53 protein-coding genes (1 of these 53 only partly in view) are annotated in these 55,701 nt (G+C 70.0%); 11 read left to right on the top strand and 42 right to left on the bottom strand.

Annotated features, from left to right (window positions below; all coding sequences use genetic code 11):
* The 16 genes from ACFRKB_RS35190 to ACFRKB_RS35115 form a co-directional block, all read right to left on the bottom strand.
* A protein-coding gene (locus ACFRKB_RS35190; protein ID WP_365977041.1) for a hypothetical protein crosses the window boundary here: on the bottom strand, nucleotides 1-147 show its 5' portion. Its footprint begins 126 nt before the window's first position; the window shows 147 of its 273 coding nt (coding positions 1-147); its start codon is at nucleotides 145-147; the stop codon falls past the left edge of the window.
* 1,180 nt (nucleotides 148-1,327) lie between these two features.
* Complete coding sequence (locus tag ACFRKB_RS35185) at nucleotides 1,328-2,599, bottom strand: hypothetical protein (RefSeq protein WP_383110678.1); 1,272 nt, start codon at nucleotides 2,597-2,599, stop codon at nucleotides 1,328-1,330.
* A gap of 16 nt (nucleotides 2,600-2,615) precedes the next feature.
* Entirely contained in the window at nucleotides 2,616-6,260 is a 3,645-nt protein-coding gene (locus tag ACFRKB_RS35180) for a LysM peptidoglycan-binding domain-containing protein (protein ID WP_383110677.1), read from the bottom strand.
* Nucleotides 6,261-6,266: 6 nt separating this feature from the next.
* On the bottom strand, nucleotides 6,267-6,653 hold the full coding sequence (locus ACFRKB_RS35175; protein WP_383110676.1) for a pilus assembly protein TadG-related protein: 387 nt from the start codon (nucleotides 6,651-6,653) through the stop codon (nucleotides 6,267-6,269).
* A gap of 71 nt (nucleotides 6,654-6,724) precedes the next feature.
* Nucleotides 6,725-7,183, bottom strand: a complete 459-nt coding sequence (locus tag ACFRKB_RS35170; protein WP_383110675.1) for a TadE/TadG family type IV pilus assembly protein — start codon at nucleotides 7,181-7,183, stop codon at nucleotides 6,725-6,727.
* Nucleotides 7,180-7,527: a TadE/TadG family type IV pilus assembly protein gene (locus ACFRKB_RS35165; RefSeq protein WP_383110674.1), complete on the bottom strand. Its 348-nt coding sequence runs from the start codon at nucleotides 7,525-7,527 to the stop codon at nucleotides 7,180-7,182. The genes ACFRKB_RS35170 and ACFRKB_RS35165 overlap by 4 nt, the downstream gene beginning before the upstream one ends.
* A gap of 119 nt (nucleotides 7,528-7,646) precedes the next feature.
* Nucleotides 7,647-7,835, bottom strand: a complete 189-nt coding sequence (locus ACFRKB_RS35160) for a hypothetical protein (protein ID WP_365977057.1) — start codon at nucleotides 7,833-7,835, stop codon at nucleotides 7,647-7,649.
* Between the two features lie 16 nt (nucleotides 7,836-7,851).
* Nucleotides 7,852-8,760 (bottom strand): type II secretion system F family protein, encoded by a 909-nt coding sequence (locus ACFRKB_RS35155; RefSeq protein WP_383110673.1) that lies wholly within the window; start codon nucleotides 8,758-8,760, stop codon nucleotides 7,852-7,854.
* Nucleotides 8,757-9,677 carry a type II secretion system F family protein gene (locus ACFRKB_RS35150; protein WP_383110672.1) on the bottom strand — a complete coding sequence of 307 codons (921 nt, stop codon included), beginning with the start codon at nucleotides 9,675-9,677 and terminating at the stop codon, nucleotides 8,757-8,759. Before ACFRKB_RS35150 ends, ACFRKB_RS35155 begins: the two co-directional genes overlap by 4 nt.
* Nucleotides 9,674-11,239, bottom strand: coding sequence for a CpaF family protein (locus tag ACFRKB_RS35145; RefSeq protein ID WP_383110671.1), 1,566 nt, complete (start codon nucleotides 11,237-11,239; stop codon nucleotides 9,674-9,676). Before ACFRKB_RS35145 ends, ACFRKB_RS35150 begins: the two co-directional genes overlap by 4 nt.
* Nucleotides 11,232-12,101, bottom strand: a complete 870-nt coding sequence (locus ACFRKB_RS35140) for a MinD/ParA family ATP-binding protein (RefSeq protein ID WP_383110670.1) — start codon at nucleotides 12,099-12,101, stop codon at nucleotides 11,232-11,234. The genes ACFRKB_RS35145 and ACFRKB_RS35140 overlap by 8 nt, the downstream gene beginning before the upstream one ends.
* A 1-nt stretch (nucleotide 12,102) precedes the next feature.
* Nucleotides 12,103-12,792: an SAF domain-containing protein gene (locus tag ACFRKB_RS35135; RefSeq protein ID WP_383110669.1), complete on the bottom strand. Its 690-nt coding sequence runs from the start codon at nucleotides 12,790-12,792 to the stop codon at nucleotides 12,103-12,105.
* A 35-nt stretch (nucleotides 12,793-12,827) separates the two neighbouring features.
* Entirely contained in the window at nucleotides 12,828-13,709 is an 882-nt protein-coding gene (locus tag ACFRKB_RS35130; RefSeq protein WP_383110668.1) for an ATP/GTP-binding protein, read from the bottom strand.
* Nucleotides 13,703-14,221 (bottom strand): hypothetical protein, encoded by a 519-nt coding sequence (locus tag ACFRKB_RS35125; protein WP_383110667.1) that lies wholly within the window; start codon nucleotides 14,219-14,221, stop codon nucleotides 13,703-13,705. Before ACFRKB_RS35125 ends, ACFRKB_RS35130 begins: the two co-directional genes overlap by 7 nt.
* A gap of 877 nt (nucleotides 14,222-15,098) precedes the next feature.
* Complete coding sequence (locus ACFRKB_RS35120) at nucleotides 15,099-15,686, bottom strand: GNAT family N-acetyltransferase (protein WP_383110666.1); 588 nt, start codon at nucleotides 15,684-15,686, stop codon at nucleotides 15,099-15,101.
* Nucleotides 15,683-16,681: a hypothetical protein gene (locus ACFRKB_RS35115; protein ID WP_383110665.1), complete on the bottom strand. Its 999-nt coding sequence runs from the start codon at nucleotides 16,679-16,681 to the stop codon at nucleotides 15,683-15,685. The genes ACFRKB_RS35120 and ACFRKB_RS35115 overlap by 4 nt, the downstream gene beginning before the upstream one ends.
* 565 nt (nucleotides 16,682-17,246) lie before the next feature.
* Here ACFRKB_RS35115 and ACFRKB_RS35110 point away from each other — a divergent pair.
* Nucleotides 17,247-17,636 (top strand): DUF6415 family natural product biosynthesis protein, encoded by a 390-nt coding sequence (locus ACFRKB_RS35110; RefSeq protein WP_383110664.1) that lies wholly within the window; start codon nucleotides 17,247-17,249, stop codon nucleotides 17,634-17,636.
* 139 nt (nucleotides 17,637-17,775) lie between these two features.
* On the opposite strand, the gene ACFRKB_RS35105 is transcribed toward ACFRKB_RS35110, so the two are convergent.
* The 8 genes from ACFRKB_RS35105 to ACFRKB_RS35070 all read right to left on the bottom strand — a co-directional run bounded on the left by ACFRKB_RS35105 (nucleotide 17,776) and on the right by ACFRKB_RS35070 (nucleotide 25,815).
* Nucleotides 17,776-19,290 carry a hypothetical protein gene (locus ACFRKB_RS35105; RefSeq protein WP_383110663.1) on the bottom strand — a complete coding sequence of 505 codons (1,515 nt, stop codon included), beginning with the start codon at nucleotides 19,288-19,290 and terminating at the stop codon, nucleotides 17,776-17,778.
* A gap of 666 nt (nucleotides 19,291-19,956) precedes the next feature.
* Nucleotides 19,957-20,358 (bottom strand): hypothetical protein, encoded by a 402-nt coding sequence (locus tag ACFRKB_RS35100; RefSeq protein WP_383110662.1) that lies wholly within the window; start codon nucleotides 20,356-20,358, stop codon nucleotides 19,957-19,959.
* A 14-nt stretch (nucleotides 20,359-20,372) separates the two neighbouring features.
* Nucleotides 20,373-21,314, bottom strand: coding sequence for a replication-relaxation family protein (locus tag ACFRKB_RS35095; RefSeq protein ID WP_383110661.1), 942 nt, complete (start codon nucleotides 21,312-21,314; stop codon nucleotides 20,373-20,375).
* 14 nt (nucleotides 21,315-21,328) lie between these two features.
* Entirely contained in the window at nucleotides 21,329-23,518 is a 2,190-nt protein-coding gene (locus ACFRKB_RS35090; RefSeq protein ID WP_383110660.1) for a type IV secretory system conjugative DNA transfer family protein, read from the bottom strand.
* Nucleotides 23,515-23,976, bottom strand: coding sequence for a hypothetical protein (locus ACFRKB_RS35085; protein ID WP_383110659.1), 462 nt, complete (start codon nucleotides 23,974-23,976; stop codon nucleotides 23,515-23,517). Before ACFRKB_RS35085 ends, ACFRKB_RS35090 begins: the two co-directional genes overlap by 4 nt.
* A 333-nt stretch (nucleotides 23,977-24,309) precedes the next feature.
* Nucleotides 24,310-25,080 (bottom strand): hypothetical protein, encoded by a 771-nt coding sequence (locus ACFRKB_RS35080; protein WP_383110658.1) that lies wholly within the window; start codon nucleotides 25,078-25,080, stop codon nucleotides 24,310-24,312.
* The gene (locus ACFRKB_RS35075) at nucleotides 25,064-25,657 is read right to left on the bottom strand and encodes an RNA polymerase sigma factor (protein ID WP_383110657.1); all 594 of its coding nucleotides are present in this window, start codon (nucleotides 25,655-25,657) and stop codon (nucleotides 25,064-25,066) included. Before ACFRKB_RS35075 ends, ACFRKB_RS35080 begins: the two co-directional genes overlap by 17 nt.
* On the bottom strand, nucleotides 25,654-25,815 hold the full coding sequence (locus ACFRKB_RS35070; RefSeq protein WP_383110656.1) for a hypothetical protein: 162 nt from the start codon (nucleotides 25,813-25,815) through the stop codon (nucleotides 25,654-25,656). Before ACFRKB_RS35070 ends, ACFRKB_RS35075 begins: the two co-directional genes overlap by 4 nt.
* A gap of 165 nt (nucleotides 25,816-25,980) precedes the next feature.
* Here ACFRKB_RS35070 and ACFRKB_RS35065 point away from each other — a divergent pair, with 165 nt between their 5' ends.
* From ACFRKB_RS35065 to ACFRKB_RS35055, 3 genes are all read left to right on the top strand, one after another.
* Nucleotides 25,981-26,217 (top strand): hypothetical protein, encoded by a 237-nt coding sequence (locus tag ACFRKB_RS35065; RefSeq protein WP_383110655.1) that lies wholly within the window; start codon nucleotides 25,981-25,983, stop codon nucleotides 26,215-26,217.
* Between the two features lie 125 nt (nucleotides 26,218-26,342).
* Nucleotides 26,343-26,711 carry a hypothetical protein gene (locus tag ACFRKB_RS35060; protein WP_383110654.1) on the top strand — a complete coding sequence of 123 codons (369 nt, stop codon included), beginning with the start codon at nucleotides 26,343-26,345 and terminating at the stop codon, nucleotides 26,709-26,711.
* 61 nt (nucleotides 26,712-26,772) lie between these two features.
* Nucleotides 26,773-26,979 carry a hypothetical protein gene (locus tag ACFRKB_RS35055; protein ID WP_383110653.1) on the top strand — a complete coding sequence of 69 codons (207 nt, stop codon included), beginning with the start codon at nucleotides 26,773-26,775 and terminating at the stop codon, nucleotides 26,977-26,979.
* A 109-nt stretch (nucleotides 26,980-27,088) separates the two neighbouring features.
* On the opposite strand, the gene ACFRKB_RS35050 is transcribed toward ACFRKB_RS35055, so the two are convergent.
* From ACFRKB_RS35050 to ACFRKB_RS34990, 13 genes are all read right to left on the bottom strand, one after another.
* Nucleotides 27,089-28,192, bottom strand: coding sequence for a C40 family peptidase (locus ACFRKB_RS35050; RefSeq protein ID WP_383110695.1), 1,104 nt, complete (start codon nucleotides 28,190-28,192; stop codon nucleotides 27,089-27,091).
* A 32-nt stretch (nucleotides 28,193-28,224) separates the two neighbouring features.
* On the bottom strand, nucleotides 28,225-30,477 hold the full coding sequence (locus ACFRKB_RS35045) for a hypothetical protein (RefSeq protein ID WP_383110652.1): 2,253 nt from the start codon (nucleotides 30,475-30,477) through the stop codon (nucleotides 28,225-28,227).
* On the bottom strand, nucleotides 30,474-33,017 hold the full coding sequence (locus tag ACFRKB_RS35040; protein ID WP_383110651.1) for an ATP-binding protein: 2,544 nt from the start codon (nucleotides 33,015-33,017) through the stop codon (nucleotides 30,474-30,476). The genes ACFRKB_RS35045 and ACFRKB_RS35040 overlap by 4 nt, the downstream gene beginning before the upstream one ends.
* A complete protein-coding gene (locus ACFRKB_RS35035) occupies nucleotides 33,017-33,652 on the bottom strand; it encodes a hypothetical protein (protein ID WP_383110650.1) in 636 nt (211 codons plus the stop codon). Before ACFRKB_RS35035 ends, ACFRKB_RS35040 begins: the two co-directional genes overlap by 1 nt.
* Nucleotides 33,649-33,939 carry a hypothetical protein gene (locus ACFRKB_RS35030; protein ID WP_383110649.1) on the bottom strand — a complete coding sequence of 97 codons (291 nt, stop codon included), beginning with the start codon at nucleotides 33,937-33,939 and terminating at the stop codon, nucleotides 33,649-33,651. Before ACFRKB_RS35030 ends, ACFRKB_RS35035 begins: the two co-directional genes overlap by 4 nt.
* 16 nt (nucleotides 33,940-33,955) lie before the next feature.
* Entirely contained in the window at nucleotides 33,956-35,083 is a 1,128-nt protein-coding gene (locus tag ACFRKB_RS35025; protein WP_383110648.1) for a conjugal transfer protein, read from the bottom strand.
* Nucleotides 35,080-35,346 carry a hypothetical protein gene (locus ACFRKB_RS35020; protein ID WP_383110647.1) on the bottom strand — a complete coding sequence of 89 codons (267 nt, stop codon included), beginning with the start codon at nucleotides 35,344-35,346 and terminating at the stop codon, nucleotides 35,080-35,082. Before ACFRKB_RS35020 ends, ACFRKB_RS35025 begins: the two co-directional genes overlap by 4 nt.
* A 51-nt stretch (nucleotides 35,347-35,397) precedes the next feature.
* Nucleotides 35,398-36,330 (bottom strand): hypothetical protein, encoded by a 933-nt coding sequence (locus ACFRKB_RS35015; protein ID WP_383110646.1) that lies wholly within the window; start codon nucleotides 36,328-36,330, stop codon nucleotides 35,398-35,400.
* A 514-nt stretch (nucleotides 36,331-36,844) separates the two neighbouring features.
* Complete coding sequence (locus tag ACFRKB_RS35010; protein WP_383110645.1) at nucleotides 36,845-38,551, bottom strand: DUF2637 domain-containing protein; 1,707 nt, start codon at nucleotides 38,549-38,551, stop codon at nucleotides 36,845-36,847.
* 65 nt (nucleotides 38,552-38,616) lie between these two features.
* The gene (locus tag ACFRKB_RS35005) at nucleotides 38,617-39,003 is read right to left on the bottom strand and encodes a DciA family protein (protein ID WP_383110694.1); all 387 of its coding nucleotides are present in this window, start codon (nucleotides 39,001-39,003) and stop codon (nucleotides 38,617-38,619) included.
* Between the two features lie 165 nt (nucleotides 39,004-39,168).
* Nucleotides 39,169-39,360, bottom strand: coding sequence for a hypothetical protein (locus ACFRKB_RS35000; RefSeq protein ID WP_383110693.1), 192 nt, complete (start codon nucleotides 39,358-39,360; stop codon nucleotides 39,169-39,171).
* 50 nt (nucleotides 39,361-39,410) lie between these two features.
* Entirely contained in the window at nucleotides 39,411-39,686 is a 276-nt protein-coding gene (locus ACFRKB_RS34995) for a hypothetical protein (RefSeq protein ID WP_383110644.1), read from the bottom strand.
* A 148-nt stretch (nucleotides 39,687-39,834) separates the two neighbouring features.
* A complete protein-coding gene (locus tag ACFRKB_RS34990; RefSeq protein WP_383110643.1) occupies nucleotides 39,835-40,365 on the bottom strand; it encodes a hypothetical protein in 531 nt (176 codons plus the stop codon).
* A 444-nt stretch (nucleotides 40,366-40,809) separates the two neighbouring features.
* Between ACFRKB_RS34990 and tcmP the strand changes: the two genes are divergently transcribed.
* A complete protein-coding gene (gene tcmP, locus ACFRKB_RS34985; RefSeq protein ID WP_383110642.1) occupies nucleotides 40,810-41,967 on the top strand; it encodes a three-Cys-motif partner protein TcmP in 1,158 nt (385 codons plus the stop codon).
* A gap of 3 nt (nucleotides 41,968-41,970) precedes the next feature.
* Here tcmP and ACFRKB_RS34980 read toward each other — a convergent pair whose 3' ends face one another.
* The 5 genes from ACFRKB_RS34980 to ACFRKB_RS34960 all read right to left on the bottom strand — a co-directional run bounded on the left by ACFRKB_RS34980 (nucleotide 41,971) and on the right by ACFRKB_RS34960 (nucleotide 49,380).
* Nucleotides 41,971-42,717, bottom strand: coding sequence for a DUF5131 family protein (locus ACFRKB_RS34980; RefSeq protein ID WP_383110641.1), 747 nt, complete (start codon nucleotides 42,715-42,717; stop codon nucleotides 41,971-41,973).
* Nucleotides 42,718-42,947: 230 nt separating this feature from the next.
* On the bottom strand, nucleotides 42,948-43,790 hold the full coding sequence (locus ACFRKB_RS34975; RefSeq protein ID WP_383110640.1) for a DciA family protein: 843 nt from the start codon (nucleotides 43,788-43,790) through the stop codon (nucleotides 42,948-42,950).
* Entirely contained in the window at nucleotides 43,787-46,357 is a 2,571-nt protein-coding gene (locus ACFRKB_RS34970) for a hypothetical protein (RefSeq protein ID WP_383110639.1), read from the bottom strand. Before ACFRKB_RS34970 ends, ACFRKB_RS34975 begins: the two co-directional genes overlap by 4 nt.
* A 1,195-nt stretch (nucleotides 46,358-47,552) precedes the next feature.
* A complete protein-coding gene (locus tag ACFRKB_RS34965; RefSeq protein ID WP_383110638.1) occupies nucleotides 47,553-48,341 on the bottom strand; it encodes a hypothetical protein in 789 nt (262 codons plus the stop codon).
* Nucleotides 48,342-48,459: 118 nt separating this feature from the next.
* On the bottom strand, nucleotides 48,460-49,380 hold the full coding sequence (locus tag ACFRKB_RS34960; RefSeq protein WP_383110637.1) for a sigma-70 family RNA polymerase sigma factor: 921 nt from the start codon (nucleotides 49,378-49,380) through the stop codon (nucleotides 48,460-48,462).
* A gap of 373 nt (nucleotides 49,381-49,753) precedes the next feature.
* Between ACFRKB_RS34960 and ACFRKB_RS34955 the strand changes: the two genes are divergently transcribed.
* From ACFRKB_RS34955 to ACFRKB_RS34930, 6 genes are all read left to right on the top strand, one after another.
* Nucleotides 49,754-50,569, top strand: a complete 816-nt coding sequence (locus ACFRKB_RS34955; RefSeq protein ID WP_383110636.1) for a hypothetical protein — start codon at nucleotides 49,754-49,756, stop codon at nucleotides 50,567-50,569.
* 186 nt (nucleotides 50,570-50,755) lie between these two features.
* Complete coding sequence (locus ACFRKB_RS34950; RefSeq protein WP_383110635.1) at nucleotides 50,756-51,331, top strand: WhiB family transcriptional regulator; 576 nt, start codon at nucleotides 50,756-50,758, stop codon at nucleotides 51,329-51,331.
* A gap of 141 nt (nucleotides 51,332-51,472) precedes the next feature.
* Entirely contained in the window at nucleotides 51,473-51,946 is a 474-nt protein-coding gene (locus ACFRKB_RS34945; RefSeq protein ID WP_383110634.1) for a hypothetical protein, read from the top strand.
* Nucleotides 51,947-52,373: 427 nt separating this feature from the next.
* Nucleotides 52,374-52,589: a hypothetical protein gene (locus tag ACFRKB_RS34940; protein ID WP_383110633.1), complete on the top strand. Its 216-nt coding sequence runs from the start codon at nucleotides 52,374-52,376 to the stop codon at nucleotides 52,587-52,589.
* 247 nt (nucleotides 52,590-52,836) lie between these two features.
* Entirely contained in the window at nucleotides 52,837-53,214 is a 378-nt protein-coding gene (locus tag ACFRKB_RS34935; RefSeq protein ID WP_383110632.1) for a hypothetical protein, read from the top strand.
* Between the two features lie 146 nt (nucleotides 53,215-53,360).
* On the top strand, nucleotides 53,361-55,496 hold the full coding sequence (locus tag ACFRKB_RS34930) for a DUF2637 domain-containing protein (protein WP_383110631.1): 2,136 nt from the start codon (nucleotides 53,361-53,363) through the stop codon (nucleotides 55,494-55,496).
* Nucleotides 55,497-55,701: the final 205 nt, after the last annotated feature.

Genomic DNA, 55,701 nt, shown 5'->3' with positions numbered 1-55,701 from the left:
CGCCAGGCCAGGGAGCCCGGACACCGGGCGGGCGGGGTCCAGGAGGGATAGGAACGCCGCCATGATGATGATCACGACGATGACGGTGGCCTCTGCGGCCCCCAGGCGCCTGCGCGGTGTCACGCACGCGGCGGTTACGGTGGACATGTTCTGTAATGCCTTCCTGCTGGGCGGGCTGACATGAGCAGCCCGGACTACCGGCTCCAACCAGTGGTTTTCGCAAGGGCGTTTGGCTCCGCCGCATTGCGATGCCGAGAATCGTGCCATCTGCCGGACGCCCGGAACGCCGGATCAGGGCATTTCATTCATGCCTGTCCCAGCGATAGAAGTCCGGCACACTCTGAAATCTATGGCCAAAGGCCGACACTCGGTGTGAAACTCACCCCGAAGCCCGCCACTCTCCGGGGTCACCGCGAGGGCGAAGCGACTGTTTTCGACTGGTCTTGAGCCGATTAGCCCAACCCTGTGACACACCCGGTCGCCCACCGGTGAACTGATCACACATTCACCCAGGCGTGGCCCACTTTCACTTGCCGCCACCGTCTTCATGCTGAGACGATCCGGCAACACCCTGCTCCACTACTGGCTCCAACCAGACTGACCAGGGGATTCGCAGGACCACGTTGGCTCGTGCCCCGCGCGAAGGGCCGGTACCCACTCCACGGGGCCGGCCCTTCGCGCATCCGGCCCCAGCCCCGGGCATACGTCGGGACCGCGTCCGAGGGGCACGGGCGAGGACGCCGAGCCGGATGAGTTGTCTGCAATTCCATGCCAGTCGCTCGCCGTTGACCGGCGCGTGCAGCTACGCGTCAGAAGCCGTTTCTCAGCTTCAGTCGTTTGACTTGGCATGACGATGAAGAGTCCTCGGCCCAGACAATGGATGCGGAGGAATGCGCGGCGGGAGACTTGGGAGTCTGGGCTGCGCGATTGGGCGACAGCGCTTGAAGGCCTCGCCGCGGCGGCCCGGCACCTTGAACGACGCATGGAGCAGCACGTGATAGACGTGGACATCGACGCAAGTTCTTCGTGGTTCAGCGCTGGTGACCATTGCCATTCAACCGTGGATGAGCTGCTTGAATGTGCGACCTCGTTCCGTAAGGCCGCTGATGATGTCGGTCGCGCGATACGAGAGGACCGACCGCAGGATGAGCCATAGAACATCAGGTTTCCACCGAGGCCTTCTTTGACAGACGGTCAACCGTGCACCACGTTCTACTCTTCAGTCGATGTTGGTCGGTTCCCGGCGGCCCGTAGCTCGGCGGCGCGGGCGCGGGCCTCAGCGGCCTGCCCGGCAGCTTCCGCTCGAAGGAAGAGCGTTGCGGCGCTTTTAACGCCGTCGTTCAAACCAGCGCAGCAGACCTCGTCGCCGTGTGGGTTTGGCGGCTTCTGGCGGGGGCTGAAGCGGCGGGATAGGCGGGGGCGGTGGCATGGGCGGCCGTTCAGGCGTCACTGGCGGCGGCAGTTCTCGTGCGGCGGCGGAGGGCTCCGTTCGTGAATGACCGAGGGGCACTTGGGGTTCGGGGGCGTCCGGCTGTTCGCGTCGTTCGCTGACTGATGGTGGGGCTGTCTCGGCAGGTGATGCGGGAGCTGGGTTGGCTGGTGCAGTCGGCGGTGCCTCCGGCGGAATAGTGGGGCGCTGCTTCTCGAGACGGCGCTTGCGGTCCTCTGTCTGCGCCGCGACTCGCTGGCGCGAGGTGATGGATGGCGGGCAGGAGGGTTCGGTGAGCCGGCCGGTGTGCTCGTCGGTGGTCCAGTACGCGATTTGCCAGTGCTGATCGGCGAACATTCTCAGATGTGGGGTGAAGCTGCCCTCGAAGATGCCCCAGTTTCCGACGGCCAGGACGTGAGTGCCGACAGTGAGTGGGTGGATGAGTGTTTCGTGGGGCGAGCGCAGCAGTATGTGGAAGCGTTGGTCGCCAGCGGGAGCATTGACGGCGAGTGCGGTGTAGAGGCCGCCGTTCTTGTCGCGAAGGATCTGTTGGACGGTTCCGTGTACGGCGATCGGGTGGGTGATGGGGCTCCCGGCCTGCAGCCGCTCGTACAGGGCGGCGTATGAGTGCTCAGAGGGCCCGTAGCAGAACCGATCCCAGGGGACGGCCCGTTGTCCGTGTGGTTTGACGCGGAAGCGGCTTACGGTGTCCGGGTTGAATCCGTGCAGTTGCAGGAAGCGGGCGATCTTTGCGGCACTGGTGATCGCCGGTGGCAGGTAGGGCCGCACGGTGGTGGTGTCGCGCTTGCGGACGGGGTCCTCGGGGGCGCTCGCGCTGTTCGGGTCGGAGTAGGGCGGCATCGCGTCGATGCGCTCGGGTAGCTCCAGGCGCAGGAATTTCTGGTCGGTGATGTGGGCGAGGCCGTGGGAGCCGCGGGCTATGTCTTGGATGAACTCGGTGGGGTTCAGTTCACATCCGGGTTCGTGGAGGGCTCCTTTGAGGAGTCGGAAGAGGTTCGGCACGGTTTTGTAGCCGCGGACTGGGCCGACTGGGCTGACGCAGAATTGGCAGATCAGCGGGCGTTGGAAGGTCTCGGGCTCGGGCCCGATCTCGCCGGCGGAGACGAGCCGGCCCGGGCCGTGAGGACGCTTCTCGCGCGCGTTCTTCATCCCCGAAGTCCTTATCTCAGCGGGCGCGGGTGACCGGACGTGGCAGCAGGTTGCGCAGGAGTTCAGCGGTCTCGGCTTCCATGTCGGCGCCGCCGAGCAGCTGTTCGTTGATACGGGTCAGTCTTGCGGCTGCCTCGCGTAGGGCGTCGATGTTCCCAGCGGCGTGGTGGGCGTGGAAGATCTGGCGGTGCAGCAGTTCGCTTTCCTCCGCTGCGAGCAGGCCGCGCTTGGCCGCCCACAGTGCGCCGGGGATATCGCTGTCTTCCCTTCGGCGGGAGGACAGTTCGTACGCGACGTCCACGATGGCGGAGACCATTTCCTGGATGATGGGTTCGGCCCAGGCGTAGCGCTGGGGGGCGATTCCGGTGAAGGGGCGTCCGCGGACCAGGGCGAGCGCGCGGCGCAGGGCGAGGTCGCCGTCTTCGTCGTGGCGGGCCAGGCCGGTGCGGGCGAAGTGCTGGAAGCGGGTCCAGTCGCAGGTGACGGTGGTGCCGAGGCGGTACCGGCTGTCTCCGGTGTCCTGGACGCGCGGCAGATGGGCTGTGCCATCGGTGTCCTTGCCCAGCCAGGAGCGGGTGCGGGAGATGACCGCGTTACGCATGTCCTTGCCGACCAGGCGTCCGGGCCAGAGGGCGTCGTCGATGGCGTGGTGGTCGACGCCGGGGTTGAGGGCGAGGAACGTGACCAGCTCGATGCCGGCGCTGCGGCGGCTGGAGTCGATCCGGCCGCGTGCCCCTTCGATGCTGATGGGTCCGAGCAGCAGGACGGTTGGTCCGGCCTCCGCAACTGGTTCTGGCGGTTCGGTGTCGGCTGTGTCTGCTGCCGTGGGAGCCATCGGCTCGTCGGCTGTCGCGGGTGCCGGTGCGGGGATGGTGATGTGGGCGGCCGGCGCGGCAGGTGTCGTACAGGGGCTTGTCAGGGCGGGCGTGACATCCGCCGGCCCTGCGGCCGGGACGGTTCCGTCGGCCTTCGCCTCAGATCCGGATGTCTCGTCCTCGTCATCGGCGGCCAGGACCTCGGCGAGCGAGGGGCCAGTGGAGGGGTCGCCCTGCGGCCTGTCCTCGCCCTGGTCCTGTCGCTTGGTCAGGGCGGCCGACGGCCCCTGGCCGGTGCTGTCTTGGGCGCTCCCGGTTCCGGGCACCTGCCCGGCGTTCTCGGTGACGGTGTCCAGTTCGAGCTCGGCGTACTCGGCGGGCAGGCCGTCTTCGTCCGCTGGGTCCTCGGCCCTTCCTTCGGGTTCTTCTGTCTCGGCGCCGGTCGCGCTGTCCGCGGTGTCATCCGGGCGCAGCAGATCTTCCAGGCCGCGCTCGGCGTCGTCCTGGCCGTCCGTGTCGGCGCGGATCCAGTCGGGGGCCGGGACATCGGCGTCGCTGGCGGCCAGGGTGAGCAGTTCGATGGCGTCGGCGAAGTGTGCGTCGCTCAGGCCCTGAAGTTTGACGGGCAGGCTGGAGCCGGGCAGGGCAATGGTGTGGTCCGGGCCCTGGCAGTCGAGGGTCCACGCCGCGGCCGGAAGCTCGGCGGGCGCGTCGGCGGTGATGACCGCGCCTGCCGCGCGAGGCTCATCGGTGAGCGTGCCGAAGAGCGTGGTGCGGTCGGCGCTGTCCGGCAGGGACGTCACGAGCAGGATGTGCGGGGTCCAGGCGCCGGCGGCGTCGTCCATGAGACGGGCGGCGCGCAGACTGTCCGCGCCGACAGCGGCCAGGGCGCGGCGCTGGTCGTCTGTGTGACTGGCCAGTTCGGCGGTGGCGTCGGCGATGTTGTCGATGCGGACGACGCGCTCGGGGGCTGCGGTATCGAGGCCGGGCGCGGTGTCGGCCAGTGCGGTGACTTCGAGGTGGCCAGGCAGGGGGGTGCTGGCCAGCTCGACCGCGATGGCCTGCAGGACATGCCGGGCGAAGTCCTCGTTGCCGGCCAGGTGCAGGATGCCCACGTGCTCCAGGTCGACCAGGACCAGGTGGCCTGCGCCGTCCCAGCCGATCGAGACCAGTGCCGGGTACGGGGCGTCGGCGTCCTTCAGCTGCTCTTCGTCGGCGAGGTCGGGGCTGGATGCGGCGCAGACCCACAGGTCCTGACGTCCGGCGGCCGCGCTGAACGGCTTCATGGGCGCCGTGTCCTGGTCCAGGTGGAGCTCGACTTTCGCTTCGTGCAGTACGACCGCCTCGATGACGGGCAGCTCACGGCCGGTCCCGGCGAGATTGAGCGCGAGCGAGCGCAGTGCGGTGCCCAGCAGATCGAATCCGGTGGGGTGCTGGGCGGCGCGCAGGCCCTGCTCCGTCGCGGCTGCGCGGCCCTGTGGCATGGGGATGCGCCGACCGGGGCGGCGGCGACGCTGCTGCAGGATGCGGCGGGTGGCCAGGGTGCCGACCAGGGCGGCGGCCAGGGCGCCGGCGCCGGTCCATACAGTCGCCGGGGCAAGGGCCGTCTCGCCGTCGCCATTCGACTGTGCGGCGGGCGCCTGGGCGTGGCCGGTGTCTGGGGCGGTCGGGGTGCGTGCGGTGGTGCTCGGGGCCGGTGAGAGATCTTCCGTCCGGGACGGTGCAGGAGTGGCGGCGGGCGGAGCAGCCTGCTTCTCCTCGGATCCCTGATTGGTTTCCTTGTCCGGGGCGGGTGCCACGTCGGCTTCGCGGTCGGGGGCCCGGTCGGTGGTCGGCGGCGTCTGCTGCTGATCGCCGGCTGGAGGAAGGTCCAATTGCTGGCCGGGGAAGATGAGGTTCGGGTTGGTGAACTTTCCGCCGCCCGGGGTCGGTTCGCCCTTGTTGGCTTCGAAGATGGCGGGCCAGTCTTCCGGGTTGCCGTGGTCGTCGGCGATCGACCAGAGGCTGTCTCCCTCGCGGACGGTGACGTTCTCGGGGCGGACCGTCTTGGCGTCGCTGGCGGAGTTGCCGTCGTCCGCCTCGCTCTGCTGCGTGCCGTCCTGTCTTGTCTGGCTCGGCTGCTGCTCGGCAGTTTTGTCCGCGGCTGGGCTCGTGCTCGCTGCGGGCGCCGTGCTGGCGGCGGGTGCGACGGGCCGGGCGTCGGCCGGCAGCTTGACGACGGCGCCCTTGGGAAGGAACTGGTCGCCTGCGGCGAGCTGCGGGATGTCCGGGTTGAGAGCGGCGATGTCCTTCCACCGCTTTCCGTCACCCAGGTATTCCTCCGCCAGGTCCCAGGGGAGCTCGGTGGTAGAGGCAACGGTGTGCTCGGGCCAGTCACTCTCCTCCACAACCTGAGTGCCGCTTGGGGTCGCGTCGTTGTCGGCTTCGCCCACGGTGTGTACGGCGGTCGCGGCGATCGCGGGCCCGGTCGTGGCCGCGGATGCCGCGGTGGGGGCGAGCAGCACGATCCCGCCGATGAGGAACGAGGCGAGGGACTGCAGGCTGCTCATGCCCCTGATCTGGGGTGCGGAGCGGCGCTGCAGGACGGCGACGGTCTCCACGAGGACGGAGAACGTGAAGGCCGCCCACCCCGCCCAGCCGATGCAGGTCAGGGCGACCAGGAACAGTGATCCGTCGTCCTGTTCCATCAGCAGTCCGACGCCGCCGGACAGTTCCGTCGGCTGATGGCCCACCGTCAGGAGCAGGTAGGGGACTCCGCCGACCAGGGCGACCAGCAGTGCCAGGCCGAGCAGGGCTCTGAGCAGGGTGCCGGCGGCGCGCAGCGGGGCGGGGGTGCGGTGGGCCATCGCGGCTCAGCCTCCAGCTTGGGTCTGCAGTTGGGCTTTCGCGGTGCCGGTCACGTTGATCGTGCCTTTGCCGATGAATTGGGCGAAGGCGGTGATGTAGGTGTCGTGAACGGTGACGGTGAGGCTCTGCCCGCCGTCGGTGATCTGTACGTCGCCCTGGACGTCAGCGGCGGCGAGGTAGTCCTGGGCTGCTCCGACGGCGGCGTCCGGGTCGATCGTGATGGCCGTGCCCTCGATGGCCTGGGCGGGGTCCAGTTGCTGGCCGGCGGTGCGGGCGGCTTCCTGGGCGAGGGAGGTGGCCCGGTTGCCGGCGTTCAGGGCGCCGCCGCCGTCGACGAGCAGGCCCATCACCATCAGGATCGCGAGTGTCGACAGGGCGAAGAACAGGGACATGGAACCGCGGTCGCGGTAGCGCGCGGACAGTGCCGCGGGCCACCGCGAGATGGGTAGGCGGGTTCGGGTTTTCACTGGCGTCCCCGGTAGGTGTCGATGGGGCTGGTCCAGGACGCGGTGAGTGTCTTGGAACCGGGCAGGCCCGGCAGGCCGATATCGGAGAGATCCGCTGTGCACGCGATCGTCGCGGTCACGTTGGCCTCCACTCCGATATCGAGGGCGTAGCCGGCTGTGTCGACCACCACGCTGGAGGTCTGGCAGGTGATGCCCTCGCCCTGCAGGCTGCGTGTTGCCGCCGCCTGGGCTTCGGCCTGGGCGCTTGGGGCGTCGCGCTCCAGCGAGGCGGCGCGGGCCGCCGCGCGCGCTGCGGAATCCACGGCGCCGTCAGCGTCCAGCACTCGTCCGAAGGCGATCATCAGCAGGAGCAGGGCGATCATCACCGGTGCGAGGACGGCCGTCTCCACCGAGTAGGAGCCCCGGTCGCGGCGTGGCCCCCGCGCCAGCCGCCGGTCGTAGATTCGGATTCTCATGGTGCCGTCGTCCAGCGCTCGACGGGTGCCTCGGCGTGTTGGACGACGTCAAGCGTCAGGCCGGGGACCAGAGTGGCGACGCTGCCGCGCACGGTGATGCGGATTTCCTCTGCGCCACTGCCGGCTGAGGACACGCTCGCGCCCTGGACGCTGCCGCCGAAGCGGTTCAGGAACGTCTGCGCCTGGGCGACGCCGTCGCCGGCGCTGGCGCCGAACTGGCGCCCGGCTTCCACGCCCTGGCGGGCGGCGGACTGGGCGACCTTGCGCGCGTGGTAGTAGAGGCCGACCTGGATGACGGTGAAGATCAGCGCGAGGACGACGACGGCCAGGACCGCGAACTCCACGCTCCCGAACCCGCCATCACCCCGCATCCGACGGCGTCGGACGGCGTCTCGCAGGCCGCTGAGCATCCGTGATCGCACGCTGTTGTCCTCCCCTCTCGTGGTCGTAGGCGGCGGGTCGGTCAGCCGCCGTTGATGATGCCGATCTTCTCCGCGAGCTTGGTGCGGATCGCCAGCACCAGCAGGCCTGCGCCGACCAGCAGGGCCCCGGCGATCAGGGCCAGTTCGGTGGAGGTCTGCCCGGCCTCCTTGCCGGCCTTCAGCGCTTCGTACCGGCCGCGGACCCACATGGTCAGGATCTGGATGTCCATGGGTGTCGGTGCTCCTTCAGCTTCCGAGAATGGTGATCGTGATGGGGATCATCACGAAGACGAGCATGAGAATGACGCCGAAAGTGACCGGCAGGATCATCGCCGCGCTCGCCGCATTGGCTTGGGCCTTCGCGTCCGTCAGCAGCGCGATGCGCAGCTGACGGGCCTGGGCCTGGAGGGTGGTGTAGACGGCCGCGCCGTCGCCGGCAAGAGCGAGGGTGTCGGCCGGGCGGGTCAGCTCGGGAATGTCGAGCTCGTCACCGAGCTGCTTGAGCGCGTCCCAGACGGTGACGCCGGAGAGGTCAGCCTGGTGGAAGACCTGCCGCATGCGGACGAAGATGAAGCCGTCGCCGACTTCCGCGGTCTGGGTCAGGGCCTGCGCCGCACCCGAGTTGGCGATGCGGGCCAGGGCGACGCGTTCCAGGTACGAGGCGGCGGCGTGCCGGACGATCAGCCGGGCCGCGGCCGCTTCCCGGGCGACTTCCTTGCCGGGCCACAGCCAGAACAGGGCGGCGAGGGCGAGGGAGAACAGGACGGGTACCGCGTACGGGAAGGGTGCGCCGGCCATCGCGAGCAGGGCCTGGAGCAGCTGCGGCAGCAGCAGTCCGTACAGGGCGAACAGGAATCTCTTGCCGAGGTGGGCGGCCGGGCTGATGCCCAGCAGGTTCAGGTCTTCGGCCGGGAGGGTGAGGCGTCCGCCGAGCTCGCCGAGGAGGCGGGTGCCGACGCGGTCTTGCAGGGATCCGGTAGTCGTGTGTGCGGCTGGGGCCAGCAGAGGGTTGCTGGTGGGGCCGTTGGTCTTGCTCACGTCCAGGCGGTCCAGGGCGGAGGCGAGGTCGCGGCGGGCGGGCATGGCCGCGCGGACGGCCAGGCCGATCAGGGCGCCGGCGGCGGCCGCGGGCAGCACGGCCTCCAAGGGGATCATCGGGCGCCTCCCGTGGCGGTGGTGAGCTGCGCGGCCGGCAGCGGGTCGATGAGCCGCGGGTCGGGCGCGGTGCGGGCGATGCGGCGCAGCCAGGACAGGGTCCAGGCGAAGGCGCCGCCAAGAACGGCGAGGACGATCTGCCCGAGCGGGGACTGGTACCAGCCGGACCAGGCGTCGTTGAGCATGCAGCCGACCACGACGACGCAGATGACGATGGACACCATCCGGGAGGACTTGCGGACCTTGGCACGGTCGGCCTCGATGTCCCGTGCGTCGGCGGCCTGCTGGTGGATCGTGACCGCCATCGCCTCCAGGGCGTCGGAGAGGCCCGGTCCCTTGTAGACGGCGTGGCTCTGGAAGAGCAGGACGACATGGTCGCTGACGCCGTCGGCGAGTTCGTCGGCGAACAGGGCGAAGGCGACTGGTGCTTCCATGCCGGACCGCAGCCGGTCGGCCAGCGCCCGCACGTTCGGCGCGATCGGTCCGGGCGCGGCCTTGGCGGAGGCGCGGATGGTCTGGGGCAGGCTGATGCCGGCCTGGTGAACGCCGGCCAGGTGGTTGAGCCACTGCCCGAGCGCTTCCAGCCGCTCGATCCGCTGGGTCGCGGCGGTACCGGGATTGAGGACGTAGGGCAGGCCGAGGACGGCGGCGCCCGCGAGGAGACCGTGGACCGGCCAGCCGGTCCAGGCCCACACCACGAGCGCGACGATCCCCGCGGTGGTGAGCAGGTGGCGCCAGCGGCGCTGCCACTTCTCCGGCAGCTCCGTCCTGACACGCTGGATCCGGCCGGTCATACGGGACTTCGGTTTGCCGGGGTCGGGGACGCGGCCGCGGAGTTCACGGACGGCGGCGAGAACCGCCAGCAGGGTGAGCACGGCGCAGCAGGCCGCCACGAGGGAGAGCTGGGAAGTGGTCATCGCGTCCTCACCGTCTGCAGCGGGCCGAGCCACGCGCCGTACGGGTTCTCGGTCAGCCACTGCCGGTCGAAGAGGCCGGTGAGCTCCAGTTCGTCGATGAACGTCGGCATGATCTTGTAGACGGCGCGGAGTTCGCCGCCTTGTGGTGCGAACAGTTCAGTGGTGACCGGGCGGCCTCCTTCGCCGACAACGTCGTGGACCTCGTAGACGGTGCTCACGAACCGGTGCTTGCGGCCGCCGATACCCGTCTCGTCCAGGTAGGTGAGGTAGACGATGACGTCGATGGAGGCGGCGATGAGGTGGTGAGAGGTCTCGGTGTTCATGCCGGCCTGGGTGCACAGCTGGACCAGGCGGCCGATGATGGCGTGCGGCCGGCGGACGTGGAGCGTGCACATCGAGCCGGACCCGCCGCCCGACATGGCGTCCAGCATCGGCAGGATCTCCTTGGACCGGACTTCGCCGACGATGACGCGGGTGCCGTTGTAGCGCAGTGCGGCGTCGGCGAAAATCTGGGCGATGGTGATCTCGCCGGCCTTGTCCCCGCCGCCGCGGACTTCGCCGTTGGACTGCCGCGCCTCGAACGCGAACGTCAGCGGTCCGGGCTTCGGTCCCGGCTCGTCCAGGTAGAGCTCGCGGTCCGATTCGATGGTGGTCAGGCGTTCATCAGGCGGGATTTCCCGGCCGAGCGCGCGCAGCAGACTGGTTTTTCCCGCGCCCATGCCACCAACCACCAGGATGTTCTTCTTGGCGCGGACGCACGCGGTCAGGAACCGTTCCAGGATCGGGTTGATGGAGCCCCACTGGACCAGCTCCGTCATCCCGTGCCGGCGGATGCGGTGCCGGCGGATCACGACGGACGGTCGCGTGGTGAGCAGCGAGGCGGTGACGCGGGAGCCGTCGGGCATGCGGAAGCCCACCATTGGGGTGGCCTGCGTCAGCGACCGTTCGCCGTGCCCGGACAGGCGCGCCATCCGGTTGACCCAGGTGATCAGCTCCTCGTGGCTGTCGGCGACCTTCTCGATCGTCTGCCGGGGCCGGTCGTGGTACTCGACATGGGCGCGCAGGCCGTCGACCATCACGTCCTCGACGCCTTCCTGGTCGAGCAGCGCCTGCAGGCGCCCGCCCCGGTACATCGAGTCGAAGACCGCGACGCCGATCGCGGTCTCCTGGTCGTCGGACAACGGGGGGTTGCCCTGGGCGTACTTCGCGGCCCAGTCGGCCACGGCGGTCCTGACGAGGGACTTGGCCAGGGCCCGGCGGTCGGCCTCTTCGAGGAGCTTGTCGGGGTCGTTGTCGCTGAGCTGCTTGGACACCACGGCCTGGAGGTCCTCGATGACGTCCCAGCCGACAGGGATCGCGCCAGGCAGGCCGGCCAGCCGCGGTGCCGACGACGGCCCGGCCGGCGCAGGCCCGCTTCCCGCTGGTACGGGCTGGGCGGGGCCGGGCGAGGGTTCAGCCGGCGGGCGGCGCTGGCCGAGCTTTCCGGCGAGGAGGCCGGCGATATCGTCGCGGCCCATCGGCGCGGGGCCACCCGGACCGGGGCGCTGGTGGATGTCAGCCACGCGGTCCTCCCCTCTCCGTCAGCCGCTGCAAGATCCCCGCCAGCTGCGCGTTGGCCGGCCGGGGCGGGTACTGCTGGTGAATGTGACGCCGGGACGTGGCGGCTTCGAGCTGCTCGGTGGCCGTGCGGGCGTGGCGCAGCAGGGGGCTGCGCGCGTAGCCGCGAGGCGGGCGCCCGCCGTTGGTGAAGTAGCCGGCGGTGTCCGGGTCCCATGGCAGGGCGGCCATCACGGGGGCTTTGAGTGCGTCGGTGACCTGGTGGGCCCGGTACGGGCCCTCCTCGATGAGCAGCAGGCCCAGCGCGTCCGGTCCGGAACCGCGCTCGGCCAGCTCGGTACGCAGCGGATCGATGAGGTGGCGGGCCAGAGTGAGGGACTGCTCGGTGCCCCGGACGACCATCAGTGTCAGGTCGGCCCGGTGGAGAAGCGGCGCGGGGGTCAGGGTGGTGTGGAGGCGGCCGGATTCCAGGGCGAGGCGGCCGGTGTCGATGAAGACGTCGTATCCGGCCTCGGTGGCCATCACGTGCATGACCTCGGACAAGGCAGGCCAGGTCCGGCCCAGTGCGGCGGCCTGGGCCGGGTCGGTCAGACCGGGCAGCAGTTTGCGGTGGCCGGCCTCGTCCATGCCCCACAAATGACTGGCGAAGGCGTTGGCGAGCGCTTCCGTCCCGGTCCGTTCGGCCGCAGCGAGGTGGTAGAGGCCGAAGCCCGCGCTGACCTGCCCCTGCAGGAAGCCGGCACGTACGGTGCCACCGGCCGGGTCGCATTCGGCGAGCAGAGAGGGGCGTTTCGAAGCGAGAGTGAGAGCGAGCGCGGCAGTGGTCACGCCGGACGATTTCGCCGAGACGAGCGCGGTGACCGGCATGTCAGCTACTCCGCGGTTCACGGACGATCGCGATGCGCCCCAGGGCGGCGCGGGTGGCCAGCAGCGGACCGTCCGTATCGGCGACAGCGAGGTTGACCACGACATTGCCCGAGGCATCGGGACGGGAGACGGTCACCACGACCGCGTTGAGGGTCGACGGCGGCGCCTCGGCGTCCTCGCTGGTCTGCTGCTCGCCCTGGGCGGGTGTGGTGACGGCGAGGACCTTGTCGCCGGGGGCGAGGGTGCCGGCCGGGGCCTGGCCGCGCTTGACCTGGACACCCACCTGCTGCTTGTCATCGCCCAGTCCGCTGCCCGCGGCAAGCTGGGAGGCGGTGAGGAGACCTCCCTGACGCAGATCGACGGACGGCCGCTTCCCCACGACCGACGCCTTGTCGGCGGCGGGTACGGGAGTCAGCGCGCCGTCGGCGCTCACCTCGGCCACGGTCAGATCGGCGTCGGTCAGGGCCTGGCCGGCGGGGACGTCGCGGGCGACGGCGAGGACCCGGGTGCGGTCGCTGGCGGAGGTGACCGCCGCGGCCGCGCCGAGGCCGGCGAGGACGGCCAGGACGATACACAGCGCAGCCACGGACCAGCGGCGCTCCCGCTTGACGGGTGCCGTGGTGGTGATCGGGATGTCGGGGCGTGCCGGGGCGGCCGGACGCGGCACCGGCGGCGCGGCGGGGGATTCCATGCGGGGACTGCCTCTCACGTTCTGCGTGCTGGGGGCTAGTTGTTGAGGACCTGGACCTCGGCGACGGTGATGTCCACGGCGCTGCCGCGGACCTCGGTGAGCTGGCCGTTGGCGCCTGCGCCGGCTACCTGCCAGTCGATGGCCCAGGTCGACGTCGCGGTGACGTGCCACTTCCCCGAAGGGCTTGTCGACGAGGGGGCGGTGTAGCGGTGACCGCAGTCCGGGGACGGCTTCTTGCCGTACTCGGCCTTGTAGGGGGTGCCGGCGGTGGTGCAGGTGACCGTCTTCCCGTCGCCCATCGTCCACACGATCCTGCTGACCTTCGCCGTGGCGGTGACGGTGACGCCGCCGGCGGATGCGCTGGCCACGTTGGGGCCGTAGGTCTCGGCACCCGTCTCGGTCCACATGTAGACCGGCATCCCGACAACGCCTTTGCCGCCGGGCTTCGGGGTGATCCCGATCTCCGGGCCGCGCAGCAGCATCTTGTCCACGGCTTGCTGCGCCAGCACCGCCGGGTCAACGGCTACGGCCGCGGGCGGGTCGGCAGCCCAGACCATCGTGGTGACGGTGAACTGGTCGTTGCCGTCGAACGTGCACTTCTTTTCATAGACGGCGCCGTCGCCCGCCTCGTGCCCCTCCCAGTCCAGGCTTCCCGCCGGCGGTTGCGGATCGGCCAGCTTGTAGGTGCAGGTCTTGTAGCTGGGACCCTTACCGCTGCTGTTGCCGGTCTGCTCCGTTCCGCCTGATCCCGGCTTGCTGGCTCCGGGCTTGCCGGGAGCTTCGGCCTCGACACAGGTGAAGAGGTCGCACTGGCCGACTCCGGTCCCCGGTGGGGGTTTCTCGGCGCGCGCCTGGCCCGGCAGCATCAGCGCGGCCGCGGCAAGGGCCGTGACCGCGAAGCGTCTGCGGGTCAGCATGGCTTGCCCTGGGGATCGTCCCGGATGACCCGCCAGCCGTCCGGGTAGCGCTCGACGGTGCTGACGATGAGGTACTTCGTCAGCCGGGAGGCCGGCAGCTCCACCGGCTTCCCGGTGTCGGCGTGCGTCACCTTCCAGCGGGAGATGTCCAGACAGCTGGAAATCGTGGCATTGGGGATCTCACGGTCGATGTTGAGGCTCGTCACGGTCGGATTCACCACCGTGACCTCACCGTTGTAGATCCGCTTCCCGTCGTGTGCACGCTTGGCGTCAGCCTCGGCATTCTTGAGGGCTGCCGAGGCGGCGTACTTCGGGAGATCGACGTTCTTGCCGTTGGGGTCGGCGTAGAGCTTCTCCATCTCCTGCCAGTAGGCACGGTAGACGGCGACGGCGTCCTTCTTGGCCGTCTCTGTGGGATCTGCCGCCTTCGAGGACTGGGGCGCGGAAGGAGAAGTGGTCGCGCTCGGCGAGTTGTCTGTCGAATCGTCAGAACTGCAGCCGGACAGGGTCATGAGAGCGCACAGAGCGGTAAGCGGAGCGCTGTAACGCCTGCCATTCCGTCCGCGAAATAGTGTCCGGCTTGGTCGTGCCGACGGTGCCACTGCGCCTCCTCGTGTGTCGTTCAACGGGCGCCGTCGACCTGCGGTGTACTGCGCATGGTGATGACCCCGTTACGGCCTCAACCGCCGTATGGCTGGTCTCTTCCCATACGGTACGCAAAGAATCTCCAACAGCCCAGCCCGATTCAGCACTTCAGGCCCATTGAACCGGTCCTAAACCATCACAATCCCGCACCACGGGCTCCGCAGAAAGTTTTCAGCCAGCACCGTCCCGCCCAGAGGGACCTCTTGGACGACGTGAATTCGCAGGCTCATTGAAATATCAACTCATCGGCATTCCGGCGCGGTCATCCGCAACTCGGGCAACAGCGGACTTCCATCCGGCCTGGCAGAAAACGGGGCAACCGGATATGGCGTACCGGCAACGCACCCGGTCAGAGAAGCTCGCGCACAGGCACAGAGAGGCCACGACTGCGGGCCGAGCGCTTTCGCCGTTTCAGGGCCGGTCCGTCGGGAGGGACCCGCCCGGCCGAGGTGGGATTGCGTCAGTTGCTCATCGACATTGGGGGCACATGCCAATAGTTCGGTCGGGTCCGACATCAGACCGCGATACGTACGGAGCTCCCTGAGCGGCCGGTACCTGGCCAGCCGGCGCCCTCACAGGGCTCAGCTCCAGCCGCGCGGATCTTTAGTCCAGCGCCAGGTTCTTCAGATCCGGCTGATCCGGATGCTGGGCCGAGGACCATCTGCACTGCATTCTCTGCGCGGTCCTACTCGCGCCCCCTGGAACAGGGGGCGTCGGGCGCACAGCAGGGCGGAGATGTGCGGGTCACCCGCGCGCAGCAGGAGGTTCGGCATCGACTTCGAGGAGCAGCAGGTCGAACTCGGGCCCGTCGGGGGCGTTGCGGTATGGGCCTGCGTACGTGTATCCGAGCCGGTTGTACATCTGTCGGCCGCGGGGGTTGTCGGGGCGGACCAGCAGGCTGGACCACTGCGGGGCGATGGCCTGGAGCAGGGCGGAGTGGAGGCGGGAGCCGATGCCCTGGGACTGCAGAGTCGGCAGCACGGCGAGTTCGCACAGTCCCATGAGGCGTCCCCCCGTACGGGCGTGTTCGGGGATCTCGGGGAGCAGGTCGGGGCCGAACCAGTACTCGGGCGTGCATGGGAAGGCGTAGCCGAAGCCCACCATGTTGCCGGTCGCGTACGCGGCGACCAGTGTGAAGCCCTCGTGGCGGCAATGGCTGGTGATCTGGCGGCGCAGCGCGCTGGCTGAGAGTCCGTCCGTACTCGCACCGGGAGTGTCGACGAGTTCGGGGTGGGCGTCGGACCAGATGTCCGCGAGGGTGTCGATCATCGGCGGGATCTGTCCGGGGCCGTAGGTGCGGATCACGACGTCTGCGCGGGTACTGGGGGTCACGCGCGTCCTCCTCCGGTGGCGGTTCGGTACTCCTCGATCCAGTCGGCGACCGCGGGGACACGGGAGTGCCGCTGGAGCGCGCCGGCGACGTCGTGCAGCGATTGCAGCAGCCGGTCGGAGCGCACCTCGGGGAGGTAGGCCAGGACACGGCCCGCGGCTTCGGCGGCTGCCTCCGGCTCGGGACGGTCCCTGACGGCATGTTGGATGGCGATGTCGGCGGTGTACAGGGCCTTGTTCCGTACGAAGGTGTCGCCGTGGAGCAGGACAGCCTGCTCCGCGCCGCTGGCCGCTCGCTCGTGCTGGCCGAGGTCGTTGCGTGCGAGCGCTTCGAGGCCCGACAGTTCCCCCGGGTGGAAGAAGTCGAGCCAGTCCGGATCGTTGCCGGAGGGCCCTTTGGCGTAGAGCGTGTGGGCGCGGACGATGGCCTGGTCGGTCGCTGACCGGTCGCCCATCAGTGCCCAGCCGCGAGCTTCCCTCATGTGGAACAGGGCCAGGAGCCGGGAAGATCCGAGGTTGCGGGCGACGGTCTGTGCGCCCTGGGCGGCGGAGATGGCCTCGCGCGGGCGGCCGGCTGCCTTGGCGAGCAGGGACAGACATCCGAACGCATGGGCCTCCAGCTCCGGGTCGTCGGCGATCCGTGCGGCGGCGAGGGCCTCGCCGTAGAGGGAGTGGGCATCTCCTGCCCGGCCGGAGTCAAAGCTGAGCCATCCGGCGGCGATCGACAGAGCCCCGGTCGCGGAACGGAGTCGTCTGCCCATCAACTCCGTGTAAGAGCCGCTCTGCAGCCACTGGTACGCGGTGCTCAGGGCTTCGCCGGCGGCATGACGCAGCGGTCCGGACCCGTGGTCGTGATCTGTGGCGTAGAGCTTGTGGACAGCCTGGAGGACGGAGCGCACCTCGGTCGCGCCGATCCGGGCCGGGACCCGCCGCGAAGAGCCGAGCGGCAGCGCGAGGACCACACCCGTGCCATCGAGGAGCAAAGCGCGACGCTTCACCTCGTCACTCTCCTGTTCCGGTCCGTACGATCCGGAGGCCGGCAGTACGGACGGTGCTGGTGCTGTGAGGCGGAAGCCAAGCTGGGCTGGGCTTCGTCCGGTCATCCTGGTGAGGATCCGCCGGTACACGGCGCGAGGACAGGCGACCTCTCCGTCCTCCCACGCGGCGACCAGCCGTGCCGTGCACCCGACAGTCTCATTCATCTCGGCGCCCGCGCCGATGACTGCCTTGGCGAACTCTTGGCGGGACATCTGTAACTCGTCGACCCGCACGGCACGCAGTTGGGCATTGGGTCTGTTGCGGCGGTCTGTCATACCGGGCTCCGGGCGTCCACGGGCGAGAGGTGCGGTGACCGTACCGCTCCCACTCCTCCTCGTGCCCGGGACAGCCCTCCCCGTCACCCCAATGTGCCGTTCTTACATCGGACTTGCATCACCATGGCGTCGCATTCGCCGCACTCCAGCTGCTTGCGTTGAGTACTGACGTGATGACTCACCAGCTGTTCGTCATCGCCACCGACCCCACCGACGTCCCGGTGGGCCTGGAGCCGGAGGAATCGTGGTCATGAACCACACCGTGCTGTACGACCCGGAGGGCATCCTGGCGGAGACGCTGCCGCTCGACCGTGGCCCGCACCTGGCGCTCGCTGCGGCCGTGCTCGCCTGGGGCACGGCCCCGACTGGGCTGCGGGCGGCCGACTGCGCACAGATCAGTCTGGAGCTTACCGGACACGCGCGGTGCGTCGCCTCCGACGTGCGCCAGCGCTTCGAGGCGCTGCCGCAGGACAGCGAGCTGCGGCCGGTGACCGAAGCGGTTCTGCGGGAGTCGGTGCGCCGTCTGTCGGTACCGTCCCAGAGCACGGTCGCGCACGCGCGGAACCGGGCCCGGCTGGTGAAGGCGCTGTACCGGGCGCTCGATCAGCTCGACGCCGTGCGGCCGACCGTGGCCCCCTGAACCGCCCGTTGCCCTCCCCCGTGGGCACGGGCTCCCTGGGCCCCGGGGCGCGCAAAGAGCCAGGGCGGCTCGCGCACCCCGGGGCCTCCTTCACGTACGTCTGCCCGCGCGCGGCCCTGGGGCCGGTCGCAACCAGTGGTTACGACCGGCCCCACTGTGCAGCGTCTACAGACCCAGCGGCTTCGCGGAGTGTCCGGTGGCCGTCTTCCCAGTCGTCCAATTCGATGCGGAGCGCGGCGAACGCTCGTTGCGCCTTCAGTTGGTCGTTGAGATGGGCCAGCCAGCCTTGTTCATTGGCCGGGGCCCGTCGGCCGGTGGGCTCGGGCAGTCCGTAGGCGCGGGCCCGGTAGATGTCCTGCGGGCTGATGTCCGCTCCACGGGACTGGGCCGGGAGGGAGCGGGCGAAGTCATCTGCGTTTTCCCGCAGCAGGGGGCAGTCGAGTCGTGCCAGCTGTGGCTCGTGCTGCTGTTGCCTGCTCTGGGCGAGGTGTTGGCGTAGTGCGGGCTGGAGCAGGGCCGCGTAGCGCTGCCAGGCCGGGTCGCTGCGTTCGTGTCGTTGCCGGAGCATCTCGGCGTGCCGACGGTGGTCCTCGTCGACCTGGTTGTCCGCGCCGTCCGCGGCCGGCGGATGCGGCAGGATCAGCATGCCGGTGCGCTGTCGGCGGGCGAGTTCGTGCTGTACGAAGGCGGCCGGGTCGCGCAGGAAGCCGGGGACGCCCCAGGTGAGCAGTTCCGCGGCCAGGCTCTGCCAGGTCCAGCCGGTGGAGATCAGGGGACGAAGTGCGTAGGCGAGCCGGCGGGGGCATGCCCGGTGGAGCCACCAGACTTCGTACCGTAGCTGGTCGGCGACGGTGATGCCGGCGGCGCACTGGGCGGGCGTGACGCGCGGCTGGTTGCTGGTCGTGGGGGGTGAGTTTTTGCGGCACGTCGCGCGCTTGCGCGGAGTGTAGTTAATACCTCCCTCAACCTTCAGCCGACTGTGGTCCTTGGGGACCACAGAAGAAGGGGTGCACGAAGTGCGCCGCGGCGGGGACTTCTTGGATGCCTTCCGGCGGGCCTCGTTGACCGCCAGGTCCCGGCCGTGATCGGTGACGCCGATGAGGCGCGCCCGGTAGCCCTTGCCCTGGATGCGGCGTCCCAGTGCCTGGTCCCACACGGGGGGCGCGACCGCTGTGAAGATCGTGGCGGTGCCGGCATAGCCGTCGCCCGGCTGCCAGGTCTTGCGGTGTCGGGTGCGGAGCACGTTCGCTTTCGTCCCGTGCTCGACGTACGCGATCAGTCCGAGTTCACGCAGGTAGCGGGCGTGGTTGAGGACTGCCCGGCGGCGCAGGCCGAGCGCGTGGGCGGTCGCGGTGATGTTGAAGGGGAAGTGACCGTTCTTGCTGTCCTTCATGCGGGCGGCGAAGACGTCGGCGAGGCGCTTGGTGGTGCGGTTGGCCTTCGGGTGGAAACCGCCATCGATCATGAATCGTGCTGCGGACAGGAGGTCGTCGGTTCGGCGCAGCTGGCGCGATGCCGTGGCGTCCAGTTCGTGGTCGGCAGCGTCCTCGACCAGGGCAAAGGCGTGACACGAGACGTCCTGGAACGGTCGCGTCTCGGACACATCTGGGCATGCCGCCAGGTCGATATGGCGGTACGCCGAAACGTCGTGCATCATTACCTCCGTTCGCTTCGTGCTTCTGGTGCGAAGCAGCACGAAGCCCCGGTGACGGTGCTTCGGGTTCGTGGAGAACCGGTTATCTGTCCGGCCTACGGGTCGGACACTTCGCCTGACCAGGGATTTGGCCCTGGAGACGGCGGTGGCAGGTGGCCAGATGGCCCGATGGGGATCGGGTGGACTGGCCGGGGCAGCAGGTGCGGGGCCTTGGGGAAGGAACCGCCGAGGAGCTGCCCCTCGTTCGGTTACGTCATCCAGCTCCCCTCATGGGGGATCGTTGGGTGCCCGCATGCCGGTGGGCATGGGGAAGTCCAGCAGTGGCCCGGAGCTGACACGGATGCCGCCTGCTGGTGTCTGTTGTGTCCCGGAAGACAGTTGCGGGTACGCTGCATCGCAGCGAGACCTCGTTTTCTGAGACCTCGGTCTCGCTTTGTGCGAGACCTATTTCTGTGGAGCTTCCTCGCACCGGCTCGGCCCCAGTAGCGCTGGTCCAGGTTTCGCCGACCTGGAGCTACTCGGGGCCTTTGTCGTGTCCGAGGCTCCGTTTCCCGTGTCCGGCGGATTCGGGAGACGCAGCGACACCACCCTAGTGCTCCTGTCGTATCGGCTTGCACGGGTCTTGCTCTTCTTTCATCCGTGTCGTTCGGTGAGCGATGTCCTGGCTTAGCGACAACGAGTGCCAGGGAAGGCGGGTGACGGTATGTCACGAGGCATCACAGTGCTTCCGGTGGCGGCGGGCCGGGCTGTGTATCCCGTGGATGAGGGGGTGCGGCGGTCGACGAGCAGGTCGTCTATCGTGCCGTGGCCGCCGCTCTGGTGGTCCCAGGCCTGGAGCAGTTGTCCGAGGACGGAGCGGGCGGCCAGACGGAACTCGTCGGGGCAGTGCTCGCGTTCGGCGAGCCAGGTGATCTGGCGGGTGTGGGCGTGCATCGCGAGCATCTCGCTGACCAGGGGGGAAAACGGCAGCGGCATCGCGTCCAGCTCGGAGCAGGTGTGCCGTGTGCCGGCAGGCTGAGAGTGGGGCCGGGTGCGTACGCGGGAGCGGGAGAAGCAGCGCCAGAACATGTGGTCTCCTCGGTTCAGTTGGTCTGGGTGGTGGGGTGCAGCCACGCGTCAGTGGGCTCGGACGGGCCGGTGACTGGGGTGAAGATCGATGCGAACGGCCCCAGTTCACGGAGCTGGGCGAGGGTGGTGACGCCGGCCCGTACCCCGCTGCTGGTGAGCGCGGGGGTGCTGGCGGCGAGACTGCACAGGTCGGCGATGCGTCGGGCGAGCCGTGATTCGGAGGCGCCGGTGAGGACCAGGAGCAGCCTGGGGAAGGCCGGGTAGCGGTAGCGCCAGGCCGGGATGGCGGTGCGCCGGCCCGGCTTGGTTCCGCGGCCGGAGGGCGGCTGTGGTGCGAAGTCGTGGTATGCGGCGTATGCGTGGAGCTTCTGCGCGAGGCGCGCGATGGTCATCTGGGTGCGGTCGACCTCGATGAAGAAGGTGAGCAGGGTGCGTTGCCTGGCCTGCTTGTCGGTGTGGACGTAGTTGAGGACGGCGTCGGGGACGAGGCTGAGTTCTGCGCCGGGGCGGGAGTCGTCGCGGTAGAAGTGCGCGGTTTCGGGTGACCAGTCGAGCGGGCCGCATTCGTGGCCGAGTCGACGGGCCCAGTCGACGAACGCCAAGCCGGTCTCCACGGTGGCGAGGGTGTGCTCCTGGAGCGGGCCCAGGGCCGCTTCCGGAGTCATGCGGTAGGGACGCTGGGGCAGCAGTCCTACCGATTCGACGGCGGTGGCGCCTTTCTCGGTGAGCCACCACAGCAGCTCGGTCTGGCCCGAGATGCGGCGACCGACCGTCTCGGCCAGTCCTGTCTCCCGCAGGGTGTGGAGCTGGCGGCGCAGGTACTCGGCGCGGGTGTGGTGCGGAGTGATCAGCTGGTGGAGCAGCGTCGTTGAGACCAGACGATGCTGGTAGAGGACCTGGCTTGCCTGCTGGGCGATCTGTCCGAGGCCGGTGGGGCCGGCGTGCGGGTAGGGCATTGCGGTGCTCCGTTTCAGTCGAGGAGGGTGGTGGGGTCGTCGGCTGCGCCGGGTCCGAGGCGGCGGCCGGTGTGGTGGGCGGTGTGGTGGGCGAGGACGGCGGCGTCCAGGTCCTCGAGGTCGGCGAGAATCGCGGCGACGGGCCGGCGCCGGAGGTTGGTGTCGATCGCCTTGTCGAGGTCGGGCACGCCGGCGGGGTTGTCGTAGTGGGCGAACAGTTCCTCGACCGGCAGGCCGCGGACCCGGAAGGGCTTGGTCGGGGTGCCGTTGAGGTTGATCGACATGACGTAGTGGTACTTCGGGAGCTCGGTGATGGTTTCCGGGGTGACGTGGCCGTTCCAGCGACGGGCGACGAAGGCGGCCTCGTCGAAGTCGGCTGCGCATGTCGACAGCAGCGACTGGTTCTGCAGCAGCGACTGGCGGGTGATGGCGCTCAGCCGCAACGCCATCTGGGTCATGCCGATGAACCGGACCTCGTATTTGCGCAGCTGCTCGGCGATGGCGGCGAGGAAGCCCTTGCTGGAGGAGTCCAGGGCGGTGAGCTCGTCGCCCCAGGCCCAGAAGGTGGCTCGCTGCTCGCGCGGGGTGTCCTGGCGGGAGAGGCCGGCGCGGTGCAGATCGTGGATGAGCAGGCAGGAGACCAGGGCGTCGCTCTCGCTGCCGGACGGGCAGACGAAGACGACGCGGTTGGTGTCCATCGCGGTGCGGACGTCGTACGTGGACCGTGGGCTGCCGAAGAAGGCCTGCAGCGCCGGAGAGGTGTCGAGCCGGTCGATGGCGTAGGTGACCGTGGGCACCGCGTCGGACGCGAGCTTCGGAAACGTCTTCTCCCAGTAGTCACGCACCCGTTGCGGCAGCTTCGGCAGGAGCTGTTCGCGCCAGTCGTCATCCGTCAGCCAGCTCCGCATCTGGAACAGGGTGCACTGGGCGTCCGGTGTACCGCCCTGGACGGCACGGTGGTTGAGCAGCGCCAGGGCCTGGGCGGCGCGGGCCAGGATGGTGCGGGCGCGGGGGGCATTGTCGCCCCAGTTTTGGGCTGCGGCGATGCCCTCGGTGACCGAGCGGACGACGTCCTTCACGGCGCTCAGGGGGCGGCCTTCCATGGACAGCGGGTTCCAGGACGCCACCAGCTGGTCCGGTTCGGAGTGGGCCAGGTTGATTTCCCACACGCGTGAAGCGATGTGGGGGTGGGCCAGGTACGGCTTGGCCCGCACCCATCCTTCGCCGTGCGGATCCAGGAACCAGGTGCCGTATCCGGAGTGGGCCATGGCGATGCACTGCACCAGGGCGGCCTCCGTCTTGCCGTGACCCGACTTGCCCAGCTGGAGCCCGAACAGGAGGTCTTTCGCCCGGGCGGCACCGATCCGCTCGCGGCCGTCGGCGTAGACGACGGCGCCGAGCGGCACCAAGTCCCGCTGCCCGGTGTAGACGGGCAGGTCCGACGGTGGCGGGGGGACCAGACCGCCGGAGCGCACCACGCTGGAAGCGCGGCACTTCACCGTCGGGGGTTTGAGGAAGCCGGCCAGTTCCGGGACGGTGAGCCACTGGCGCTTGCGGGGGGCGAACTCGCCGGTGACGAAGCACCGGTCGAAGTGGGCGATCCGCCGACGGGTGCGCGGCCGATGGGGTTTGAGGTAGTTCTCACCGGAGGTTGCGGCGAACGCGGCGAGCAGCTGATGCATCCGGGCCAGAGCCGCCTGCGGATGCCCGGCCTCGGTTCGCAGCAGCAGCTGCACCGCGAACACCGCGCCGGCCGACGGCTCGAACTTGCCGACTCCATCGCGCAGATCGGTCATGCGCGGCAGCCGCTCGCCGCGCCCGCCGCCAGCGGTCTTGCCGCCGGACCAGGCCGCGGTGACCGAGTTCCACACCCCTCCCCCGCCGAGCCCGCCGGTCAGGCGCTCACCGTACGCGGATGGGCCGCGCCGTTTGGACTGGGCGAGCAGCCGGCGCCGCCGCCGGGCGAGATGACGTTCGCGGACGGGGACCAGGTCCAGGACGACGTCGGCACGCTCTCCGGCCTCGGTGCGTACCGAGGCCATGGCCGAGGCCAGCTGCTGCAGCGGATCGGGGGTAAGGCCGAGAGAGGTCAACGGCTTCCGGTCCGCCATGGCCAGGGTGAGCTCGACCCGCTGCACATAGCGGCGCCCAGGCGACCGCAGAACGGCTGCCGGCTTGGCGAAGTCGACAACAGCGGCAGTCACTCCGCCTCCTCACGCGGTGCGGGGAAGCGGACCGGATGAAGGTCCTTCTGTGCGCGGTGGGCGCGGACTTCGACCTCGGCGAAACCGGGCATGGCCAGGACGGCGACGGCCGTGGCCGGGCCTTCGAGGTAGCAGCGCATCTTGCTGTTTTCGGCGCTGTAGCGCAGCCGGGCCGCCGAACCGCGGGCCGGGACGCCTTGAGCGGAGTGGTGGACGCGTCCCAAATGGCGCGCCCAGCGGCCGACCTCGCCCTCGCCCGGGTCGAAGGTCGAGGTCGGGACAACTTCCACCGTGACCCGGTCGGAGAGAGCCTCATGGACGAGGCTGGAGCGCTTTCGCTCCCGCCGAACCCAGACAACGCCGGCGATCAGCACAAGGGCCGCCAGGTACGGGGAGGACCAGGCGATCCAGTGCGCAATGTCGAAGAACAGCTGTGCGCCGGGCAGCTCGGCGTTCATGCCGGCCGCTGGGCGGTCGTATGGAGAGCGAGGACGGTGTTCACAATGGCCTCCTGGTCGGTGCGGGAAAATCCCCTTCACCTGGACCAAGTCAGGCCGGAACGCCGATTCAGACACAGCCAGAGAGGCTTTACTTCCTCTTTGCCTTTGGGGCGTCTGGGTGCTCGGCCTGTCTGTCCGGACCACGGTTCAAGGACAGCCATGAAGCGTGCGGCCGCGCTTCGTGGGCCTGTGCTGGCGCTGCTGTTGCGGCGAGCGCAGTTGCTGAGAGGGAGGCAGGGGCGGCGGAACGGGCGTCATGCTCTGTCTCGACTGAGCGTGACGCCCGCACTGTCACTTCTTGCGCTCGGGCAGCCTCGCGCGCGTTCGTCGGCCTCTGCAGGTCGTACGGGGTACTGGAGAAGGAGCTGAGGCCAGTGCCTTGATGCGGTGAGCGAAGTCGGCGTCGATGGGCATCGGGAGTTCCAGGTCGTCATCGACGTACGCGAGCGCCGCGGGGACGTAGCCGAGGACAGCGCTGACGGATCTCGATACCTCATCCGGGCGTGCGTCGGCATCCATCTTGAGCCAGCTTAGGACGCGCAGGGCAGTCGCGAGCTCCTGCGCGGCCTCTCCCTCATCATGGGTGGCCGGCGGGACATCGGCCTGCACGTGCCACCACTCGGCTTGCCCGTCTTCACCGCGGGCTCGGTGGTGAAGGTAGAGGCAGTAGGTGGCGGTCGGATCACCGGCGCCCGCCGCGTACTGCCACCAGAACTGGGCCGAGTCCTCATGCTCGGCCAGCAGCAAAATGCAGCCCAGTACCCGGGCGCCCGGCGGTTCGGGCATCACGCTGGCGAAGAACCGCCGTCGCAGACTGACCAGAGCGCCACCACTCGTGACAACCGTTTCGCACAGGTTGCGCAGGTCCTGCGCCGCCATTCCGGCAGCCGCTCCGACGGGATCCTGGGCTCCGGCCTCTCCGGCCGGAGTCCCTGCTGTGCCGTGCACACGTGCAGCGACGCGCGCGGCAATGCGGTCGGCGCCGGCCCGAATGTCTTCCTGCGAGTAGGGCTCGTTGACCAGGCGGGCCCTGGCCAGCAGTTGCTCAATGGGCGACGTCATCGTCACGTCCTTCCCTCGTCAGTCCCAGTTTTTCCTGCAAACGGATTCTGGCGTAGCGGGCGGTGGAGCGTACGGCGGCGGGGGTGATGCCGAGATGCTCGGCGGCCTCGCGAACCGTGTGCTCGTGGCTGTAGAGCAGGATCACAACGTCGCGCTGCCGCTCGGAAAGCTCTTCAATCGCACGGTAGAGGCTGAGGTGTTCCGCCAGCTGCCCGATGGGATCGACCGCCTCACGCAGCGCGGCCGTCTCGAAGGCAGCGGTGTCGACCAGGGCCTCGCGGCGGCCGCGCGCGCGGGCGACGTCGATCGTGCGGTTCTTCATCACCCGCCAGGCATAGCCGGCGGGGTTCTCCTTCGACAGGACGTCATTCCAGGCAATGAGCAGCTGCTCGAAGGCCCAGTCGACCGCCTCTTCGGCGTCGGCTTTGTTGTTCAGGTACGTCTTGGCCCAGCGCACATACGCGGGCCGGTGTATCTGGTGGAACGCTTCGAAGTCCAGCGGGAGGGCGTCCAGCGGCAAATCGGTCATCGGGGCAGAAGCAGCGCCGGGTAGGTATTCGGGGACGTCCTGCGTCACGCCGGCCTCTCCCCCTCGCAGTCGGTACGGCGCAGTTCGTCCGCACCCACCCGCACACCGACTGCCGCCGCGCTGCGTAGCAGCGCGATCGCGTCGCGCCCCAATACACGGATGGCGAGCGCCATGAGGAGCAGGTCCTCAAGCAAACGAAATGCCACGGGCTCTCGTTCCCTCCACTGTCAGTAGCGGGGCCTCTCGCCGGGCCCCGGGAGGCGCGGGTGCGCCTCTGCCTCCCATGGCGTCCGCCAAGTGCCGATCGTGCATCCGAGAAAGTCAGATTCTGAAAATGAGAACGTCTTCGAATACTCAGAACTGCTCGCGCCATGCACGTAGTTGTCGTCGCCCGCAGCCCCAACTGGTCCCGTATCGCGGCGTTCACCTACCCCACAAGCGGAAGTGTGAGCGATCAACAATTCCACGCAGGCGTTGCGCACCTCTCCGGAGTCAGCGCCCATGTGACGGTCATCATGCAGAGATCGGCCTCGTGCTTCTGCACCGAGGGTGAGTCGCTGGCGAAGTCGGCGATCAGGATGCGTGCCAGTTCCAACCGGCTCTCGTAGGCCACCAACCGGCCCGTCGTCGAAGCGTGATACCAGCCCGAATAATGCTTCCGGCCCTGGTACCAACGGAACTTGCGGGGCGGAATCCCGTGGCAATGTCCGAGGCCGGTCCCTACAGTCACCGCATGGTTACCGAGGACCAACACCCGCCCCAGCCCGACATCGCCGCAATGCTCACCGACCAGACGAGCGTCTGCAGCGCAGCACGCGACGCCATCGCCGCTGGTGGTGAAGTCACCGTCTGGGACGGACTGGCCCCTGCTTCACGGCACGCCGGCGTCTACCGAGGACGCCTGAGGAGCGTCGAAAGGCACGGAGGCACGGCGCTCGGCCTCGACGAAGCCATTCAGATCCTCAGGCAGCAAGGCGACGAGCCGGTGCGCACCGGGTGCATCACGAGCCGGTACTGGGCCTTCACGCTGTTCCTCAACGCGGACGCGACACAGCTACTGGCCTGCGGAGGCGTCAAACGCGAAACACCGAAGGAGCCGTGAGGACGGCGCCCCCGGCGTAATCCCCAAGCCGAGCGCCCCACGCCTCGTTACTCTGCCGCTCATGCCCCGCGCCATAACACCCGCCGACACTATGTTCCAGCGCCTCTTGTGCTGCATCTGCGGCCAGAGCACCGCCGACGCCGACGACTACGTACTCCTCGGGATCAGCGCCCTCGGCATCCCTACCGAGCAGTGGCTCGGTGCGCACGCCGAACACCTCAACAGTGTCCTCGCCCGCGGCTTCTCGGTCGAGGTGCACACGATGTAGCCCTGGGCGTGCGGCGGCGGCGCCGAGCGGCTCAGGCGATGCCAGTGTGACTGATCAAGCGAGCAGGCGCCGTCTATCTCGACCAGTAAACGACATCTCTATTCGGAATCTACAAGGGAGGTCGCCCGACGATCCGACGGGCCATGAGGATCTCGCCGTGGTTGGAGAACTGGGCCACTTCCACGACGCGTCCGGGCTGCGGCGCGTGGACGACCAGGCCGTCACCGATGAACATGGACACGTGCTCGGGGCGGGAAGCGCTGCCCTCGGTGAAGACCAGGTCGCCCGGCTGGAGCGCGTTGGCTGACACTGCGCGACCATCTTTGATCTGCGTGTACGTGGTGCGCGTGATCTCGATGCCGGCCACTCCGTAGGCGCGCTGCATTAGGGAGGAGCAGTCGCAGCGGTCGCGTGGGTTGTTGCCGTGGGGGTTAGTGCAGGTTCCGCCCCATTGGTATGGGGTGCCGAGCTGGCCCAGGGCCCAGCGGATCGCGTTGCGTGCCTGTATGGGAGCGGTGACGGGGATCTGGTAGCCCTCGGGCAGCGTGCCGGGAGGGATGTCGCCGTAGTCGGTGCCGGCCTGGGTGACGCAGTCAGTCCGGAATCCGGTGGGGGAGGCTGCCAGGTCGAGTGTCGGCGCGATGGCCTGCTGCAGGGCGGTCGCCAGTGCTTCATGCTTCGCGTACGCGTCGGGGTAGCCGGACTTCTGTACCTTCTGGGCGGCGACCGTGAGCGGCATGCTTTTCCAGTCCTTCAGGGACTTGAGCGCCGTGTAGAACTTCGTCGACGCGTACACCGGGTCCGTGATCTGCTCGCGGGTGCCCCAGCCTTGGGAGGGGCGCTGCTGGAACAGTCCGAGGCTGTCGCGGTCGCCGTGGTCCAGGTTGCGCAGGCCCGACTCCTGCAGGGCCGTGGCGAGTGCGATGGTCTGGCCGCGTGCCGAGATCTTCATTTGGGCGCCGGTCGCCACGATCGCTTTCGCGTTGGGGAGCTGTTCCTTGGGCGAGGGCAGGCCGGGAACCGTGACGTTGCTGCTGTCGGCGAGCATCCCGTTTATCTGCTGGGACAGCTGCGCGGTGTCGATGTCCGTGCCGGTGCCGTCGGTGGTGCATTGAGTGTGGGCGGCCATTGCTTCGGCTTGGCTCTGCCCGATGCCGGCGACGTGCGCGGCGATCGCCCCTATCAGGACCACTGTCAGGACGGTCAGAGTCATGCCGCCGGCCAGCCACGCGGTGGCCTTCTTCGTCACGATGCCCCCCGTGATGGCCTGCGCCGGCGGGCGAGTTCGTGCTCCTCCCGCTCGGAGAGCCAGTCATCGAATCCACCCGGCCCGTTGGCCGCGCGGCTGGGAGGTGTGGCCGCTGCGCGCGCGACTGCGGCTCGTTGCGTGCGTCGGACTGCGGCCCGCTGTGCCTGGGCGTGGCGGCGGGGACGGTTGGGCTGGGCGGTGGTGGGCCGGGGGCGGGTTGGTCCCGTGGGACGCGGCGGGTGCGCCGGCCGGGGCGGATGCCCAGGGCGCGGGGGCGGCCCGGCGTGGGGGCCGTAGGGCGGGATGCCGGGTCCTGCGGGCATGCCGGGCGGGAATCCCGGGCGAGGGACGGGGAAGGCGGGCCGGGCCGGGTGCGGCCGGCCGCGGCGGCCGCCGGTCTGGATCCGGGACATCAGGGCGGTGGCGCCGATGGTCTGGGGCATGGCGTAGCCGATCGCGGCAAGGGGGTTGCCCTGGGCGAGGGCGACGCCGGCGATCGCTCCGCGGACGAGGCCGCGGGTGGTCTTGCGGACGATGTGACGGTTCTTCGGAACAGTCGCGGTGGCTGTCGGCGTGAAGACGGAGCCGTGGGTGCCGCCGATGCGGCCCTTGGACATCTTGGCGCGGAAGTTTGATGCGACCTGCTGGGAGCGGGCGGCGAGCTGTTTGCGTTTCTTGATCGCGCCGATGCAGACGACGTCGACGATGAGGAATCGCAGCGTCAGTTCTCGCCCCCAGTCCTGCTGTACGGGGTCCAGGACGGCCTGGATGATCAGGATGAGGACCGCGAGTCCGATGACGGATGCGAGCATCTGGCCGAGTCTGTGCAGGACGGAGGTGGCCCAGTCCCACAGGAACGCGCGGCCGGGGCCGGGGACGGTTCCTGCGATCAGGGCGGGTTCGCCGCGTACGGCGTCCCAGGCGATGCCGCACTGGGCGACGAGGAAGGAGCCGGCCAGTGCGGTGATCAGGACGGTGACGATGCAGGCGGCGATCATGAGGAAGAATCCGCCGCCGAGCTTGTCGAGCGAGGCCTTCTTCGCCGCGCTGGCGTCGCCGGGCACGCACTTGGCTTCGAAGCGTTCCATCGGCGGGTCGCCGAAGTGGTCGATGGCCCACTGAGTGGACAGGTCGAACTGGAAGTTGAGCATGGTGGAGTTCACCGGGACGCCGACCCAGCCGAGGGGGCTGACGAAGTCGGCGTACGGGGTGTACTTCTTGATCTTGTCGCTGCGGGAGCGGACCGCGCGGTCGAAGGCGAGCTGCTCCAGTCGTGTGTCGGCGTACTCGGCCGCGCATTCTCCTTCGAAGACGCGTCCGTACTGCAGGAGCATGGCCGGTTTGACGATGAACGCGTCGGTGAGTGCGTCGGTCAGCGGCCGGGACAGGCTGCTGCCAGTGGCCGGGGTGGTGACACCGTCGTTCTTCTCGGGGGTGGCCGGGTTGGCGTCCAGGATGACGTCGGCGACCTCCAGAGCCAGGCCGCGGGTGATGGCGAGGGCACCGGTCTCCTCCCCCAGCAGCATCTGTGGAGGGGAGGACAGCAGGGTGGCGGTCAGCGCCGCCAGGAGCAGGGACAGGGCTGCGTCGCCCCAGCCGCGGGCCTTGTCCCCGAAGAAGATCCGCGCGACGCAGACGAGGGCACACACCGACAGGAAGAGGCCGGGCAGGCCCATCTCCAGGATCACCCGGGTGTGGAGGCTGCTGGCGACCGAGAGCACCGGGGCGAGCAGTAGTTTCGCCAGGCCGAAGGACAGCGCCCAGGCGATGAGCCAGCAGCAGAACGCGATCGCCCATTTCGTGGCCAGGAAGCAGAGTTCGGTGAGCAGGTTCTGGATGCCCAGGTCCCAGTCGAGCAGCCCGCCGGTGTCCGACTTGACGGTGTAGACGCTGACCGGGAGACGGTTCTGGTCGGTGACGTTGAAGACGCCCAGGACGCCGCCCTCGTCGGGCAGCATCTTGCGCAGCCGGTCCTTCTCCGCTTCGAGCATCCCTTCCTGCGCGGCCTTGCCCAGGCGTTCACTCTGCTCCTTGAGGAGCTTCTCGATCTCCTCCATCTCTTCCGGGGATGGGGTGCGCTGCCCGGGAGCGGCCGGTGCACTCGGCGTGGGGGTGGGCTCCGCGTGGGCGGGCAGCGACGTGAGCACGGTGAAAGCTGTGGCGGCGAGCGCGGCGAAGAGCAGTGCCAGGCGCAGCCGGGCAGAGCCCAGGACCTTCAATCGTGGCCGGCCGTGAAGGACCGTGGTCATGCGGCGGTCCGGTAGTCGCTGGGGGTGGTGTGGATGACGCGCATGACGGCCGGGTCGTGCGGGATCAGCACCTTCATCAGACCGATGCGGCCGAGGAGATCGCGGTAGAGGCACTCCCCCGCGCGGGCCAGCTTCTCCTCGTCGGGCAGGCCCAGCGGGGACAGGCCGGCGGTGACCAGGTCGAGGAGGTCGGCGTCGGTGGCGTCGACACCGAGGAACTCCAGGCCGCGTGAGGCCAGCGTGCGGGTGGTCTGACGGAAGAGGAGCCGGTGCGGGATCAGTCCGCGGATGATCGCGCCCTTCTCGCTGTTGGCCGGCCCGATGTCGTCCGGGTCGTGACTGCCTACATAGGCGGCGGCGTGGTGCTTGCGGCCATCACGCATCAGCTCCAGGAGCAGCTCCAGGCCCTCGTCGCTGGACGTGAGCCACCAGCATTCGTCGAAGACGGCGACACCGAACTCGTCCTTGTGCCGCATGACGGTCTCGCGGGCGACGGCGGCGATCAAATACATGAGGGATCGGCCCAGGACCTTCTCGAACTCCAGGCGTTCGATGCGGTGGTCGGAGGCGAGCTCGCTCTTCTTCGGCAGCGCCAGGGAGTTGACGAGGAAGACGACGGAGTCGGCGCGGGCGGTGTCCACGATCGGCAGTTGGTCGTCGAAGACGACAGCGGCCAGGTCCTTGCGCGCGACGGCTTTGAGCTTGCGGGCCAGGTTGCGGGACGAGGCGTCCTCTGACCCGCGCCGGGTGAGCTCGTCGGTCAGCGCGCGCATGGACGGCTCGGGGTGCTCCAGGACCGCCTGGACCGCCTCGGAGAGCGCGACGCCTTCCAGGTCCATCGGCTTCACGCCGAGGAGCAGAGTCAGGAAGGACTCACAGAAACGGGCGGCGACCTTCGGGCTGTCCTTCACGTACAGGCGCAGCGGGTCGAGGGAGACTTCGGCGTTCTGGTCGATCCTGATGAGCTGGGTGGTGCCGGGGCAGGCGGCGGCGAAGCGGGCCCACTCTTCTTCTTTGGTGCGGTCGACGATGACGGCGCGGCCGCGGGAGTGGGGTTTGCCGGGCTGGTGGCCGCGGGCGAGGACGTTGTAGACGGCCGACTTCATGGCCACCGACTTGCCGGCGCCGAGCTCGCCGATGAACGCCATCGACGCGGACGCGTTCTCGCGGGGGCCGCGGGCGGGGTCGAGCAGGACGGGGCGGGCGCCGCCGGAGGCGACCTGCAGGCCGAACAGGCCTCCCCTGTCGTCGCCGAGCTGGGAGCCGCACCAGGGCATGGACATCGCGAAGTCCCGGGCGAGGAGGTACTGGGCGTACCCGGTCAGCACCCGTGGGGTGCGGCAGCCGGGCAGCATGGCGTGCCACAGATTGGTCTGCTCCCCCACCGGGCGGGCGAAGGTGTAGTCGGTGGCGCCGAAATCACTGGCGAGGGCGGCGGCGCGGTCCTGGGCGTCGTCCGGGGTGGTGCCCCAGACGGCGAGGGTGACCATGGCGCGGATCTCGACTTCGCGTGCGGAGGAGGCGAGCCGGTCGCGGAACTCCTCGTTGTCGGCCTGGTGCTTTTCGACCGCTGCCGGCGGGCCGGCCGGGTCGCCTTGGTACTCCTCGGCCTGGGCCTTCAGGTGGCGGGCCCGCTTACGGGACTTGGCCTCGGCTGTGACGCCCGGGGTGATGACCAGGCGGGCGGCCCAGTCGACCGGGTAGGCCAGGTCGTCCAGTTGCTGGAGGTAGGCGGCCCCGGGCAGGGCGAAGGCCTCCGGCATCTCGGAGAGGGCGAGCATGGCCTGGTAGGAGTCGCCCCACTCGGAGGAGACCTGGACGAAGCGCCGCGCGAACGGATTGCCGGGCACCGTCTTGCGGTCGTGGAAGTCGGCGCCGCCCTCGGCGAGCAGCACGCCCCCCAAGGCTGCGACGGTCCGGCCGCGGCCGCGCACGGGGGACTCGGTGCCGTCGGGGAGGAACGGTTCCGCCAGCCCGCGGCGCGTGCTGTGGCCGTAGATCCACAGGATTTCCGCCTCGGTGGCCGGCCGCATCGACACCCCGGTGGGCCACTGGGCCTGCATCCGCCGGGCCTGCTCGGCACACCGCTCGACTTCGCCTGCGGTGACGGGTGCGGGCATAAGGCCCAGCTGCCGCGCGAGGTCGGCCTTGGCCGCGGAGAACGCGGCCAAGGCGGCGTCCTTACGGGACGTTGGCGGAAGGGGGATCGCCAGCCAGTCGGTACGGCCGGTGAGCTCCATGGTCTCCAACTGGTCCAGCACCGCGCGTCCGAGCTGTTCGTAGCGCGGGGACTTCTTCAGGTCGACGTCGGCGACCATGGTGCGGACGACGGCGATGGGGTTGACCTGCGGGCACAGCGACATCAGCATCGGCTCGCCCGTGAGGCTCTTGAAGAGCGATTCGAGTGCCCCCAGCCGGCGCCTCTTCGCGGTCGTCGGCGCGTGGGAGTAGTTGGCGGCGGCGACCCGCCAGATCGCCCAGGTGGTGCCGTGGGTGGTGAAGACGAGGTTGCCCTCGATGTGTCGGATCGGCAGGCCCATCACTCCTCCTCTTTCTGCTTGCTTGTGGATGCGGTGCGGCGGGCGAGCAGGGCCTGCACCCCGGACCTCACGGGAGCGCCGGCAGTCGCCGCAGGGGCGGGTGGAGCCGTGACTGGCTCGGTAGTTGCCCGGGCGACCGGTGGGGCAGGGCGGGTGGCTGGCCGCGGCGGTTCGGCGGCGGGTGCGGTGTTGGCCCGGGCTGTGCCGGGGGTGAGCGTGATGAGGGTGTCGCCGCCTGCCGCGCGGACCGGGCGGAAGGGCCGGCCGTGGAGGCGCCCCCACCGCGGGCCAGTGAGCATGACGGCGACGCTGACCAGAGCGGCGGCGGGGTTACGGCCGTCGATGTGCAGGTGCCGCAGCAAGAACGCGGCCGCGAACGGCGCTCCGAGCAGCACCACGACGTCCACGAGCCCGTTCCCGCCCCAGATGGCCCGGGTCAGGATCAGTACTACGAACGTGGAGACGATCGCGGCGAGCTGGGTGAGCGTGTAGGGGCCGCCCGGCAGACGGATCCCGCGGCCGCCGTTGATGTCGCGGATCACGCCGTGGACCAGCGGGGCGCGGCGGGCCTTGGTGTAGCAGCGGCCGATCAGCTCACTGTCGGCCTCGGATGCGTCGGCCGGGTGGGTGGTCACTGGTCACCCGGCCCGGTGAGTGTGCCGCCTGTGCCGTCGTACTGGCTGATGTCCTCGGTCGTCTTGTCCTTGAGGGTGTCCATGTTCGCGGAGCCGCCCCAGACGATCGCCGCGAAGATGACAGCCATGATCGTGGGACCAGGGGCCTTGGTCTTGATCCCGACGATGACGACGAAGAACCCGCACAGCACGGGGATCGCGACGTTGAAGATGAGGTTCTTGATGTCGTTGCCGAGGCCGGTGCCGGTCTGGATCCAGCCGGCGGCGAGCGTGACGGTTTCATGCATGGCGTCTTCTCCTTTGTCAGGGGGCGGCAGTGCCAGCCGCGGAGGTGGGGGCAGCGGAGGGGGCTGTCCCGCCGGCGCTACTGCTGGGGGCGGTAATGGCCGCAGGCGCAGCGGGGGTGGGGGCGCCGTCGAGGCTGGCGATCTCCCACCGTCCGGCACGAGCCTTGAGGGTGAGTGCGTAGGTGAGCGGGACCCGGACCTCGTCGTGGCCGGTGGCCCGCAGCGCGACCAGCAGCCGCAGCACGGTGCCGTCTGCAGGCACGGTGGTGACCGGCTCGGTGCCCTTCTCGCCCTCGATGGCGAGGGTGTCGACGGCGACGCCCGTGTAGGGGGCCGGGACGACCGGGGCAAGCTGCGTCCCCGGCGCGAGGTAGCGGTCGAGTTCGCCGGCACCGGTGAGGTAAGCGGTCAGGAACTCCGTGACGGCCTGCGTGCGCGGGTCCGCGGGAAGAGCCGGCCGCATCGGCCCGTAGATGAGCCCGGGCGCTTTGATCCGCTCGGGGGCGGCGACTTCGGCCGGCATGGCCAGCGCCGTGTAGCCGCTCGCCCCACCGGCCGTGGTCGCAGTGGCGATGGGGACCTGGAAGTACCGCACGCTCTGGGCGGCCGCGGCCTGGGCGTCGGCCTTGCGGTCCGGCCGGCCGTCGGCGGCCAGCTGGGTGTCGGTGATGCGGGCGGCCACCGTCACCGACCAGACGCCACGGTCGGTCTGCCGCAGCCGTACGACGATGAGCTGCTCGCCACGGCGCCGGCCTGAATCTCCCTCCAGGCGCAGGCTCGTGGCGTCCGGGTAGTAGGCGGCCAGCTCGTCCTGGTCGCCCTCCCCCGCCGAGATGAACGCGGCGACGAAGAGCTGCGCGAAGCCGGCCGCGCCCTGCGCCCCGGTGGCGGCCGGGGCGACCGCCGTCGGCTTCTTCTGTGACGGGCCGGTCTGGGCCGGCGCCGACAGGTACGCGAACACGCCGAGCAGCGGGCCCAGAACGAGCAGGCCCCACGCCGTCCAGCGGATGACGGTGGCCGTGTTCGCCTGGGCACCGGTCGACCAGCCGACCACGTCCTGCGGCCACTCATCGATGTCCCACTGCGCTTCGGAATCGGGCGCGTCCGCTTCCTCGGCGGAGCGACGGGGCCATACGGGCTTCATGACGAGCCTCCAACGGGCAGAAGGGTGTGGCCATCCAGCTCCGTGATCCGCCGGCGCAGCTCGGCCTCCGGGCGCTGCCGCAGCGCCTCCAGGGAGGTGAGAACGTCGTCGGCGTCGTCGGCGAGGAAGCGCCGGAGCCGGTCGTGGGTGCGGGAGTCGAAGGGCTGACAGACCAGCGCGGCGCCCAACTGGATGAGCAGACGATGGGCGCGGGTGACGCGCTCTTCATCGGCGTCCAGCGGCGCCTTGGCAGTCCGGGGCATGCGGTTCTCCTTGAGTGGGAGCGGGGGGACGGTGGCCGGGGGGAGTCGGGGTCATGCCGCGGGCCTCAGCTGGAGCGAGGCGGTGAGCCGGGCCACGGCGCGGGAACGGCGGCGCTGCCACGCGCCGGCCGTCGTACCGGCGCGCGCGGCCGCGGTGGTGTCCGGGACCGGCGCTGTGCTGTAGTGCCAGGCGATGGCACGGCCGTCGGCCGGCGAGAGGGTGCCGGTCTCCATCGCGTCCAGGACCAGTTCGAGGAGCTCCAGGCGGGCGCGGCCGGCGTCCCCTTCGCTGACGGCCCCGGCGGGCTGAAGACCGGCAGTGGCAGCGGCGGCGCGGACTGCCTGAGCGCTGGCCCTCTCGGCCGGGCCGGGCGCGCTGTCGGCCAGGTCCTCGGCGGCGGCCAGGTCCTCACCGCGCTCTTCACGGTCGGCGGCGAGATCGCGGCAGAGGTGACGCAACGTGTCCAGAGCGAGGTTGGCGGCGGGCCGGCCGGGCCGGGTGTGGATGCATCCGGAGCGCGCCACTTCGAAGAGAGCCGCGACGGTCATCTGGCCGATGTCGTCGAAGGAGCGGCCACCAGAGCCACGGACCTGTCCGCGGGTCATGCGGACAGCGGCCGGGATCATCGCCTGCACGACGATGCGCGCGGCGAGGGTGGCCGATCGGTCACGGCCGGCCGCGCGGCGCAGCAAGGTCCGCAGGACGGCATCGGTCAGCGCGTCGGACAGGTGACCGTCACGAGTGCGGAGCGCGGCGAGCAGCTGAGCGGGCCCGAGGACGCGCGCCCGCGAGTCGGTCACCGCGTCGGTCACGCCATCGGTCACCGCGTCGGCCACGGCCGCGACGTCGTCGGTCAGCTGATCGGTCACTAGCCAGTCGGTCACCGCGGCGTGGACGGCGTGGTCGGCGCACAACGCTGTCCACTCCGTGTCCAGGCGGTCAAAGATCCCGCCGACGGTGGGGGCGGGGTGCTGTACGTACACGGCACGTCTCCTTCCGGATCTCGTGCCGTGAACTCTCCTCAGCTGGGCTTGCCCGAAGGCTTGCCCAACCCACTGAAAGAGCAGGTGAGAGGCTTGCCCCTGCACGGGGCAAGCCGCCTGGAAGGGATCGGGCAAGCCTCCCGGGGTACCGGGCAAGCCCCTGCGGAGCGCTGGGCAAGCCGGCGTGACCGGCCTGTGCAACCCCGGGCAAGCCCTCACCCGTGGCTGGGCGCGTCCGGCCGCAGACGGAAGGAAGGCCTGTGCGCGCGGCTGCAATCGGTCACGGGCCGGGGTGGCCGACGCACGTCAGATTGGTCATGACCGATGACCGATGAGCCCCGGATCGGTCACCGGTCACGCCGGGCGGGATCGGTCACCACCCCGTCGGTCATCGGTTACCGCTATCGGTCACGGGCCGTCGGTCACCCTGCCATCGGTCACGGCTGGCCGGTGCGGGCACGACAGTGGCCGATGACCGGTCACGGTCATCGGCCACGCGTGAAACGCCGGTCGGTCAGGGGCTGACCGACCGGAGGTGCGCCCGGCCCTGCTGACGGCGCTCCGCTTCGAGGTACTCGACTGCGGCGTTCACGCGCCGCTGTCCGGTCTTCGGAGACAGCCCGAGGCGGCGGGCGACTTCCGCTCCGGAGAGCTTCTGTCCGGCATCCTCGGCCTCGGCCAGCCACCCGGCGACGGTCACGATCTGTTGCTGCACCGGGTCCAGTTCACCCTCATCGGTCTGCTGCTCGGGCAGCCGCGCTGTGGCCGCTCCCGTGTCGGTGACCGCCGCCTCCCACACCCCTGGCTCGCCGACGGGCACCTCCGCCGGCGTGGCCGACGGGACCTCACGCGCCGTCTGCTGCGGCACTCCATCGCCGGGCCGGTACTCATCTGCCGCCGAGGCGGCGGGCGCCGGCACCGGTTCGCGTACGTACGGCTGAGGTTCCATCGGCTGCCCCGTGGCCGGCTGCGGGCCCGGCCCGAAGAACGGGTGCGGCTTCACATCGGTCACCGCCCCAGCGCCGCGGCCATCGGTCACATCGCCCCCGGCCTGACCAGCCGACCGGTCATCGGTCACCGCCGACTCGCCGCCAACGAGCTCGCTGAGCGCCGACACCTCATCGGTCACTGGCTCCCGACTGGCGTCCGGAGTCTCGTCATAGGGCCGCTGCCGGAGCTCCTGCAGAAGGGGACGGAGCCGCGCCTCGGGGAGCGGACCTCCGGTAGAGGGATCGGTGACGCCGTAGGCGTTCTGCAGGAAGAGGCTGAACTGGCGGGCATTCGGAAAGCCGCCGTGCCGCGCCACGTACGTACGCAGGGCATCGAAGTACTCATCCGGCACCAACGCCTCCGGCCGCTCATCCCCCGCAGCCACCGCCAACGCACCTTCCCGCCCGTACTCCTGGCACGTATCGGAGTGCTCCTCGTGGCCGGCCCCCGTGTCGCGCTCCTCAACTGCGGACGGAACCCGCTTGTGCTCGACCACCGGTGCCTCGCCCTGCGGGAGTTCGGCCACCGGGGGCGCGGGCGGCAGCAGCACCGGCTCGATGCCGGCGGCGGCCAGCCCCGAGTGCGCGGTGTCGGCGAGCGGTACGCCGTACTTCGCGAGCCGGAGCGGCATCAGCGCCTCGATCGGCGCCTTGCGGCGCCAGTTGCGGCCGAACCGCGCCTGAAGGCGCGACTGGTAGATGAGCCGGTCCTGTTCGAGCTTGATGACCTGCTCGTACGAACGCAGCTCCCACAGCTTCATTCGGCGCCACAGCTTGAAGGTGGGGACGGGGGAGAGCAGCCAGCGCGTGAGCCGTACGCCCTCCATGTGCTTGTCGGCGGTGATGTCCGCGATCCGGCCGACCGCGTGGCGCGCCGCCTCGACGGACACAACGAACAGAAGAGGGATCACCGCGTGCATCCCGACGCCCAGCGGGTCCGGCCAGGCGGCGGCGCCGTTGAAGGCGATCGTCGCGGCCGTCAGCAGCCACGCCGACTGGCGCAGCAGCGGGAACGGGATCCGCATCCAGGTCAGGAGGAGGTCGAGCGCCAGCAGGACGCAGATGCCCGCGTCGATACCGATCGGGAAGAAGTACGAGAAGTCGCCAAAGCCCTTCTGTGTGGCGAGCTTACGGACAGCCGTGTACGAACCAGCGAATCCGATCGCGGCGATGATCACCGCGCCGAACACCACGATCCCGATGAGAATCCGGTGCGTGCGTGTCAGCTGCATTGGCGTCGCTATCTTCCCCGCCTGCACCGTGTCCTGCCTTCCTGCCGAAGCCGTCTGAACGCCCTTCACACTCTCACGCGCCGCATCCTCGGGTTAGGTATGTCGATCCCGGTCCGATGCGAGGTCGACGAATGGTGATCACTGGGTGGGGTAGCCGCAACGGCGCTACCCCAGGTCGTGCCGGTACTCCGGAGCATCAGATGCCTTCGGCGGCCGAGTTTTACCGCGTAAAAGTCCGAGGCCACCAGTTGCTCGCGCGGCCAGACTTTTACGCGGTAAAACTGCGAGACCTTCAGAGGGCGTCGAGTAGGCCTTGGGCGACCTTCGACGGTTCGGCCCGCTGCCTTGTTGGCGGCCGCGATGACGCGGGTCTGCTCCAGGCGGGTCTGCGTCGCCCAGGCTGATGTCTCCGGGCACACGGTGAGCCGACCGGAGTCCAGGTCGTACGACATGGCGGCGACGTGCCCGGCCAGATCGGGGGCGATGGCCGCCACCGCTGGCGCAGCGTGGCGCCGGCGGCCGGGAGTTCCCAGGCCCGTTCGGTGACCAGCGCGCCGATCGCCGCTCCAAGGCCCATCGGCTCGCGTCCGTCGTGCCGCGCTGCTCGCCTGGCGCGGTCAGATGTAGACGACGCGGACGACGGTGACGGTGAGCACGGTGTCGCTGACGTAGTAGCGGATGACGACGCTGCTGATGGTGGCCTCGCGGCGGTCTTCGGCGTCTTTGACGGGGGTGGAGTCGTGTCCGTACGGGTCGGCGGCCAGGCGTTGCATCCCTGCGTCGAAAGCGGCCCGCAGGGTTCGGGGCATGGCGTGGCGGGCTTGGTCGGCGGGCGGGGCGTACTGGATCAGGTAGCGGCTCACGCCACCTCCGAGTCGGTGGTGTCGGCCTGTGTGGCGCCGATGTCCTCGCCGCGGGCCAGGCGCTCGAAGAGGGAGTCGTCCTCTTCGTCGGCGCCGGTGCCGGCCAGCGCCCAGCGCACTAGGGCGGCGGGGAGTTCGGCGGCGGGGACGTGCTCGATCTCGCGGTCGAACTCGGCTGCCTGTCCGGCCTTCATGGTGGCGCGGATGGCCGCGATGGTTCCGGGCAGTTCTACGAGCTCGCCGCCGATGACGGTCTTGAGGGTGGCGTCCACGGTGGGCCTCCTTCCTGCCTCGTACGGTACGCCCGCCCGCACAACCGCCCCGGCTTCTCGCCGGAAGTCGGATCGCACAGTCGGCGCGGCGGTCATGGCCTGGCCTTGGGGTTCGGCTCGTACGGGCGAAACCCAGACCCCTGGGGGGTCAGCTCTTTGCGGACGGTCCGGATGAGGGCTGCGAACCGGCGGACACCGCCGCGTCGTCGACGACGGCCTGGGGGATCTCCGCAGGCATCTGGCCGGGCTTGATCCGGTCGACCACCGGGGCGAGCGCGTTGTACATACGCCGCGCCAGCGGACCGTCGTCGTCGCTGGCATTGGTCATGTGGCCGGGGTGAGCTTCGTAATCCAGCTTGCGTAGGTATTCGACCAGTTGCGGACCGGTGAGCGTCACAGTGACGAGACCACGCGCCCCCTGCTCGCCGCCGAGCTTGCGGGGCTTGACCTCGTCGAACGTCGTGGAGCCGGAATCACCTCGCATGCTGTCGCGAGTCTCGTCCCACATGTCCCGGGTGCACGTGATCTCGAACCTGGCGACACCAGCCGCCTTGTCGAGCCGCGAGGCGTGCTCAGGAGGCGACTGTGTCAGCATCCCGCCGCAGGCGGTGGTGAGGGAGAGGGCGGAGGCCAGGACGACAGTGCGCCGTAGGCGCCGGAGGCGTTGGTATGAACTCACCGGCAATGTCTACGGGAACCCATCCGTTCTTGCCGCCGGTTCTCCCGGAGATCACCAAAACGAGTCCGCCGACCCGCCGGCCGCCCCTCATTGCCTGGTGTAGCTGCTGCACAGGTCCGCGCGCCGTAGACGTCGGAGGCATTGGTATGAGCTCACCGGTGATGTCTACAAGGAACCCGGTCTCCCTCACCGCTGATTCCTCCGAAGATCACCGGAACGAGTCTGCGGCCGCACCGCGCTCTTCACAATGGCTGCACTCGCGGTCGGACCACGAAGCGCAGCCGTACGCGAGCCTTCCAGGGCTGCCTGAAGGGATGCGCCTGGGGGCGCGGGTCTTCCTCGCTGGCCCCAACTGGTCGAAAGTACCCCCCATCCTCTTTACGGAGCGTTACCGTTGCGTCAATATCGGTTAGTGCAATGCATTTCTGGGGCGGGGAGAAATTCATGGCAACGGGTACGGACAGGGACTATTGGGCCTCGCAGGCGCTTCCCAGTGTCTTGAAGCACAAGCTGTTGGGTCAGTACATCCCTCGGTTCGGCGGGATGACCGGCTCCCGGGGAGGCAAGGTCGTGTACCTGGACGGGTATGCGGGCGAGGGCCGCTACGAAAGCGGTGACGCCGGCTCTGCGGAGCTCGCGATGCAGGTGGCGGCCCATCACCTGGAGAAGAACGCCTTGCTGTGGAACTGCTTCTTCGTTGAGCAGAAACCCGATTCGGTCGCCCGACTGGAGCAGGTCGCCGCCGATTACCGGGCCAAGGGCGTGGACGCCAGGGTGCACCACGGCGATGTCGACGGAGTGCTGGATGAGGTCCTGCGCGCCGCTGGCGGTCTTCCGCTGTTCTTGTTCCTCGATCCGTGCGGTCTGGGGCTGCCGTTCGACCGGATCGTGGAAACGCTCAACCAGCGGCGCAGCGCTCCGGGCCGGTGGCAGCCGACCGAGTTCCTGATGAACTTCAGCATGGACGCGGTACGCCGCTTGGGCGGCAACGCCCGCTCCGTCCGGGGGCTGGAACGCTCCTCCGAGACCTTCGACAAAGCGTGCGGCGGTCCGTGGTGGCGAGAGCACTTCCGCCCGGACCAGCCGGCCGTAGCGAACGTGGACGAAGTCGTGGCTGCCCAGTACGCCCAGCGGCTGAGGGAGAAGACCGGCATGTTCGTGCACTCGGTGCCGGTCATCCGTAAGCCCGGCCAGAAAGCGGTGTACCACCTGGTGTTCGGCACCCGCAGCGAGCACGGCCTGTGGTTCTTCGGCGACGCGGCCGCCCGGGCCCGAGACGCGTGGTGGGAGAAACTTGAGATCAAGGAAGAGAGAGAAGAGGACGCTCTCTTCTCCGTGGCTTCAGTGGTACGTCCGGATCCGCAGGAGGTGACGGACGCTGCGGTGCCGGCCATGGCCGACAACATGGCGCGGATCCTCGACCGGCAGAAGCGGCCCTTCAAGTTGCTCAACCACACGCTGGAAGTGTTCGGCGACTACTTCGGTCAGGTCACCGAGCCCGCCGCACGCAAGGCCGTCAAGCTGCTGCACAGCAACGGCCTGACGGCCAGTACGGGCGTCGGAGGAAGGACTCACGAACTCATCGTGGAGCCCCCTCGGTGAAGATCAGGCACCGGTGAGGATGGGCATCTGATCCCAGGTACGGCCCTGCAGGGCGCGGCCGCCCGCCTTCGGTGTGTGGCCGCCCCACTGCTTGAAGAAGAACGCCACCTGCTCGTCCAGGCACAGATCACGGATCTGCGTCACCCATTCCTCGTCCATCGGCCGGTGCCGGGGCCCGGACTCGCCGCCCGTGATCACCCAGTGGATGCCCTCCAGGTCCAGCCCGTCCAGCGGCCCCAGCAGCGGCTCGCAGGACAGGAACCGCACGGCCGCGGGCACCTGCCGCAGGTCGTCGACCCGGGGTAGCTCCTTCGCGGTTTCCACCGAGACGCCCATCCAGAGGTTCGCCGGCCACACCAGCTGGTCGGCGACCTGCCGCAGGCGCCTCGCCCGTTTGGTCAGCACCTGGTACGTGTGCTGCGGGGTGTCCGCCATGACCTCAAAGACCTGCCGGACGAAGTCCAGCGGAACCCGGGCGTGGAACAAGTCGCTCATGGAGTTCACGAACACGGTCCGCGGGCTCTTCCACCCGTACGGAACATCCAGTGCGTCCGGATGCACCGTCAGGCCGAAGCCCGGCCCCGACGTCCGAGGATCTCCGTCATTCTGGTACTTTGCCGCCCCCATCGCCTTCAACCGCTTGGCCAAGGTCAGCGCGTAGCAGTTGTCGCACCCGGAGGAGACCCGGTCACACCCCGTCGTCGGGTTCCATGTCGCCTCGGTCCACTCAATCGCGCTTCGATCGCTCATTCAATTCCTCCCCGCCGCCCGACCGCTCCCACCTGACGCGGGACGGCATGCTTAACGAACCAGAACGGGCGTCGACACCCGGCCATCCAACCACCCCAACACCGCCTGCCCATCAGGTATCCACGACCTGCACAGCAGCCACGACACATGCGGCACCGGAGGACCGCGAGCACCGCTCAGTCCCTCTCCCGCCCGGGGTGTCGCCAGTGCCTCCCGGGCTGCTGGCCGGCTCACGCCGTACGCCCAAGCGGCGACTCGCCCTGTGGCACCAGCCCGGCCCGCTCGGCTGCGAGCCTGCGCAGCGCCCGTGCGTGGCTGACCTCCATGGACGCCGCCCTCTCCGCCGCCTCGGACGCGACCCTCACCGCCTCAGCTCTGGCGAGCGTCTCCTCCAGGGCGGCCTGGCTGTAGCCGAAAAGGCGCTCCGGCTCGCGCATGCGGGGGCTGGCGGTGTGCCGGTCCCGCGCGGCCTGGACCTCCGGGTCGACCGGCCGGTCGGACTTGTGGGCACGGAGCTCCGCCTTGGCCCGGTGGTAGCCGGCAGGCGCGGTCTGACGTTTCCTCGCTGGCCCGGCGGGCGCAGCCGGCTGCGGCGCCGGGGCGGCGGCCGCCGTGGCGGGGCCGCTCATAACGGGTGCGGGTGGCAGGACGTGCAGGGTGCGGACCGCCGCTCTTTTCACCTGCTGGTTGGCCTGGGCGATCAGTTTTTCCGACGTCCAGCGCAACTTGGTGCCGTAGGCCGGGGCGTCGGGGGCGACGTCCAGGCGGCCGGTTTCGGCGTCGAACCTCACCGCCTGAACGTGCCCGGTGAGCTCGGGCGCGGCCGCGGCGAGGATGGTCTCCCACTGGGCGAGGACGCTTCCGCCGGCGGCCGGGGCGACCATGCCGCGCTCGGTCATCATCATGCCGATCGCCGCGCCGAGCCCGAGCGGTTCGCGTCCGTCACGGCGTACGGCCGTGCCGGTGCGCCGCTTCGGTTTTTCCTTCCGGGAGGCGCCGTTCTTCTTCGCTGCCTCCCGGGCCGCGACCAGGGCCTGGCGCGCGAGGTCGACCCCGCTCAGCTCGCTGCTCACGCCATCACCGCCCCGGCCGTGTCGTCGTCCAGCGGGCGCGCGGCGAGATCCGGTAGCCGGTCCGCCCACGGCGCGGACCCGGACGCCTTGGTACGGGCGGCGGCCTGCTCGCGCAGCTGCTCCAGCCGCGCCGCCAGCAGGTACTGCGCGGTGCGCTCCCTCGCTGTGTCGGCGGCCTTCGTCGCGGCGGCGACGGCGTCCGCGCCGTGCGGGTTGTGCTTGAACCAGCGCCGTCCCTGCTCGGTCTTGTACGCCCGGCGAGCCTCCGCTTCGGCTTCCTCGGTCCGACCCAGCCGTCCCAGCGCGCTGCTGCGGTACTCCGGCACAGCCTGCTCCACCGCCTGGAGCGCGGCGAAGGCGAGCACGGATGCCGCACCGGCCGGGTCCGCGTCCAGCTCGCCCGGCTCCACCATCGCCATGAACTCGCCCTGAGCCTTCGCGATGTCGGCCGCCAGCGCCTCCCGGACGTGGTCGGTGACGGCGGCGACGTCGGCCGCGTCGGTCAGGTCGGCCGCCCAGGTCGCGGCGACCATTCCGGCCTCCACGATCAGGGCCTCGGTCCGGCGCCGGTAGCCGCACGCCTCGCACAGCCCGGCCGCCCGCTGCTGCCCGCAGTCCGCGCACACCAGCTCCTGGCGCACCGCGCCGGCGGCGGCGGCCGCCGCCGCGCGTTCGGCCTCCGCCCGCTCCTGGGCAGCCACGCGGGCCGCATCTCGGCGGGCCTGCTGCTCGCGGGCCTGCTCCCGGCGCCACACGAAGTCCTCCGCCTCGATGGCCGCCTGCTCGCGCAGCCGCTCCTCGATGACGCGCCGATGCTCGCCGTCGGACAGGCCGGACAGCTCCCGGTCGACCTCCGCGCCGATCCGCGCACGGCGGGCCCGACGGAGGTGAATCACGTTCGCGCAGTTCTCGCACCCGGTCCCGGTGTCCAGCCGGATCCCGTCGTCGCAGCGCCGGTCCGAGCAGGACGGCCGCTGGACCAGGCCCCGCCGGATCAGCCACCCGTACGGGCCGGTGACCAGGGCCTCGCCGCCGGTCTCCTCCAGGCGGTCGGTGAGCCGGTCGGCCAACAGCCGCGGCGCACCGCCCGGCAGCGCCAGCAGACCCTCCAGACGAGCCAGCTCCGTCTTCGCCGCCGCCTCCACCTGGTCCTGCTGCCACCCAGACAGCCGCTCCCACAGCCACGAGACCGGCCCCAGTGCCACCCGCAGACAAAGATCAGCCGGAAGACCCACCCTCCGCCGCTGCTGCGCCTTTCCACCACCCACGGCCTTCGGCCGGCCACCGGTACCAGCCCCGGCAGCGCGCTGCTCCACCCGCTCATCGACCGGGGACTCCTTCGGCTTTTCCCCGCGAAGCGGGCCGCCCTCCGCCACCGGCGACCCGGTCTCGGCAACGGCGTTCTCGCCGTCGGCGGCCTGGTCCTCGCCCGCGGACGCGCGCTCCGGCCGACGGCCTTCAGCCCCACGGCCTTCGCCGGAAAAACCACCAGAGAGCTGCGGAGGAACTACGGGAGTAACCACAGAAGCGTGGTCTGCGTGGAGCTCTGCACCATCAGGACGCTCCTGATCTGCTGCCCCCTCAGTGTCCTCAGCACCACCGACGCCAGGCGTACCAAGGGCACCAGCAGCACCGGCCGGAGCATGATCTCCGAACGCACCATTGGGACGCGCCGAAAACACGGACCCGGGCCCCGAAACGGCCTCCACAGAGGCCAGCTTGCGGCCGTATGCGCAGGCGACCGGCAGCAGCATGACCCGGCCTCGACCGCACATCCGCGTCGACGTCGCCTTGCGCTGCCGCGCCACGACACCGGCCTCCGTCAACCTGGCCAGCACCTTCCGCGCACCCGAGGGTGAGCAGCCCAGCAATCGCGCCAGCGTCGCCGCCCCGCGCCCCTCGCGCTTCTTCACCGAGCCGCCGCACAACTGCAGCCAGCCCGACGCCCTCGTGTTCAGCACCATCAGCAACAGCCCGAGCCGGTCGGTCGCCGCGCCCTTGCCCGTCCGGCCGGCCAGCAGCCCCGGCGGCGTCGGCTCCTTGTTCTCCGGCGTCCAGCCGTGCCCGAACAGCGCCTCGCACAGGCGCAGCAGCGTCGCCAGCTCCGCCTTCGTCAGCGCCAGCGGGTGGCCCGCTCCCGAGCCGTGGTGGGCGTTCCACAGCGGCATGACCAGGCAGTCCAGCCCGGTCGGGTGCCCCTTCGCATCCGTCACCACCTGCGTGTGCACCGCGCCTGAGCCGCGGAGCACGGGAAGCACCTTGTGGTGGACCGTCGACTCCTTCACGCCCATCCACCGACCGAGCTCCGCTCCCCAGGTAGAGGTCTGGAGGTCGTTCATCTCGCCCTTGGGCGCCCGGGACTTCGCGTACAGCACTACCGCCGCCAGCTTCGGTGCGTCCTTCAACCCGACGATTGACGGGTCCGCCAGCAGCGCCTGGACCGCGTCGCGCAGCCGCAGCCGCATCGTGCGACCGAGGCGCAGCGGGTCGGCCGGACCGTCGCCGCCCGCCTGCCCGGAGGCCGGCACCGGCAGCGCACGCCGCTGACGAGGAAGGAACCCAGCCACGGCACCGTCGATCGAGTTGGCGACGAACTCCGACGACGAGCCGTCAGTACCACCTCGGAGAGCCGCAACGTCGTCCCCGGAATACTCCAGCGGAGCGGCCACCGCCGCCGCGGCGCTCACTGGGCACCCACGCAGATGGACGGAAACTCAAGATCGGGACAGAGCCCGCCGGGCCTGGTGATGAAGGAAGGAAAGATCACGGCGGCACACTCGGCCGCCGAGGGGTTAGCCCCGCAAGTCCCTCCGGGAACACGATCGATGGCCGGCCGAAGGACGCGCGGTCCCAGCTGCTGGTGGAGGTACGGCTGATGCATCCCGGCAGCGTCGGCCGCGCAGGCTGTGGACAGAGACCGCCGTCCCGCGCGGCGGGCATCCGCCAAGGGATATCCCGCAGAGGGGGAAACGATCACGGAAACTGTCCCGTCCCACAGGACGGCGCGGACCACGTGACGCGTCCGAACTACGGAACGGGCGCGTGTGACGTTGCTCTCAACCGAGCAATAGCACAGGCACGCATGCAGCACACGGGCACGCCAAAGCTGGCGCCCCACCTGGGTGTCGTGCAAAATGAAACCGTCCTTCCCGCACGGCGGGAAGCACGATGGGAGCCTCCCGCGAGGGTGGCTTGGTTCTGGTGGAACCTGAAAGTTGGACCGTTCGAAGCCGGCTGGCACCGGGTCGAACAACCCCTCCGGGAAGCCCTGGCAGGCCAGACCGGAGACGTGATGGGCACTGAGCCCAGGTGACGCCAATCACCTGGTGGCTGAGTGACCCGGGGCGGCATGAAGACCCGAAAGGGCGCCGCCCCCGCAGACTTACGTCATCCCGGCCCCCTTATCGGAGGAGTTGACCGGAGCGTGCGTGGACAGCACGAACACCCCGTCGAAGAACCAGCAACCCATGCGGCTGCTGACCCCACGGCGGGGTGCGGTGTGTCGGGTGTCGGGTACGGGTACCCTGATCACGTCGGCACCTTCCTGTGGATAGAAAAGGTGTGCGGCAGGCCCCAGGACCCCTCCTACAAGGTCCTTCGGCCACGTGGCCCCTCTCGCCTTACTCAAGGGCGATCGACGGGGCCACTTTTCTTTTTGATCAACGTCGGGGGCCACTGTACCGGTCCGGCGATACTCTGGGTGCCCCTGGGGTTCACGTGTCGTCACCGGAGGGCCGTTGAACAGGGCCGGTCGCCGGACGATCAATGCAACCCCCGCAGTTCCCGCAGATGGGCGCGGAGTTCGGCCAGTACTCTCTCCGGCTGCCCGTCGTAGGAGACCAGTGTGGGCTGCCCGATACGGACGTACGCGGCTGTTGCATCGTCTGATCGCTTGAACCGCGGCCACCGCTCGCCGATTGGATCGGCGAGCTCGACTTCGCGGGTACGAGCGATCAGGGCCGCAGGTCCTTCCATCCGTAGGAGGTCGAGCAGTTGGGCCCACGTGAGGGCGCCGAACGAGTCGACGAGACGGCTTGCACCGTCCGTCAGCAGTGCGGCCTGCTGGACCTTGGCGAGGTTGACGGTGCCCGTGAGTGCCTCGTCCGCTGCGGCCGGGTCGGTCGCAGCAACCCAGTAGCCACCGGGGTGGTTGCGGAGACGCCGCTGTACGGAGACCAGTTCGGAAACGCGAGCCGCGTGCTCGGGGGTGCCCGTGGGCCCCTGGAGAGCGGCCTGCATCTTCTCGCCAGCCACCTCCTCAACCCGCTTGTCGGTGACCGTCTGGATACCTTCGCCTCCGAGGTCGAGCACCAGCACGTTGTCGGAGAGCACCAGGTAGTCGAGGACGTTGTCACGCTTGCGGATCATCACGACTGTGGAGGCCGGGACAGCCTCCTGGTTCAACGCACAGGTGTCGCTGTGAAGGTCGTTGACCTTGGCGATGGCGGTCCGTAGTGCTTCACGCAGGGAGACCGCGTTGTCGCCGATCAGGTTGATCAGGTGAGTGCCGAGCTGTCGTACGAACCATGGGGTGCCATGGATGCACCCCATCGGCAAGTCCTTCGGGGCGGACAGGCCATCCAGTACCACTACCCCGGTAGGGCTGACCTGGACCGTGTCTTCGTTCGCAGTGCCCACACCCTGGGTCGATGCCATGGATACCTGCACGTCATGCCCCTTCCGGGCGGTAGAACGGCGTGATGCGCTGGCTCTCGACGATCTGCAGTGTCTCAGGATCGAAGCGGCTGGAGATCAAGGTTGAGAACCGCTTCGCCTTGAGCTCGCGGTGAACGTTGGCCAGCTCCTTGTTGAGCCAGTGGACGACGCCTCCGGAACCGCGGGCGTGGATGCCGGCGATGTAGAGGAAGGTGCCCTGACCGTCGGGGCGCGGGAGCCGGCCGAAGTATGCGATGTCCCCGTTCTCACCATGGTCCATCGGTGAGCGGTAGACCTCACCTGTGCTCCGGTCAGTCAAGTACCAGCCGTCAGCATCCTTGCCGAACCGCAGGTGGAGATCACTTTCGAGGATTTGCTCGATCAGAGATGACAGCCGAGGGCCGCAGATGACGACGAGGTTGTTCCGGTTGAGCCGAACGTTGCCGCCGAGAGGGATGCGCTCGAATGCGATCTCAAGGCCCACGTCTTCGGCCAGTTCACGCAGGCGTTCGTAGGTCTGAACATCCTCTGTGGCGATGACGGGCCCCTGAACGGGCTTGTTCCGACCGTCCTGCAGCTTGCCGTCTTCCAGCTTCTCGGCGAGGGCGACAACGACCCTCCCGGAACCCAAGAATAGACGCTCGGGTGGTGCCCCCTTGGCGAGCTGACTCACACGACCCTTGCTGATGCCGAGCTCCGCTGCCAGTTGAGTGCTGTTCAGCGTGCCCACACGCAGCGTCTCGTTCATCGCTTCGTTGCGTACGACCTGGAACTCGTTGCCGTAGTCCTGCACTCGGCCGACGAGACCGTGCGCAACTTTCGCCCGCTCCAGGGGGTCGGCCAACTCCTTCAACTGAGACAACGTGACGTCGAAAGCCACGTCCAGCTGCTCCTTCAACGACAGCTGATCTCCGTCGAGTCGTTCCTGCTCCATGTGTGCCTCCCTTCATGGGTCATGTTTACCTCACTAAACCCTACCTGTTCAAGGTGGTTGACGCGTGCTGTCGGTGAGCCTATGGTTTCGGTGGCGGGGAGGTTTAGGGCGCTAAATCCACTCGTTGCGTCAGCTATATCTGCACTTCAAGCGCCCGCGCACCACCGCAAAACAGCAGGAGTCACTGCTCTTCGGAGCGGCGGCAGTGGGGTGAGCCGAGCTCCCCCGGCCTAGGCGCCTGTACCGAATAGCTCCACCTGATTCACCTCGAACAGCGCTGCTGCGCTGTCTGTCCGCCAGGACCACCAGCCGAAAGGCCGGCCTGGCGCGGCAGAGAAGGCAGCACCCGCAACCCCGTCGTCAGGAGGTTTCGATGCCCCGCATCCGTCCCGGCCGTAACCGGTCCAAGAACACCAACCGCCGTGCGCCCCTGCTGCTCAGCAGCATGGCGCCGGAGGACTTCAACGTCCGTCCGGACGAAGTGAAGTCGATCGCCTGCCCCGACTGCCGCACCTGGCGCCGGATCATGGGCGACAAGGTCCTCAAGATCCGTGAGCACTGCATCTCCGACAAGGTCGCGGAAGGCGAGAAGCACACAGCCTGCCCCGGCAGTGACCAGGTCGTGGAAGTCGACATCGACGTGCGGCGGTGGCAGGCCCGGCAGAACTGGCTGCTGCGGGACGCGATGCCGCAGGACAACCGGCGCGCGGCCCAGCAGTTCTACAAGCCCCTCCCGGCCCCCGCCGCCCCGGTCTCCCGGATCACGGCGGAGGTCACGCTGGAGACGACCCGCCAGTCCTACCTCGCCCACCGCAAGGGATGCACGCGGTGCGTCAGTGGTCAGCACTGCACGGACGGCGACGTCCTCGCCCGCCGCTACGTCCTCGCCCTCCAGGAGGAGCCCGCCCGCCGCGAGGCCCGCGAGCAGCTGGAGCGCCAGGAGCGGCGTGCCGCGCGGAAGCAGGCTGAGCAGTGGTCGGCCGTGCGCAAGGAGCAGTGGGCCAAGCGCGGCGGCGAGGTGGTTGAGAAGGCGAACAACCGCTGCTCGGAGCGGACTTCGGGATCGCTCTCCGAGTTCCGCGGCCCCCGGCTCCCGCTGGCACCACAGGACGTGAAGGCGCACGAACAGCGACAGGCCGAACTGGGCAAGCAGTACGCGCAGAAGACCCTGGCCACGTCAGCCGCCTGACCCGCACCCAGAGACGATCGAACACGGCCCCGGCCGCCCCGCATCCAAGGGGGCGGCCGGGGCCGTGGCTGCTCGCGCACGAGCCCAACCAACAGACAAAGAGCGCCAACAACGAACCCCCGGGGGTACCGCCCCGGGGGCTCGCTCCATGCAGGCCGCCCCCCTTTTCGACGTAAGGAAACGACCGTGACAGTCAGGATGACAGCCACCGCCGCCCGCCGTACGCGACGCACCGTGCTCCAGGCCGCCGTCAACTCCGGCGCCCGCTGCGCGCGTCAGAACCTCGACCCCGCTCTCTTCTTCCGCGCTGACAGCGAGGGAGCTGACAGCGAGGGAGGGGAGGCCGTCGCCTGGCAGGCCCGGCGCGCAGCCGCGATCGGCGTCTGCGCTCTGTGCCCCGTCCGGGCGGCCTGTGAGGAACTCGCACTGCGCGACGGCGACGGGGACCGGGCCACCGACGACCTGGTCCGCGGCGGCGTCTCGGGCCAGAACCTCGCGATCACCCGCGAGATCCGCCAGGCCGACCGGATCACCGCCGCGACCGCCGCCGACCGCGACGACGAATGGCAGCAGCTGGTCGAACTCACCGTCGCCGCGCGGACGGAAGCGCTCAAGAACCCCGACCGCCGCAGCGCCGGCGGTCCCCGCAAGAGCGCCCAGTCCCAGGCCGCCCAGAACCGCCGGATCCACAGCCTCACCGAGCAGATCCGCACGATCCGTACCGCCCGGCGCGCCCGCACCGGCTGGGGCGCGGCGGCCTGACCGTCCTGCACGCGCCATGACCGCCGGCCCCGCTGAGGGTCCGGCGGCCGTGGGGTGTCCGCAGGACACCACGCAAAAACCGCCCGGGACTTGACCTCCCGGGCGGCACCACACAGGAACCCTGTAGGAAGGAAACCCCCTGTGCGAGCCACGATCATGACACGGCCGGTCCAGGTCGGCACCACCCCCACCACCACCCCCACTGAGCCGAGGCCGCGGGGCGACCGGCCCGTTGGCATCCCTCCGACTCCGACCCACGCCGGTCTGCTCTGCACCGGCCGTACGGTCCGTGCCGGACTGATCAAGGAGATGACGGAAGACGACGACAAGCGCGGTCCCGAGCGGGACGAGACGGACAACCGGTTCCGCCCCGTCGCGTTCTCGCTCGGTACCCCGCTGCTCGCCGACCCGGACCGGCAGCCGCTGCCGCAGCGTGAGCCGGGCAAGACCCTCGAGCCTGAGGACGCGTTGCACCGCCTGGTCGGTCATCTGGTCGCCGACGGCGACCAGCGGGCCGCACGAGCCGGACGCCGCGCCCGGCGCACGCTCCGGGAGATGTCCCCGGGCAGCGCCGTCCAGCCGCGGCTGGCCTTCACGGGATCGGCGGTCGCCTGATGACGAACCTCACGGAGGAAGAGCAGAAGGAGCTGTCCCGCAAAGTCGCCGAGCGGAACAAGCTCAGCCAGCAGAATCGGCGCGGCCTGTGACCAGCAAGCCGCAGTTGCCGATCAGGCCGACACCTCACGAAAGGGACGGGCGTAGTGGGGGCACGACACCCGCGCGCCCGCACCCCTCTTACTCCGGCCAGCGGGAGTCCTGATCCCGGACCCGCACATACGGGCCGCCCGCGCCGCACAGCACCGTGCGGCGTGGGCGGTCGCCCAGTTCGGGCACGCGCATCCCCTCGCCCGCGCGCTTTTGGCGGCCGCCGCGACGGTGGCCGCCAAGGCGTGGGAGGCCGGGCACCGCGTTCAAGAGATCCACCCGCCCCCGGCACCGGCCCCGGGGCGGCAGCGCGATCCCAAATCACAGGGAGCCCACCATGATCAGCGACGTTGACGCTCGCGAGCCCGTGCTCATCGACGACACCCCCACCCCCGGCGGAGCCACCGTCACCCGCCACCGGACAGCCGACGGCGCCGTGATCAGCGACTGCACGGCCTGCGGTGAGTACGCCTGGCCGCTGCTCCCCACCCGCGACCAGGCTCAGGAGCACGCCAGGACCTGCACCCGGCCGGCCCGCCGCTCTGCCGCCTGACGGACTGCAGGCTGCCTGATCCGCCCGCACCGACCGCTGAACCACGGCGGCCGGGTCGGGCGGTGACGGGGAGCCGGACAGCCCAGACCAGCTGATGCCACTCCCGCCCGGCGGGAGCCGCACCCAGTTTCCGGCCCGCCCCACAGCACATCGCAGACCGGCCGCCCGCCCCACGGGCCGCCGGGTTTTCGCACGCCTCCGGCCGGGATAAGCCCGGAGCCGGTGCACTTCAACGGAAGGACACGACATGGCACAGCAGCCTCAGACACAGGCCACCAAGCCGACGACCGCCTACTACATCAAGGGCGACATGGTCCTGTTCCGCGACGTCGAACGGTTCTGGCTCGGTCTGCCCGGCCACACGTTCGTCGGCCGGGTGGAGCGGTCCTGGCGGCACGCCTACACCGGCAAGGTCCTCTACGACCTGGTCGAGCTGAGCGGCAACCGCGCTCGCGCCGGGATCGACCCCGACTACATGCGGCCGCTCCCGGCGACGGACGCGATGCACGACATCGACACCGCGCCGCTGAGCGAGCCGGACACCGGGGCGATGACGCCGGCCGCCGTCGCCTGGCTGCGCCAGCACCTCGTGCAGGACGGCACCAAGCTGCCCGCCCAGCGCTGACCGCCTGCCCACAGCAAGACGGCCCTCCGAGTCCTCGGCATGAGAGCTGCCGGGGCCTCGGAGGGCCTGGTCACGACCCTACCGATCGACGCCGACCCGCGGTGACCTCTTCCACGGAGGCGCCGGAACGTAAGAGAGGAGTCCCTGTGGCCCCCAACACCGCCACCCGGCGCAGGCACAAGCCCGCGCCGACCGCGAAGCCCCGCAACGGCGGGCGTGGCAAGGCGTCGACGACGCCGGCCGCCATCCCCGCCCAGAGCACCGGCCCCGAGGACACCGCACTGCTGGTGTACCCGGAGGCCGACCCGGTCCTGGCCGACGCCGCCGACCGCGCCGCCGACCTCCGGGACCAGGCCGCCGACGAGGCCGCCCGCATCCTCGCCGACGGCGACACCCGCGCCGCTGAACTCCTGGACGGCGCGCGCACCGAGGCCGCCTCGATCACCGAGGCGGCCACCGCCGACCAGGCCCGCATCCTGGACAGCGCCCGGCACGACGCCGACCAGGTCCGCGCGGAAGCCGCCACCACCGCGGCCGCCGACGCCGACCAGGTCCGCGCCGACGCCGAAGCGACGGCGGAGCAGCTGCTCACCGACGCGCGCCGCGAGGCCGACACCGTCACCACGACGGCGACCGGCGAGGCCGACCAGGTCCTCACCGACGCCCGCCGCCAGGCGGAGGAGGTCACCACCACGGCGGCCGCGGAAGCCGAGCAGGTCCGGACCGGGGCCGGGCAGGCCGCCGCGAAGGCCCTCGCCGACGCGGAAGCCAAGCGCACCGAGCTGCTCGCCGGTGCGGAGCGCACCGCGGCTGAGACCCGCACTCGTGCCAGCACCGACGCCGAACAGGTGCTGGAGCGGGCGCGGGGCGAGGCCGACCGGATGCGCGAGAGCGCGGACGGCCAGGCCGTGCAGGTGCGGGCCGGAGCGGAGAAGGTGGCCGCCGGCCTTCGGCGGGACGCCGACCGCGCCCTGGCCGACGCCCGCACTTCTGCTGAGGAGCTGCGGACGGCGGTCGACAAGGACGTCGCCCGGCTGCGCGAGCAGGCCGAAGCCGACGCGAAGACGGCCCGGGAGGCGGCGGCGAAGGCCACGGCCGACCAGGCCGCCGCCGCGCAGGCCCGAGCCGAGGGCGAACGGATCCTGGAGGCAGCGACGCAGCGCACCGTGCAGCGGGCGCGGCGCCGGGAGATCCGGACCGAGTCGCGCGCCGCACGACGCAAGGCCCGCGACGAGGCCCGGCCCGCCGGCGGGGTGCCGCCGCTGTCCGGGCAGGAGCTGGTGCTGGTCGTCGGGATCGTCCTGGCGGCCGCGGTCGTCTCCACCCTCGGGCTGCTCTCCTCCTACACCGCGCTGGAGACCAAGGCGGCCGCCTGGGGCTGGGACTGGCCGTGGCTGCTCCCCGTCGGCATCGACGTCGCGATCCCCGCGTTCACCGGCGCCAACCTCATCCTCATCCGGATGGGCATGGAGCTCCGCTGGATCCGCTGGGTGCCCCGCGCGCTGACGGCGGTGACCGTCTACCTCAACTGGCAGGCATCGAGCACCCCCGGAGGCCGCCTCGGGCACGCCGCCCTCACGCTGCTCTGGGTGATCTTCTCCGAGATCGCCTCGCACGTGTACGGCACGCGGATCGGCGCGGTCACAGGCAAGAAGCGGATGGAGGCGGTGCGCCGCTCCCGCTGGATCCTCGCTCCCATCCCGACCGCCCGCCTTCGCCGCCGGATGATCCTGTGGGAGATCACCTCCTACGACGAAGCGCTCACCCGCCTCCAGGAGCAGACCTACCTGCGAGCGCAGCTCAAGGAGAAGTACGGCCGGCGGTGGCGGAGCAAGGCGCCGCTGGACCAGCGGATGGCGCTCAAGCTCGGTGAGGCGCCCGCCGCGCTCGCCGACACGCTCACCCCCGAGGGCGCTCACACCATCGAGCGGGTGGAGGAGAGCGCGCGCGCTCACCCCGACGTGAGCGCGCTCGCCTCCGGGGAGACGGACGGCGAGCGTGAGCGCCCGGCGCTCACCTCCGGCGCTCGCGAGGGTGAGCGCGCCACGGAGGACGACGACGCTCAGCGAGCGGACGGTGCGCTCACGCGCAGCGAGAGTGACGCGCTGACCGAGCGCCGCCACGCTCGCATCCGTCTGCTCTACATCGAGCTCGGGCGCCGCCCGCAGTGGACGGAGATCCGCGACGCGCTCACCGACGCGGGCCTGTCCGATGAGCCGGTCTCCCGTCCGACCGCTCAGCGTCTGCGCGCTCAGGTCGAAGAGGCCGCCCCGGGCGCGTAGGTGAGCGCCCGGTGAGCGCCGACGCGCTCACCCCTCTCGGTAGAACCCCTGCCGCTCATGGTCGCCCCCGGCCCGGGGGGGCCGGCCCCCGCGGGGGGGGGGGGCGGGTTGGGCATCCCCGGGGGGGGGGGCCGCGGGGGGCTGCCGGGGGGCGCCGGGCCGCACGGGCGCCGGGGCGGCGGCAGCGGGCTTCGCGGGCGCGGCG

Origin of the sequence: Streptomyces scopuliridis, from assembly GCF_042790125.1 — a bacterium.
Classification (GTDB): domain Bacteria; phylum Actinomycetota; class Actinomycetes; order Streptomycetales; family Streptomycetaceae; genus Streptomyces; species Streptomyces scopuliridis_A.
The sequence above is the reverse complement of the archived record's forward strand: the minus strand, read 5'-3'. Positions and strand labels throughout refer to the sequence as shown.

Bases quoted from the DNA above. Each gene is read 5' to 3' on its own strand.
- ACFRKB_RS35025 (WP_383110648.1), bottom strand. From the start codon at position 35,083: ATGAAGCCCGTATGGCCCCGTCGCTCCGCCGAGGAAGCGGACGCGCCC.
- ACFRKB_RS35185 (WP_383110678.1), bottom strand. From the start codon at position 2,599: ATGAAGAACGCGCGCGAGAAGCGTCCTCACGGCCCGGGCCGGCTCGTC.
- ACFRKB_RS35055 (WP_383110653.1), top strand. From the start codon at position 26,773: ATGCCCCGCGCCATAACACCCGCCGACACTATGTTCCAGCGCCTCTTG.
- ACFRKB_RS34940 (WP_383110633.1), top strand. From the start codon at position 52,374: ATGATCAGCGACGTTGACGCTCGCGAGCCCGTGCTCATCGACGACACC.
- ACFRKB_RS35005 (WP_383110694.1), bottom strand. From the start codon at position 39,003: ATGTCGTACGACCTGGACTCCGGTCGGCTCACCGTGTGCCCGGAGACA.
- ACFRKB_RS35135 (WP_383110669.1), bottom strand. From the start codon at position 12,792: ATGGAATCCCCCGCCGCGCCGCCGGTGCCGCGTCCGGCCGCCCCGGCA.
- tcmP (WP_383110642.1), top strand. From the start codon at position 40,810: ATGGCAACGGGTACGGACAGGGACTATTGGGCCTCGCAGGCGCTTCCC.
- ACFRKB_RS34960 (WP_383110637.1), bottom strand. From the start codon at position 49,380: ATGGAGCAGGAACGACTCGACGGAGATCAGCTGTCGTTGAAGGAGCAG.
- ACFRKB_RS35045 (WP_383110652.1), bottom strand. From the start codon at position 30,477: ATGACCACGGTCCTTCACGGCCGGCCACGATTGAAGGTCCTGGGCTCT.
- ACFRKB_RS35125 (WP_383110667.1), bottom strand. From the start codon at position 14,221: ATGACCCTGTCCGGCTGCAGTTCTGACGATTCGACAGACAACTCGCCG.
- ACFRKB_RS34955 (WP_383110636.1), top strand. From the start codon at position 49,754: ATGCCCCGCATCCGTCCCGGCCGTAACCGGTCCAAGAACACCAACCGC.
- ACFRKB_RS35140 (WP_383110670.1), bottom strand. From the start codon at position 12,101: ATGCCGGTCACCGCGCTCGTCTCGGCGAAATCGTCCGGCGTGACCACT.
- ACFRKB_RS35010 (WP_383110645.1), bottom strand. From the start codon at position 38,551: ATGCAGCTGACACGCACGCACCGGATTCTCATCGGGATCGTGGTGTTC.
- ACFRKB_RS35100 (WP_383110662.1), bottom strand. From the start codon at position 20,358: ATGTTCTGGCGCTGCTTCTCCCGCTCCCGCGTACGCACCCGGCCCCAC.
- ACFRKB_RS35155 (WP_383110673.1), bottom strand. From the start codon at position 8,760: ATGATCCCCTTGGAGGCCGTGCTGCCCGCGGCCGCCGCCGGCGCCCTG.
- ACFRKB_RS35060 (WP_383110654.1), top strand. From the start codon at position 26,343: ATGGTTACCGAGGACCAACACCCGCCCCAGCCCGACATCGCCGCAATG.
- ACFRKB_RS35065 (WP_383110655.1), top strand. From the start codon at position 25,981: ATGCACGTAGTTGTCGTCGCCCGCAGCCCCAACTGGTCCCGTATCGCG.
- ACFRKB_RS35000 (WP_383110693.1), bottom strand. From the start codon at position 39,360: ATGCCCCGAACCCTGCGGGCCGCTTTCGACGCAGGGATGCAACGCCTG.
- ACFRKB_RS35040 (WP_383110651.1), bottom strand. From the start codon at position 33,017: ATGGGCCTGCCGATCCGACACATCGAGGGCAACCTCGTCTTCACCACC.
- ACFRKB_RS35095 (WP_383110661.1), bottom strand. From the start codon at position 21,314: ATGCCCTACCCGCACGCCGGCCCCACCGGCCTCGGACAGATCGCCCAG.
- ACFRKB_RS34935 (WP_383110632.1), top strand. From the start codon at position 52,837: ATGGCACAGCAGCCTCAGACACAGGCCACCAAGCCGACGACCGCCTAC.
- ACFRKB_RS35150 (WP_383110672.1), bottom strand. From the start codon at position 9,677: ATGACCACTTCCCAGCTCTCCCTCGTGGCGGCCTGCTGCGCCGTGCTC.
- ACFRKB_RS35105 (WP_383110663.1), bottom strand. From the start codon at position 19,290: ATGCACGACGTTTCGGCGTACCGCCATATCGACCTGGCGGCATGCCCA.
- ACFRKB_RS35020 (WP_383110647.1), bottom strand. From the start codon at position 35,346: ATGCCCCGGACTGCCAAGGCGCCGCTGGACGCCGATGAAGAGCGCGTC.
- ACFRKB_RS35175 (WP_383110676.1), bottom strand. From the start codon at position 6,653: ATGTCCCTGTTCTTCGCCCTGTCGACACTCGCGATCCTGATGGTGATG.
- ACFRKB_RS34980 (WP_383110641.1), bottom strand. From the start codon at position 42,717: ATGAGCGATCGAAGCGCGATTGAGTGGACCGAGGCGACATGGAACCCG.
- ACFRKB_RS35180 (WP_383110677.1), bottom strand. From the start codon at position 6,260: ATGGCCCACCGCACCCCCGCCCCGCTGCGCGCCGCCGGCACCCTGCTC.
- ACFRKB_RS35050 (WP_383110695.1), bottom strand. From the start codon at position 28,192: ATGACTCTGACCGTCCTGACAGTGGTCCTGATAGGGGCGATCGCCGCG.
- ACFRKB_RS35085 (WP_383110659.1), bottom strand. From the start codon at position 23,976: ATGAACGCCGAGCTGCCCGGCGCACAGCTGTTCTTCGACATTGCGCAC.
- ACFRKB_RS35030 (WP_383110649.1), bottom strand. From the start codon at position 33,939: ATGCATGAAACCGTCACGCTCGCCGCCGGCTGGATCCAGACCGGCACC.
- ACFRKB_RS35110 (WP_383110664.1), top strand. From the start codon at position 17,247: ATGAACCACACCGTGCTGTACGACCCGGAGGGCATCCTGGCGGAGACG.
- ACFRKB_RS35170 (WP_383110675.1), bottom strand. From the start codon at position 7,183: ATGAGAATCCGAATCTACGACCGGCGGCTGGCGCGGGGGCCACGCCGC.
- ACFRKB_RS35130 (WP_383110668.1), bottom strand. From the start codon at position 13,709: ATGCTGACCCGCAGACGCTTCGCGGTCACGGCCCTTGCCGCGGCCGCG.
- ACFRKB_RS34965 (WP_383110638.1), bottom strand. From the start codon at position 48,341: ATGGGGTGCATCCATGGCACCCCATGGTTCGTACGACAGCTCGGCACT.
- ACFRKB_RS35160 (WP_365977057.1), bottom strand. From the start codon at position 7,835: ATGGACATCCAGATCCTGACCATGTGGGTCCGCGGCCGGTACGAAGCG.
- ACFRKB_RS35080 (WP_383110658.1), bottom strand. From the start codon at position 25,080: ATGACGTCGCCCATTGAGCAACTGCTGGCCAGGGCCCGCCTGGTCAAC.